Source organism: Shewanella putrefaciens, assembly GCF_016406305.1.
Lineage (GTDB): Bacteria > Pseudomonadota > Gammaproteobacteria > Enterobacterales > Shewanellaceae > Shewanella > Shewanella putrefaciens_C.
The window spans coordinates 2,644,015-2,701,685 of sequence record NZ_CP066369.1 but is presented as its reverse complement, the minus strand read 5'-3'; the positions used below and the strand labels follow the sequence as shown (position 1 = coordinate 2,701,685).

Here is a 57,671-nt window from a genome sequence, read left to right as displayed (position 1 = left end):
GCGAGGCTGAGTCCATAGCCAACGATAATCCCAGCTAGAATGGGCATTACCTTAAGGAGTCCCTTGGCAAAAATGGCTACGGCAATGGTAGTACACAGGGAGGCAAGTGAAATGATCAGTGCCGTATTGGTTGGGACTAATGTCAGGCTGCCATCTCCGCTTTTACCCAGCGCCATATTTACCGCAACGGGTGCTAAGCCAAGGCCGATAATAATGATCACCGGCCCCACGACCACTGGCGGTAACAGCCTATGGATAAAGTCGGTACCGCGTACTTTGACTAAGGCACCTAGGCACACATACACTACGCCCGCGGCCATAATGCCGCCCATAGTGGATGGAATGCCCCAGGTCTGCACGCCGTATAGGATCGGGGCGATAAAAGCGAAGGAGGAAGCAAGGAAAATAGGCACTTGGCGTTTGGTCACCAGTTGGAACAGCAAGGTACCAATACCTGCGGTGAACAGGGCGACACTGGTGTCGAGTCCTGTCAATAACGGCATTAATACCAAGGCACCAAATGCCACAAACAACATTTGGGCGCCCTGTAGGGGAATAGCGAGTCGTCTCATTTATTATTCTCGTTAATTTTAGGGTAAACCGCGAAATGATATCAGTTTGTTGCATTAAGAGTGCAATAAAATACCCAGATTGTGGGCTGGGATCACTGTTTTTGGCGGGCGTGGTTAGCCGCACCGCATTAAAGTGGGCTAAATTTTGCCAAGACTCGCTTAAGGCGTTAACTATGGTACAATTTGCCCTATCTAACGTTACTTCAACTACTCAAAGATGCTGAAATTCCTATTGAAGCCGAGCTTAATTGCGTTTTTATACTGCCTGTTCACGATTAATAGCCTGCATGCTGTTGAGGTGAGTAAATTAGATGAGGCCGATGTACCCGTCTCCTCCCGTGCCGTACCTGAGCGTAATCAGGCATTAAAAAAAGCATTGGAAAAAGTGATCATCAAAAATACTGGGACTGCGCGTTCACTGGAGAATAGCGTTATCCAAGCCCAACTGGCCAACCCAGATGCGCTGCTGAGTCAATATGGTTACCTTGAACAAAATGGTCGGTTGTTGCTCAAAGCTAACTTCGAGCATCGCCGCGTTGTCGCATTATTACGTCAGGCACAATTACCCGTATGGGGGACACAGCGTCCTCTGACCCTATTTTGGGTCGCCATGCCGAGTGAAGGGGATACCATTTTATTAAGTGATTCTTCGACTTTAGCCGAGCGTCAACAATTCTCGACTTTTTCCGATGAACGCGGCATTCCTGTGCTGCTACCTATTTTAGATCTTGATGAGTTGATGGGAATAAATCCCAACGATGTCAAAGGGATGTTTGCCGATATCGTGGCCAGTGTCTCTGGACGCTATCAAGCGGATTTCCTCGCGTTAGTGGCTATCGAGCCCGCGGGTAATCAAGTGCGCTATCGTTTAAACCTTTATACTAAGGCCTCGATTGATTCGTTAACGCCGCCGCTGTTTAGCTTTAATGGCAGCGCAGAAAATGCGACCCAGGCAGTAAGTGCCATGATGGCGGCATTAGGGGATTATTATTTTACTAAGTATGCTATCGCCGATTCTGGTACTCAGGTTGGTGCCAGCGTTACTTTTGTCAATATCGAAAAGATGTCACAAGTTGTTGAGATTGAAAAATATTTAAAACAGCTCAGTGCAATAAAAAGTGCAACTTTGACACGTATTCAGGGAAATACAGTAACCTTTTCTTTGGATTTATTTGGCTCAGAAACTGATTTTGAGCGTTTATTGAGTCTAGAGCCTAGGATCTCTGTGGTTGCCCCTGCGAGTTCAGGTGAGTTCAGCCCTGTGTCGAGCCCATTAGGTAAACCCGTCTACCAGTGGCGCTTACCTTAAAACCGTGGATAGGCAAGTTGGGGTGAATGCATTTTTTCGCCCGCTTTATGTGATTTTTAGCTAATTTATTGAGACGTACGAGTGCCATTTAACTCACCTCTACAACTCTCATTACCCGTGTATTTACCGGATGATGAAACCTTTAACAGTTATTACCCCGCCGCGGGTAATGATGAACTGATCCAAAAGCTTAGAGCCAATGCCGAAGGCCATGGCGAGGCCGCGATTTACTTATGGGGCCCAGTTAAATCCGGACGTACCCATTTAATGCATGCGGCCTGTGCCCACGCCAATGAACTCGACCGCCGTAGTTTTTATATTCCCTTAGGCATTCATGCGAGTATCTCGACCGCATTGCTCGAGGGTTTAGAGCAGTTAGATTTAATTTGTATCGATGATGTTGACGCGATTGCAGGGCATCCAGTGTGGGAGGAGGCGATATTTGATCTCTACAACCGTGTTGCCGAGCATAAGCATTGCGCTTTAGTGGTCAGTGGTCGTTCATCTCCTGCGGAGGCCGGATTTTTATTGCCCGATCTCGTTTCCCGGATGCAATGGGGGCTGAATTACCAACTTCAGCCTATGGCCGATGATGAAAAACTCGCCGCATTACAGCGCCGAGCGGCCATGCGAGGCTTACAATTGCCCGAGGATGTAGGTCGTTTTCTGCTCAATCGAATGGCGCGGGATTTACGCACGTTATTTGATGTCCTCGATAAGTTAGATAAAGCCTCATTGGTTCACCAGCGTAAGCTCACTATTCCGTTTGCGAAAGAGACGCTGCATCTATAGTTATAGCTAAATAGGATTTGAAAAAGATAAAAGCCCGCCATGCTGTATGCCTGCGGGCTTTTTGTTTATCTAAAACTCAAACACTCTATTGCTGAGGCTGACGGTGACGATCGCCACTTAAACGCAGTTCGGGTTCTATGATTGCTTGGCCGTTCGTTACAACGTTCTGCTGACCTTTACGCTGTGCATTGGCCGGCGAAATCGCTAGGGTTTGGCGCCAGCTTTGGCCTTGGGTCATGGCGATAGGTGCGGGCAGGCTCGTTATTAAGCTTATCCCATCAAGCTCGGGCAACATCTCATCTATGACTAATGCGGCTCGATTTTCTAGGTTGCTATCACCAATTCGACCTCTTTGCCCCCAATCGACAATAACAGTATCGGCAGTTAAGACTTCGGGTTTATTGGTGACTGCGACATCCCGCAGGATTTGGTAACGGTAACTCATCATAGCTTCTTCAAACAGCATCGCCGTGTCTTCGCGAGTGCTGGAATAAGCATAGAAATCACTGGCGATATCCGTAGAGAAAAAAGTTGTAATATCTGATGGTTGATAAGCCTTTTGAGTCGCATTGGCACTGGCACCTAAGAAGCTGACTCCCGCAAGCCCTGTCATTTCAGTGCTCGTGAGCGGGTACAGCTTGCTAACTTGATCCGATATCAGACTCTTATTGCTATTGCGGCGGTTATAGTCGTCAAGCAATCTGGGCCCTGTGAGTGAGTCATGAACGCTACGGGGGAAGAAGTCATTGGCGTGTGCCAACTCATGGTACAAGAGTGACGCCAAATCAGGGGTGATCTGGGTGAGCGTGCGAGTGGCGCGGGTCGTCACGGGGAATCCCAGTGACGCATATTGATTATCTTTGACATAACGCCAGGGCATAATGAAATTCAGCTCGTTGCCAAAGTCGCTGCGATAATCCGGTGCTTCGTTGATGCTGTCTCGCTGTGCGGGCGTTAGCCACAGATCGTTTGGATCTAAATAAATTGCCCCCGTCAGTACCCAATAGAAGGAGGGGCGAACATCATAACTGATAACGACGGCGGTAACGGATTGTAATAGGCGGGCAAAATCGCTATTAGGGTCCATTTGAGTTAAAAATGCGGCGAAATTATCGCCCATCCAATCGTGTGACACTAGCACTCGATCGAGGATTGCCTCGGTATCTAGGGTATTGGATATTTGGCCAATCAGAGGTAATTGATTAATAGTGCACGCATTATTCAATTGGTTTGAATAAACACAGCTTGTGAGTGTGTTGGCATAGGGTGAATCCCCACGATAGGCATAGGTGCGTGCGACTGGCGTATCGAAATACTGTGAGCTAATCGCAGGTGCCGCTGTCGTCAGAACAAAAGCATCATCTTTGACTTGAGAGCCATTGATATTGGCGCTCGCTTGGAGTCTTAATACTGTGTCTTGACTGGCGGTGGGGGCGGTAAACAGGGGCCTAAAGGGATCGCTAATATCGAGGGGAATTTCAGGGCCCGAGGCGATACACCAAGAAATATTCGTGGCACTTAGCCCGGCTTGCTGTCCAATCCTTAGACTGACGCCATTGCCTTCAACCACTTGATGATCTTGTCGAATATTGAGTAATCCGTCCGTTGCCACATCGGCGTTAATGTCAATCTCCCCCGTCACATCTATGCTGCTGCCCGTCACATGCAGACTAAAACGGTAACTGCCGCTGGCTGGAATATCGAAGGCTAACACTGGGCTGTTTTGGCTGACGAGTTCAATGGCAGGACCATCAATTTGCTGCCAACGAAAATGCAGATCTTGGCTATCACGGTTTTGAATGCTGGCGATAATGGCGCTGGATTGCCCTGCAACATATTGCGCCTCTGTTTGGAAACGGATGGAGGATGAGCTGGTGGTGACTAATGCAGGAATGGTTGAAGTACAGCGCGGTATATTGCTCGTGGGTGGAGTGACGGTTCCGCCTCCGCCGTCGGTTTCGCTATCACCGCCGCCACAGGCAACCAGTATTGCGGAGCAACTAATGAGCCCTAATAGGCGAATTGGATCCCATATCCCCATAATTCCACACTCCAATGCTAACTGACTTTAGTGGTTAGATTTATCGCCCTGTTATCGACCCGAGGGGGCCAAAGTTTGGCATGAAAATGACTATAGCATGGGAGTGAGGTTGCAAAAAAGTGATAAAAGGTAGCTAAAGTGTTCTTGATTTAGGGAATAAAAAAGCGCAGTCCACTGGGGACTGCACTCTAAGATAGGTTTTTATAGGGCAACTGAGATGCCGACTGTCGTTGGCCTAAGCCTCTTTATCGGATTTTTTCTTTAAACCTAAACCTAATTCTCGGCCACGAATACGGGCGTAGAAGGGAAAGGCAACAAGGAGGGCACCAATCAGTAATGCTTCTATTAACGCAAAGGCAAATGCATCCGTCGTGACATAGAGCAGGGTGAGAGCGTGTAGCATGTACAGGCATAAAATAAAGCTCGCCCATGCATAGGTATAGGGATGGCCTTTGAGGATGCCTTTGATGGGTAACAGGAGTGGCACAAGCCATAGGAGGCTAAACAATAACGTATATTCGCCATTGAGCCCTTGACCAATAAACCAGCCGCCAAGCAGCAGCACCAGTGCAAGATAGCCTAAGCGGCTGAGAGTGAATAAGGTATTTGAGGTCATGGTCTACCTAATATTGATGAATAATAACGTATTGAAAAATAACAGAGTATTGAAAAATTAAAGAGAAGATAACGGCTTCAGTTACAGGATCGCCAATATATTTTCAGGGGGACGGCCGATAGCAGCCCCTTTCACCGTCAGCACAATCGGACGTTCGATCAATTTAGGCGTGTTAACCATGGCGGTGATCAGTTGCTCTTCAGTGAGTGACGGTTCTGCCAGTCCTAGCGCTTGATATTCATCTTCTTTGGTACGCATTAACTCGCGGGCACTCATGTTAAGTTTGGTTAAAATGTCACGGATTTCAGTGGCCTTGGGCACATTTTTTAGATATTCCACCACAGTAATCTCACAACCTTGCTGCTCGAGTAAGGCTAAGGTCTCACGGCTTTTAGAACAACGTGGGTTATGGTAAATCGTCGCTTGGGTCATAATGCTATAGGCTCAATATTGGCTGAAATGCGGGCTGAAATGACAATGCTGCGGATAATAACAGAAAAATGTGCGCCCCGTCAGGGTGTGCGGGGCGCAATTGGCGTGATTTAACGGCGTTTTTCGTCTTAATCCGATAGTTTATTTAAGGGCATCCATTTCTTTATCTGCTTGTTTAAATTGACGAATACGCGCTTCAATTCGAGCAAGTTGCAATGGATTGCCTTCAGATGCGCGATAGGCAAAATTGAGCTGATCAATCGCCCCCTTATAATTTGCCCCTAGCGCCATGAGTTCGGCACTGGAGAAATATTCCATGCCTTGGTTACCCATTTTTTTGTAGGCCAGATTGAGCAGTTGATAGGGCAGTTGATTCTGTTTATCGAGGAAAATCATATCCTCTAGCAATGGGATGGCCTTGGTGGGCTCTCCCGCCTCAATATAAATATTGGCTAAGTTAGCGTTAATAACCTGCGAGGTGGGCTTCATTTTACGCTGCGCCTCGAGGAGTTTAATCGCCTTAGGGTAATCTTTGCGCTCGGTGAGTAAATCGGTTTTAGTGTCGAGATAGAATAAGTTGTTAGCGTCGATTTTTAAGAGTTCATCGATAAGCTTTTCTGACTCATCAAATTTCTTGAGTCTAAAGAGCGCGAGGGCTTTGCCATAGAGCGCAGCTTCTTTAAAACCATAGGTTTGTTTATTTAGCTGCTTTTCAAACAGGCCCAACACCGCATCATCACTGTAGCTCGAAAAACGCACTTGGATACGTGCCTTCGCGAGTTGGAAGTTAAGGTTATCTGGAATGTATCTATGGGGATATTGATGTGCCCGGTCCCGGGCCTCGGAGATCCGAGACTCAGGTAAGGGGTGAGTCAACAGCATTTGCGGTGGTGTCGTGGTAAAGCGATATCGAGTCGCGAGCTTACCAAAAAACTCCGCCGCCGCATTGGGGTCAAAACCCGCATCCACTAAAATTTGCATACCGATGCGGTCGGCTTCTTTTTCATGCAAACGGGTATAGTTAATTTTGGACTGAGTCGCTAAGGCTTGGGTGGTGGCAAGTGCTGCCATGCCCGCCTGGGGAACCGCAATGGTCAGTAAAATTGCTCCGAGTAATCCCGCGACTGTTGCTGGACCAGTTTTTTGTTGCGCCTCGAGGGAGCGGGCTAAGTGACGTTGAGTCACGTGGGTAATTTCGTGGCCTAAAACCGAGGCCAGTTCGCTCTCGCTGTCGGCGTTGAGGAATAACCCCGTATGCACGGCAACGTGTCCGCCGAAGAAGGCGAAGGCGTTAATCTCATCGTTCTGCAATAAGAAAAAATAAAAAGGTGTTTTTACCCCGGTTGCATGGGCGACTAACTTATTGCCTAGTTCGGTAAGATATTGACTCAATACGGGGTCATTGAGCATTGGGGCCGAAGAGCGAATGACGCGCATGTAGGCATCGCCATAGACCATTTCTTTTTCGAGGCTGAAGGTGTTAACCGCAGCCGTCCCTAAATCGGGTAAATCATTGTTCGCAAAGCTTTTGGCGGTGCCAGTCAGCAGCATCAAAGAGAGAGCACCAACGACAAAAGGTTTACATTGAGTCAAAAACGTCAATTTACGCAAGCGGATCCTTTATTTCTTCTAATTATCTCAACTAAGGCTGCGACACTGCAGTTAGCTTGTAGTTTGAGTGGCAACTTAGGATAATAGCCCAAGTTCGTTCATAGCAAGTTCATTATGATTTTTATTGATTTAACACCATTTCGCTGTCCTGTCCCTTTGGTCAGGGTCAAGCTTGCATTGAAGTCCATGTCTTCGGGCGAAACCTTACATATTTTACTCTCTGACTCAGGTTCAAGGCGAGATGTTCCCCTCTTTTTAAAAAAACAGGGCCACAATATCCAAGTCCTGTGTGATGATGCGATCCAACTAGCCTTAATGGTCACTAAAGTTGATTTATGACAGTGTTAAGTCAATGATATAGCGTTAATGATCTCTGAATAAACCGCTTTCTTGCATATAGGGAAAGCCTAACCATCATTATTGGAACGAATCCATGCTTACTTTTTTCTCTCGTTGGTATCAAGAGCGGTTTAGCGATCCACAGGCAATCACCTTAATGGCTATTTTGGTGGGTTTGGCTTTAGTCATTTATTTTGCGGGGGGATTGCTTGCCCCTTTGCTTGTGGCGTTAGTGTTGGCATTTTTACTCGAGTGGCCCGTCGCACAAATGCTCAAATTAGGCATTAATCGCACGACGGGGGCATCCCTAATGTTAGTGCTTTTTCTTGGGGTTGTGGTGCTGCTGACCTTTGGCTTGATCCCGAGTATTTGGCGTCAAGGCGTGAGCCTAATGGCAGATTTACCGAGCATGATAGATAAAGGGCTGCAAACACTGCAGGCGTTGATTAATCAATACCCACAATTTATTAATCCAGAGCAGCTCAATGTGATGGTGGCAGAGCTTAAAAAGCTATTGGATACTCAGCATGTCATTGATATCGCGAAACAACTTATAGGTTATTCCGCCTCGCTGCTGGTATTGATGGTGTACGCGATTTTGGTGCCTCTGTTGGTGTTCTTTTTTTTAAAGGATAAAGATCAACTGATTAATGGCAGTAAGCGATTTTTCCCCACCAATCGGCAGCTAGCCCGTAAGGTGTGGTTCGAGATGCACCAACAGATATTTAACTATATTCGTGGCAAAGTAATTGAAATCGTCATTGTAGGCATAGCGAGTTATGTCTTGTTCGCCGTGATGGGGCTCAGTTATGCGGCTTTGCTCGGGGTGCTCACTGGCTTATCGGTACTTATTCCCTATGTGGGTGCCACCTTAGTGACTCTGCCAATTACCTTAGTAGCGTTTTTCCAATGGGGATTTAGCGCTGAGTTTGGCTATCTGATGTTAGGTTACGGCATTATTCAGGCATTAGATGGTAATTTGCTCGTGCCGATTTTATTTTCCGATGCGGTGGACTTGCACCCTGTGATTATTATCGCTGCTGTGTTGGTTTTTGGTGGATTGTGGGGCGTATGGGGAGTGTTCTTTGCTATCCCCTTGGCATCCTTAGTTAAGGCTGTGATTAATGCCTGGCCGAAAACGGAAATTGAACAGCCGCTCCCTTCGCTGGAAAGCTAAGCCGGTAGAGATGTCATATCAATCTAAAAACTGCGCCAAAGTGCGCAGTTTTTTGTTTTATCTCCGAGGCTCAATGGCTAGTTTTGCAGTAAATGGTGCTGCGCCGTGGCGGCAAGGGCGCGGTAAACTAAGGTTGTCTGTTTAGCTTTGATATTCCAATGTTGCCAATAAAGCGGCACGTGCATCCGCTGCTGCGGGGTTAATTCGATAAGAATTCCTTTATCGATTAATGGTTTGGCCTGTAAGTGACCCACTAAACCATAACCAAGACTTAAGTTTATGGCCTCTAAAAAACTCTCCGATGATGGAATGCTGTGCTGCCACCATTGGCCTGGCAGCATTTGAAAATACTGGGCAAGGTATTTTTCATGCATTTTATCTTTGGTCGAAAACACTACGGCCGGGGCTTTAGTGAGCTGAGCTTGGGTAATTTGTGCACTGGAATTGTCGCTGGCTTTTGTCCATTCAAAATAGCGCGTCGCAAATTCAGGAGTGGCAACCGCTAAATATTCCATCGTCCCTAGAAACTCACTGCTACATCCGGCCATTGGATTGGCCGTGGTGGTCACGCAGCCGACGGCTTCACCATTTTTCAGCAAGTGATGGGTATAGGACTCATCATCGACGATCAATTCCAATAGCCAGGCATGGCGACTGAACATGCCCGCAATGGCGGGCAAAAACCAAGTGGCAAGACTGTCGGCATTCACGGCAATGCGCACTGTCGTTGGATGGTTGGGATCGTCGGCATCTAATTCAGATCTTAATTCGCTTTCTAGTAATTGTACCTGCGAGTAGTGGCGTAAAAGGCGTTTACCCGTGGGCGTTGCGACCACAGGGTTGGAGCGGATAAGCAGCGATTGACCGACTTTTTCTTCGAGCTGGCGAATGCGCTGTGAAACCGCCGATTGGGTAATGTGCAGCACTTTGGCGGCGCGGTCGAAACCACCTTCTGAAACGACCACGGCGAGGGCTTTGAGATTAGCGTATTCCAGCATAGTCATCCTTATATTGGCGTGTTTTGATGATTATTAATTTTACTTATGATACATAAAAAACATTAGTTATATTAATTTTGTTGTTTTGATTATGCTAGCGCCTTCTTTGAACAGGTGAGGTGGTTATGCAAGCGGCATTTATACAGGGGATGGGCATTGGTGGCAGTTTGATTATTGCTGTGGGCGCGCAAAATGCCTTTGTACTCAAGCAAGGTATCAAGCGCTCATATCCTTTACCTATTGCTCTGCTGTGCTCGGTTATCGATGCGTTGATGATCACCGCAGGGGTGGCTGGGCTTGGGCATATTATTGAAGCCTTTCCTACCATTAAGCACGTGGCGAGTTTTGGCGGCGCCGCTTTTTTACTCTGGTACGGTGCCAATGCACTGAAGGCATCCTTTGTGGCAAAAGGCATGGAAATGGATCAAACGCAAAATGCCGATACTTTGCGAACCGCGATTCTCACTACGCTTGGGATCAGTTTACTGAACCCGCATTTGTATCTCGATACTGTGGTGTTGCTGGGGAGTATTAGCACTCAGTTTGATGATATGCACCGCCCTTGGTTTGGTGCGGGTGCCGTGCTGGCATCGTTTATCTGGTTTTTCGGTCTAAGTTTTGGTGCGCGTTTGTTAGCGCCGATATTTAGTCGCCCGGCGGCCTGGCGTTATCTCGACCGTTTTATTTGGTTAACCATGTGGAGCATTGCCGCGGCGATTATTTGGCCCTATGTGGCAGGTTAAGCTAGCGCAGTTATGGGATGACACGTCGGCTTAGTGAGCTGCGTTTAGTCGTTTAGTGAGTGCAAAGTGAAAATTTTTCATGAAAAAGGTCCTGATTTCAGGACCTTTTTGTTATCGATTGCCGATTATTTATTCAGCCGCAAGCTGTGCGAGCACGACTTGATGGTGATCCGTCGTCTTAAACTTATCAAACACATGGGCGATAGTGCCGTCGGTATTGATAAGGAAGCTGATTCTATGGATCCCATCGTAGATTTTACCCATAAACTTTTTTTCACCCCATACGCCAAAGGCGTCGGCGACACTGTGGTCTTCATCGCTCAGCAAGGTAAAGTTAAGTGATTGTTTTTCAGCAAACTTAGCCAGTTTTGCGACCGGATCAGGGCTAATGCCAAGTACTGTGACTTTGTGGTTATCTAATTCGGCTTTAGTGTCGCGCAGGCCACAGGCTTGCACTGTGCAGCCCGGGGTTGAGGCCTTAGGGTAAAAATACACTAAAACGGGGCCTTTTTTTAAACATTCCTGCAGTGAAACAGGGTTACCCTGTTGATCTTGTAAGGTAAATTGGGGCGCCTTAGCGCCAACTGTTAGTCTGTTCATCGATTATCCTCTATCGCTTGCCGTGGTCCCTTGCATGCGTTTAATGGTGCAATCTAACGCCATTTCTTGGGAGAGTTGATAGATACTCTGCTCGAGTTTTTCTAGTTCAACTTTTTCAGGAATATTAATAGTTAGCGATACATTTTGTGTCTGCTCACCATCCGGCAGTTCTTCTGAATAGGAGCGTACCGCCGCTAAATCTAATGAGCGATCCGCGAGAAACTGGGTAATGCGTTTCATGGTGCCGCGCTGATCTTTGCCCGTGAAGCGAACTTCGAGGCGCGAAATATAATTTTGCGGGGTGTGCTTAGAGGTACGCTTCATCACAGTCATCAGTTCTAGTTCAACACTGAGACTCGGGAGCATGCTTTCAATTTTCGTTATGGATGCCCACGAACCCGACAACATCATGATTAGGGTAAATTCGTTACCAAATAATGCCATACGACTGTCGACGATATCGCAGTCACAGTCACTGGCAAGCCGTGCGAGTTTACTTACGAGTCCAGGGCGGTCTAAGCCCATTGCGGTGACGACCAGGAAATTGGTCATGAATTTTCCTCACTTTTTCGATATCATGGAGCGAAAACTCAGGGTTAATGCCGAGTTTTTGTGCGGGATGTAATGCTACCATAACTAAATCAATTTGAGAGCCCCGTTAATGCTTGTCATTAGTGGTTGGCATCAGTACCATAGCGAATCCTGAAATCTTGGGGAAAGTCAGATGATAAACGGAAGCATCGTAGCCTTAATCACGCCTATGAACAGTGATGGCTCAGTAGATTTTGCAAGTCTTGAAAGATTAGTCGAATTCCATATAGACCAAGGCACAGATGCCATTGTGGCCGTGGGCACGACTGGCGAGTCTGCGACTCTGCCAATGAATGAGCATGTGACTGTGGTCGCGCAAACGGTGAAGTTTGCTGCGGGCCGTATTCCCGTTATTGGTGGTAATGGCGCCAATGCGACATCTGAAGCCGTCGAACTCACCAAGTCCCTCTCTAAGGTGGGTGTTGCCGCCATGTTAGGCGTAACGCCTTACTATAATAAGCCGACACCCAAGGGCTTAGTCGCACACTATAAAGCGGTGGCGGCAAGCACTGATATCCCACAGATTCTCTATAACGTCCCTGGCCGCACTGCCGTCGATATGAAGCCTGAAACCGTGGCTGAACTCGTTGGCGTCAGCAATATTATTGGTGTGAAAGAAGCCACGGGTGATGTCTCACGCGTGCAGCGTTTGCGTGAGCTTTGCGGTAATGACTTTATGTTGTACAGCGGCGATGACGCAACGGCGCGGGAGTTTTTACTCCTTGGCGGTAATGGCGTAATTTCGGTTGCCAACAACATAGTGCCAAAAGCTTTTAAAGCCATGTGCGACGCCGCGCTTGCTGGCAATGCCGAATTAGCGGCAAGTATTGATGAGCCACTGCGTGGTCTCTATAGCACACTGTTTTGTGAAGCCAATCCCATCCCTGTGAAGTGGGCTGCCCACCGTATGGGGCTGATTAAATGTGGCCATATTCGTTTACCTTTGACTGAACTTTCTGAGCAATGTCATGGTCTGTTGATAGATGCAATGACTCGTGCCCAGATAGAGGTTAAATAATTAATGCTAAAGAAAGTCACCCCACTGTTCTTAGTCGCTGCCGTTGCAGCCTGTAGCTCGCCACTCGAGCGTCGCCAAGCCAACGGCGGTGAAGACTATGTGCAGGCCGAGCAAGTGCCTAGGCTAACGATCCCCGCGGGATTAAAAACGCCACCTTACAATAAAGAATATGAAGTGCCGTCCATTGGCCCTAAAGCCAATCCTACACTTGTGGGTAAAAATCTGGACATACGTCCGCCACTGCAGGTTCTGCCAATGGCAGAAGGAACCCATGTGGAAGAGGGCAGCGATAACATCAAGATTGTGGTCGAATCTATCGACAACAGTGTGGAGTTAAAGCAAGAAATCTTCACGACGATTGATGGTTTCCTTGCGAAGCAGTCTATTCCTGTGCGTAACCGCAATTTTGATAAGGGCAGTATCGAAACCGACTGGATTGAAAGCCGGGAAGTGATCGAATCGAGCATGTGGGGTTCAGACAAGGTTTACCTGCTGCGCCAACGTTACCGTTTCGATGTAGAAACCCGCCCCCATGGTCGTACAGCTAATATCGTGATCCACTTAGTGGAACATGAAGAGTTTTATGATGATAAAGAGCAAGAAGTACTGTTAAGCGGTGAAGATAAGCAGCGATACACTATCGATATGCTCAACAGTGCCATTGCCTATATGAGTATCAAGCGTGAGCAAGTGATCCAAGCTAACCGTTTGAAGCAAACCTTAGGTATTAACGTCGATTTAGTCACACCCGAAGACGGCGCTGCTTATTGGTCGGCCAAGGCTCCTTACAAGCAAGTATGGGATCGTTTGCGCATTGTACTGCCGGAAATGGGCTTTGAAATTTCCGATATGGATAGCGCTAAGGGATTATACTTCATCAAGTTTTCTGATAACTCAGGCTTCTGGAGCTCGCTCTGGAGTGACGAGAAATTATCCCTAAAAGAGGGTAGCTACCGTTTGCTGCTCCAAGACGGTGATACGCCTGAAGAGACTAAGCTTTTTATACGAGACGCCGAGGATCAGCCTCTCGATAATGATGTGATTACGAGTGTGTATCAATCCTTGTCGAACCTGATGAAGGAAGAACGTAAGTTACGTTAATCCTATCTCAAGAATAAAAAAGGGCGATTATCGCCCTTTTTTATTGGCCGTTGACCCATAATATGGTGTTTATCTAAACGCTCACCGCTTTCATTTTTTCACTTTTTATACCAGTACTTTTTAAGTGGCTTTAGTTTTAACATGAGGTCATTTTAATATAACTAGCGTTAATCACTACCCCATCCCGTGATTGTGCAGTATTCAAATGCCATATCTTATTTTTAGTGCTAAAGATAAAGATTTACACATTTTTTGCACTATTGTCGTAATTTGTAAGAAAAAGTAAAACGTATTGATGTGATGATACGAGTGGGTAAACTAGCCGTCACTAATGCGAGTCTTCATCATTTGGAAGTCAGATGAAAAAAATTATTATAATAATTGCCATTTTGGCGTCGGCGTGGTTTGGATATCAAGCCATGCAGCCCCAAGGGAAAGTTAAGGCCCAAGCCAAACTTGTGCCTAATGTGGTGATTGCTACCGCAGCAATGGCACCCGTACGCGATGAGGTTGAAGCCATAGGCACGAACAAGGCCTATGAGTCAGTGACTATTACGCCTAAGGTTACCGATGTGGTGATCTCATTGAAATTTGATGACGGCGATATAGTCAAAAAAGGGGACTTATTGGTACAACTGCAAAATGCCGAGCAAATTGCCCAGGTGAAAGTCGCCCAAGTGAAGTTGAGTGATAATCAACGGGAATTCAACCGGATAAGCTCACTCGTCACCAGCCGCACTGTGGCGGAATTAGAGCGCGATCGCCTGCAAACCTTGATCGACACAACTCGCGCTGAGCTTGAACAGGCGCAATCATCCCTTAATGATCGCAGCATTTTAGCGCCTTTTAATGGCCGGTTAGGATTACGCCAAGTGAGTGTGGGTAGCTTAGTCACCCCAGGTACTGAAATTACCACGCTCGATGATATCTCTACGATTAAACTGGATTTTTCGGTTCCTGAGCGTTTTATTCAAGATCTGCTTCCCGGCAAATTGGTTGAAGCTAAAGCTGTGGCATTTCCAGATTTTACCTTTAAGGGTGTGGTGACTTCCATTGACAGTCGCGTCAACCCAACGACCCGTGCCGTGATAGTGCGCGCCGAAATTCCCAATCCGGAACTGCGTTTACTCCCCGGCATGCTGATGAAGGTTAAGCTCATTAAACGTAGCCGTGAAGCCTTGATGCTGCCTGAGTCGGCGATTATCCCTCTGCAGAATAATCATTTTGTCTACAGCGTGAATAAAGACAATGTGGTTGAACGTAAGCAGGTCACCATCGGCATTCGTACCCGCGGTTGGGTGGAAATCCTCGAGGGGATAGACATTGGCGAAAACGTGGTGATCCGCGGCCTACTTAAAGTGCACCCAGGTGATGTGGTCAAGACCGAATTGGCTGAAAAGTTTAGCTATCTTTCCGATGCCAATGCGGAGCCAAGTGTATGATCCTGACAGATCTTTCAGTTAAGCGCCCGGTTTTCGCCTCTGTTATCAGCATGCTGCTGGTGGCCTTTGGTTTAGTCGCGTTTGATAAATTGCCCCTGCGGGAATATCCCAATATCGATCCACCGATTGTATCGATTGAAACTAACTACCGCGGCGCCAGCGCTGCGGTAGTAGAGAGCCGCATTACCCAGTTGATTGAAGACAGGATCAGTGGCGTCGAAGGTATTCGTCATGTGAGTTCATCGAGTAGCGATGGTCGCTCACAGGTGACCTTAGAGTTTGATATCAGTCGTAATATTGAAGATGCGGCCAACGATGTTCGTGACCGAATTTCAGGACTATTAGACAATCTGCCGGAGGAAGCCGATCCCCCAGAAGTGCAGAAGGCCAATGGTGGCGATGAAGTGATCATGTGGCTCAACCTAGTGTCTGATCAGATGACGACCCTTGAGCTCACCGACTACACCCGCCGTTATTTAGCTGATCGCCTGTCAGTTGTCGATGGCGTGTCGATGATCCGTATCGGCGGTGGCAAGGTTTATGCGATGCGGGTTTGGCTCGACAGGCAAGCCTTAGCCTCGCGCAGTTTAACTGTGGCGGATGTGGAAGCTTCGCTCAGGGCGGAAAACGTCGAATTACCCGCAGGGTCGATAGAGTCTAAGGAGCGCCATTTTACCGTGCGCTTAGAGCGCGGTTATCGCACCGCGGAGGATTTCGCTAATCTGGTGATTGCCCAAGGGGAAGACGGTTACTTAGTGAAATTGGGCGATGTGGCCAAAGTGGAAATTGGCTCTGAAGAAGAGCGCATCATGTTCCGCGGTAACAAAGAGGCCATGATAGGCCTTGGGGTATCGAAGCAATCGACCGCTAACACTTTAGAAGTCGCACGTGCGGTCAATGCCTTAGTCGATAAAATCAACCCAACCTTACCCGCTGGCATGTCGATTAAACGCAGCTATGACAGTTCAGTGTTTATCGAAGCCTCAATCAAGGAAGTGTATCAAACTCTGTTCACGGCCATGATCCTCGTGATTATCGTGATTTACCTCTTCCTTGGCAGTGTGCGTGCCATGTTGATCCCTGCGATTACTGTACCTGTGTCCTTGCTCGGTACTTTTATCGTGCTCTATGCCCTTGGTTACACTATTAACCTATTGACTTTGCTAGCGATGATCCTTGCCATCGGTATGGTGGTGGACGATGCGATTGTGATGCTAGAAAATATTCACCGCCGTATTGAAGAGGGGGATTCGCCCCTTAAAGCGGCGTTTCTCGGTGCCCGTGAAGTGGCCTTTGCTGTTATCGCTACGACCTTAGTGCTGGTGGCGGTATTTATGCCGATCACTTTCCTTGAGGGCGACTTAGGTAAGCTGTTTAAAGAGTTTGCCGTGACTATGAGCGCCGCGGTGATTTTCTCCAGCATTGTGGCCCTAACCTTGAGCCCTATGATGTGTTCGAAATTACTGAAACCCGCCGAGCAGGACTCATGGTTGGTACGTAAGGTCGATGGCATTATGACTCGAGTGTCCAATGGCTACCAAAGCGCGCTGGAAAGGGCGATGGCAAGGCCAATGTTGATGTCGATTCTGGTATTGTGCGCCTTAGGGAGCAGTGTATTTTTAGCCCAAAAAGTGCCACAGGAATTCGCCCCTCAGGAGGACAGAGGCTCGTTATTCTTGATGGTCAATGGACCACAGGGCGCGAGTTACGAATATATTGAATCCTATATGAATGAAGTGGAAAACCGCTTGATGCCATTGGTGGATTCGGGCGATATCAAACGGCTGTTGATCCGCGCTCCCCGTGGCTTTGGCCGCGCCGCCGATTTCTCTAATGGTATGGCGATTATCGTGTTGGAGGATTGGGGACAGCGCCGTCCTATGAAGGAAGTGATTGGCGATATAAACAAGCGCCTCGCTGATTTGGCGGGGGTACAGGCGTTCCCTGTGATGCGCCAAGCCTTTGGCCGCGGCGTGGGTAAACCCGTGCAATTTGTGATTGGTGGCCCAAGTTATGAAGAGCTTGCCCTCTGGCGCGATATTATGATGGAAAAAGCGGCGGAAAACCCACAACTGCTCGGATTAGATCACGATTATAAAGAGACAAAACCTCAACTGCGGGTGGTAATCGACCGGGATAGAGCGGCAAGCCTTGGGGTGTCGATTTCCAATATCGGCCGCACCTTAGAGTCTATGCTGGGATCTCGCTTAGTCACCACCTTTATGCGTGATGGTGAAGAGTACGATGTGGTCGTGGAAGGTGAGCGCAGTAACCAAAATACCGCCGCCGATCTGCAAAATATCTATGTGCGCTCCGAGCGCAGTAAGGAGCTCATTCCTCTCTCTAACCTAGTGACAGTGGAAGAGTTTGCCGATGCCAGTTCGCTCAACCGTTATAACCGCATGCGGGCCATCACCATAGAAGCCAGTTTGGCAGATGGTTATAGCCTAGGTGAAGCCCTTGATTATATGAATCAATTGGCGCGCGCCTATTTGCCAGCAGAAGCTGTGATCAGTTACAAGGGGCAATCCCTCGACTATCAAGAGTCGGGCAGTTCCATGTACTTTGTATTCCTGCTGGCCTTAGGGGTGGTATTCCTGGTCTTAGCCGCGCAGTTTGAAAGTTATATTCACCCTATGGTGATTATGCTGACAGTGCCCTTGGCGACTGTGGGTGCCTTGATTGGCTTGTGGTTTACGGGGCAAAGCCTCAATATTTACAGCCAGATAGGTATTATTATGCTCGTGGGTTTGGCGGCTAAAAACGGCATTTTAATTGTCGAATTTGCTAACCAACTTAGGGATAAAGGGGTGGACTTTGACCGCGCGATTATCCAAGCCTCCTGCCAGCGTTTACGGCCCATTTTAATGACGGGTATCACCACAGCCGCTGGCGCCGTACCTTTGGTATTGGCTGCGGGGGCGGGCGCAGAAACCCGTTTCGTGATTGGTGTGGTGGTGTTATCGGGAATTTTGCTGGCAACCCTATTTACTATTTTTGTGATCCCTTCTGCATACGGTCTTTTTGCCCGTAACAGTGGTTCGCCTGAGGCCATCGCCCAACAGCTAGAAAAGGAACTCGCGCAGGATTAATCGCGATTCATGTAAATTAAGGCTCGTTTGGATCTATATGTTAGCCTAGTAAACCCCGTACAAAAATAGGCGCTTAAGTCATCTTAAGCGCCTATTTTTTGTGGATGATGCGTTGTCAGCAATGGTCGATTTCTTGAATATAGCGAAAAGAGGTTTTCTCAAACCCTATGGCCTCATAGTAGGCTTGGGTCTTTTCCCTTCGCATGGAAGTGGTAACCTCAAGTTTGCTACAACCCTGTTCATTCGCTCTTGTTTTGGTAAAGTTAATCAGTTGCGTTCCCACACCTAAACCCCTACAGGTCTCAGTTACTACCAGGGCGGTGATACGGCAAATCTGTTGCTGTGCAGGGAAATAATCAAAAAAGATTAAGCTTATCAGTCCAAGAATCTTCCCCTCAACCTCGGCGAGATAAACTTCATCCGTTCTATCACTTTTCCCAAGATATTTTTGTAATTGTTCTGGCGTTGCACTATATCCAAGCTGCAGTAGTAAATCTGCGATTACCTTAAGATCTGCTATCTGGATTTGTCTAATCTGAATTAAGTTCATCGTTATTCCTTAGTAATTAATCTAGGGAAGTGAGCTGGCTGCTCCGAATTTAGTGCTATTCATCGATGTTATAGTGGTGATAACTGATAGATTTTTGCATTAGCCTCGTCGGTAATCAGATAAATCAATCCATCTGGCCCTTGCACGACTGAGCGCAAGCGTTGGCCGAGTTCGGTTTTCAGCAGGCGTTCTTCCTTAATAATCTTGTCGCCATCAAGCACTAAGCGTACGAGTGTTTTTTCTTTTAAGCTGGCGAGTAAAATATTATTTTGCCACTGTGGAAATTTATCGCCCGTGTAGAATATAAAGCCCGCGGTGGCAATTGAGGGAACCCATTTGTAGGCGGGTTGCTCCATTCCTACCTTGTGGGTGCCTTCGCCTATTTTGCCGCCGCCGTAATTTTCACCGTAGGTGATCACCGGCCAGCCATAATTTTTGCCCGCTTGGTCAACATTAAGCTCATCGCCACCCTGCGGCCCATGCTCACCAGTCCATAATACTTTGCTAATAGGATTAATGGCTGCGCCCTGCATATTGCGATGGCCAATTGACCAGATCTCGGGCAGGGCACCAGGCGTATTAACGAAGGGATTATCCTTAGGCACTGAGCCATCGGCATGAATACGCACGACTTTGCCTAAATGATTATCCAATGTCTGCGCGCTATCTTTTTCGCTGTAGCGATCGCCTAGAGTGATAAATAAACTGCCATCCGGCGCCCACACGAGACGAGATCCAAAATGGTGGTTGCTGTTTATTTTAGGTTGTTGACTAAATACACGGGTGAGATTTTCAAGTTTGTTATCATTGAGCGTGGCAAAACTGACCGCTGTGCTATTGCGACCGCTTAAATCGCCTTCGCTGGGCTCGGCATAACTGAAATAGATTTTTTTGCTAGTGGCAAAATCCGGCGCAATTACCACATCGAGCAAACCGCCTTGGCCCTTGGTCGCGATCGGCGGTAAGCCCGCTAAGGGTTCACCCACTTTCCCGGTGGCACTGACAATGCGCATTCTTCCTGCTCGTTCAGTCACTAACATGCTGCCGTCGGGTAAAAAGGCCATGCCCCAGATGTTTTCTAACCCTTCAGCGATAGTGTTGACCCGAATATTACCCGATTGCGTTTTAACGCTGATGGTGTTGGCGCTGATGGCTTTAGTGCTGATAGTGTTTGCGTTAGCGGCTTGGGGGAAAATTGCGGGTGAGCTTGCAAGTAGACACAGTGCGAGGCCTAGGGTTTTCAGTCTGACGGTCCTTTGTTTCAAAGTACTCGGTTTCATTATTTTCCTTAACAATACCTTTGTCTAAGATGAGGGTTCAGGGTAACAAGTCAGTTACTTAAGGGCAATTTATCCGCGAAAAATTGAATCCCAAAACCCATGCACAAGCAAAACAGAGTGCATGATTAGCGTATAAAAAATCCTACCGCCATGGCTAAACCGACACAGACAATAAAACCTCGTAATAGGGATTGGGGAATTCGGTAGGCGATTACGGCACCAATATAACCACCGATTATCGCCATAATGGCGAGCAATAGCAGATATTGTGCATCGATTAGGTTACCTGTGGCATACAAGGCAACGGCTATGGTGGTGAGTAGGGCGGAGAGTAAATTTTTAAGTCCGTTCATCCCATGTAATTGGGTTTGTCCCATTAGGCCTAAAGTGGCGAGCAGAATGATCCCTAAGCCGCCATTAAAATAACCGCCATAAATACACACTAAGGTCAGTATGATGACCGCCGAGAGGGGGCGGACTGTGGTGGATGCGGTTGCAACAGAGAGTCGCTTCCTCAATAGCCAAGGCCCGGCAATAAAAGCGCCTGTTGCCAGTAAAATCAACCAAGGGACTAAATGGGCAAATAGCTGTTCACTGGTATTTAGCAATATGGCTGCGCCTAGGCATCCCCCAACCACTGCGATGAGACAGAGGTTTTTAAGGCTAAGATTAGCAGGATATTCAATATCTTTTCTAAAGCGCCATGCGCTGGCAAGGTAGCCTGGAAGCAGCGCCGCCGTGCCTGTGGCATTGGCTACAAGGGGAGGGATGCCGACAAAAACTAAGGCGAGTAGGGTGATAAAACTGCCTCCTCCCGCTACCGCATTAAGCATACCGCCGAGTAAGCCCGCAAATGCAATAATCAGCCAATCCATCGTTATTACTCCTTTTAAATTTAAAAATCATAAGGTTAAAAATCATAGGATGGGTAGAAAGTTACCCATAAATATCACAGTGGCGTTTGTTAACCTGTGACTGTAGTGGGCATAGGGGCCTAAGGTACTGGATTGTATTCACTATCCCAGAGACCAGACATAAAAATAGCGGCGGCAATGGCTTCACTTTGGTCACTAAAAACATCCTCGCCCCAGCAGTTCTGCCCCCGTTCTTGATAATAAACATGGAAGGTGGTCTGTTGTGGCGTTGGCACACAATACCAACCATCGAAGGTTTGTTTAGTAAAATGCACCCAATGTTTAGAATCTGCTGTTTTAACTTGTTGCATAAGCTCGTTATCCCTCGCCAGTAACGCGGCAAACTCATCTTGACTGTTGATGTGATGGAGGGTTTTGAGGGTTTCAAGCAGATTTTTAAGCATCATTTTGGCGATCTCTGAATTGGGTTTCGGCGAATGCATTGGCGCTATGGTAGTGATGGGAGCTTATTTTCAATAGCGAAGATTATTTACCTGTGTACCCCGCTGGGGCTCAGTCTTATCCCATAAATCCTAGGTTTCCAACCCCTTTTTTATTTAGGGCTTTTCTTTTTTTGTCTATTAGGCTAGGGCATATTACCATGTAATCTTAGGGTTGTATGAATGTAAAACTCTTATATAAGCATGTGGTTACATGATACAGCGCACATTTTACCCTTGAGTATATTGGTAAAGTTACCTTTGCTTAGACTAAGGTTGCTTATTGTTCGATCCTTAGCTAAGTTAAATCGAGTCGTGCTATTTACTTTAGGTTGCGAGATGGAAGTCACCCTGACAAGAATTTCCACTGACAATCGCCATTGGAGGATACAATTGTGAGCAAAAAACTATTAAGTGCGCTTTTCGGGGCAAGTCTCGCAGCGTTAGCGCTGTCGCCAACCGCATTCGCAGCAGATCAAAAATTATCTGATTTCCACGCTGAGTCAGGTGGTTGTGAAAGCTGTCATAAGGATGGTACGCCTTCATCCGATGGTGCGTTTGAGTTTGCCCAGTGTCAAGACTGTCACGGTAAGCTTTCTGAAATGGATGCGGTGCATAAGCCACATGATGGCAATTTAGTTTGTGCTGACTGCCATGCGGTACATGATATGAACGTAGGTCAAAAGCCGACCTGCGAAACTTGCCATGACGATGGTCGTACATCTGACTCTGTTCTGAAAAAATAATTCTGAATAATAGTTCGGAAAAATAATGTTTAGTACTGCTAGGTAACACCTACAAATCTAAATAAAAAAAACGCCAGCAAATCGCTGGCGTTTTTTTAAACTAAGGATGACTTAAGTCATCCTTAGTTACTGTTAGTTATCCTTAGGTTGGCCTTGGATCATTTTCTTCCCGGAAAACATGGCGGAAATAATCCCAGGTTGGCGTTTAACTTCGGTATAAATTACCGCGGATAAATGCAATAAAATCAGTAACAAGAGTAGATAAACGCCATAGACGTGGATTTTACCCGCTAAACCTTTTATGGGTTTAATTGCACTGGCCTTTTCAGCGTTGACGCCAGTTTCATCATAGGGCTTTAAGTTTGCAGGCTCGGTATTGGTGTCGGCAAGATAGCTTTGGATGGTACTGCCCAGTGGAGGGGAGTAAATATCGGTTCCTGCGCGAAACAATCCCGTTAGCATGATGACAACTAATAACAGCATAATGGCTAATACGGCAAATTTTCCTTTCGGATTATGGCCTAAGTACTGCGGAGATTTCCCAGCCGCTAGCTCTGCTTGGTAAGCCTGTAATTCGCTTTTGCTGTTGGCATTGGGAAACATATGGTTGAAACGGGCATATTTGTTGCCGACAAAACCCCAGACAAGGCGTACGACTAGGTTTAACGCAAAGCCATAGCCGATATAAACATGTAAGGTTTTTAAGCCGATTTTGCCCGATAGTTCTGTTATGCCTAATTCAGTTCGATACATCATGATGCCACCGACTAAGGTGAGCGTGAGTACCAGAATGACGTTGATCCAATGGAATAATCGTGTGGGTTTGTCCCATACTGCATAAGATTTTATCTCAAGGGGGGTGGGGTTGTTACTAGACATCGCACTTCCTTAAAGGTTTCTAATGGGTTCGAGATGATTTTACGCCTTTCTCTTCAAAACACAGTCTTTTTTTAAGGTTAAATTCAGACTTCTGGTTGAGAGTGATGAAGTTGAAAGTTGTAGAAGCTACTGATTTGCGTACGGTAAATATTTTTTTAGTAAGTCTTTTGAATCTTTTTTATCTAATGCTAATATCGTAAGCCAGTAGACTCGGAGGTCTATTGAACGGATGTTGAAGTGGTATTGAGAGTAGGTTGAATTCTCAAAATAAATAAGCGTTAACCAGACAGGGAGTGAGCAGGATGTTCAAAATATTACATTGGATTGTAGTGTCAAGATCACAACTTCTAATGGAGTTACTCGCAGGACGTTGGCCACAGGAATTTCTTGTGAAGTTATCACACATCAATCCCGATGGCATGTGTGAGCATATCAAAGATAATCAAGCTTCTCTGGTGGTGATTGATCTCGCCACGGTCGATTTACAAAAAGCCTATCAATTCCAACGATTGCTTGCCCGTGAACACCCGAGTGTACGGGTGGTGTATATTCAGTTCCCGAAACTGGTGGATGCGCGGTTTTTAATGCAGGCTGCAACAACTGCAGGAGTGTTTTATCTCGATGCTGGGTTAACGGAAATTAGCCTAGGCCTTTCTAATATTCTGCGTGGTCATAGGGTTATCCCTCCTCAGCTCGCGAACGGAGTGAATGATGACTTTGGGCTGTTTGAAGATACAGAACCTTTGACTATCCGTGAACGTGAGGTGTTACAGGCCCTATTGTCGGGTAGCACTAATCTTGATATTGCCAATCAGCTATTTGTCAGTGAAAGCACGATTAAAACCCATTTATACCGGGTGTTTCGCAAGATTGGCGTGTCCAGCCGCGGTCAAGCTATTGCATGGGCCCAGACCTATCTGCACGATGTGGTTGTTTAACGACACTATGTTGTGTAATCAGAGTCGTTGATGCCTTATCGCTAGGTGTTTTACATTAGACAAAAGGGGTAATGCCCCTTTTGTCTAAATCACATATTTTTTAGCGGCCAAGCCAGGCAATAAGCTTATCCTTATTGGTGATAGACAATGCGACGGTATCCTTAGGGGCCGCTGCGATAATCAATTCACCGGTCATTAATTCATCCCGTCTAAACCAGTGCAATGGCACGCGTTCTCCGAGTGGATACTGTTGCAGCTGCGCCTCAAATTGCCCTGTCACTTGCAGATTATCCGCTGCGATCAATATATCCCCCGCGCTTAATCCTGCAAGATGGGCGGGACTGCCTTGGGTGACTGTCACGATTTTTAATCCTATAGGTGCTGCTTGGATTTTTGCGCCAAAGGCAATGTCGTAGCCCTTAGATTGATTACCGCCAACATCCTGGGCGCCTTGGCTGGGGCGAAGGGTAAAATCGACGCCAAATTCGGCCAGCAGTGGGGCGAGTGGAATATCGTCGGTATTGTCTAAGTAGCTGAACAGGTCTTGGCAATCACGGCCGAGTAAGCGCTCAACAATCCTTTGATGGCAATCATCTGTGGTGCAACGATTTTGCAGGGCGTATTCCTGCCATAGAATGTTCATCACAGTATCTAGGCTGTATTTACCTTGGGTTTCACTTCTTAATGTGAGATCTAAATACAACGCAAACAGGGCACCTTTGGTGTAATAACTGATGATGGCATTTTGGGCGTTTTCATCCTGTTTATAGAACTTAGTCCAAGCATTAAAGCTTGAATCTTTTACACTTTGCTTGAACCGCCCAGGGCTTCGATAAACCCGGGTAAAGGTTTCGCTGAGCATATCTAAATAGCTTTGCTCATCGACGAGTCCCGCACGGTAGGTGAGAAAATCATCGTAATAGGAGGTGATGCCTTCATAGGCCCAAAGCTGAGGCGTATAGGTTTCGGCCTCAAGTTTATAGGGTAAAAAGCATTCAGGCTTAATGCGTTTAACATTCCAGCTATGGAAATATTCGTGGCTACATAGGGATAAATAGGTGCGGTAGTCGTTATTGATGGGGGCATCCATCGAAAGGGGCAGATCCTTGCGTGAGCACATAAGCGCGGTCGATGCCCTGTGTTCGAGGCCGCCAAAGCCATTGTCTAATACCGTGGTCATAAACACATAACGTTTGAACGGCGCGGGCGTACCAAAGAAGTTAATCTGATACTCACAAATGGCCTTTAAATCTTGGCAAAGCCTTGGCATACACGCGCGGTGGCGACCATTGAGTACGATATCGTGCCGCACACCACAGGCATCGAAACTTCCTAAGGTGAATAACCCCATTTCCACGGGATGATCGATTAAATCATCATAGTTTTCGGCGCAAAATTGGCCGAAGGCGAAATCATCTCCACTGGTGCGCGTCATGCTGGTGGCAAGGCGCCATTCGCTCAATGTTGACTCTGTTGGCGGCGACATAGTGACAGTATGTAAAGTGTCTTCAAATCCCTGGGCGGCTAAAAACACACTGCTGCCGTTAAAGAAACCGTGGGTCATGTCTAAGTGGGCGGTTCGCACCGAGAGATCCCAAGCGTAGATTTGATAACTCAGGATGATTTCGCTGCTGTTATTGTCAATCGACCAGGTCTGTTTATCGAGCTGTTTAAGCTTAAGCGTTTGGCCTGTTTCGTCTTTTGCCGTGAGTTCGATAATATTTTTGGCAAAATCGCGCACCATATAACTGCCGGGTAACCAAGCGGGGAGGCTGAATACTTGTACTGCCTTGGGCTTAGATACCGTCATAGTGACGGCAAATAAATGGGCTTTCGGATCGATAGGGGTTATCTGGTAATGGATCATAATTTATCCTGCAAAACTGAGGAATGCTAATGGGCGTCATGCTGCCAAAAATACCGACAACTAGCAAATGCAACACTAAATATCTGGAGACACAAAGCGTTGAATTGCTAGTATACTATGCCAACTAACCCAAGGAGGATCCCCCATGGCCGAAGAAACGATTTTCAGCAAAATTATTCGCCGCGAAATTCCAGCCGATATCCTGTATCAAGATGATCTCGTCACCGCCTTTAGAGATATCTCCCCTAAGGCACCGACCCATATTTTGATCGTACCGAATCATTTAATTCCGACGGCAAACGAGATGAAAGCCTCGGATGAACCCGCACTTGGCCGAATGATGACGGTTGCGGCTAAGTTGGCTGCCGAAGCGGGCATTGCGAAAGACGGTTATCGATTGATCATGAACTGTAATCAACATGGCGGACAGGAAGTGTACCATATCCATATTCACCTCGTGGGCGGAGAGCCGTTGGGACCCATGTTGAGCCAAGGTCGATGAAATTAAATCCGGAGTTTTTCCCGCTGACTCAGATGGCACAGCGGTTTGTGGACCAATTAGCCCAGTGCCGTCGCCTTGGTTTAAAGGTACTCGAGGCGAGTGAGCACCATGTGTTGATTGAATTACCCTACAGCACTGAATTAATTGGTTATCCCGATACTGGCGTTATCCACGGCGGCGTGATCACGACCTTGATGGATACCGCCTGTGGCAGTGCGGTGGTGAGTGCCATTTATCAAAAATATCAATCATTAGAGATCTCACCCACCTTAGATTTACGGGTGGATTATATGAAGCCAGCGCAGCCCCATAAGCCAGTGTATGGTTTTGCTGAGTGCTATAAGCTGTCATCCAACATCGCTTTTACCCGCGCCATTGCCTATCAGGACAGTATTGACGACCCTATCGCCCATGCCGTGGGATCATTTATGCGAATTAGCCCTGAAATGGTCGGTGATGCCTTTCGGCAAGCATTGATGGGAGAAGCTGTGCCAGCACAGGGAGACGCTGATGAACTCAAATAAACACCTTGCTGGGGCCGCGCCAATATGCTCAAGCCCAGACACGAATGCCAACCTTGCCAATACTGCTACCGAAAGTAAAACGCCCCTCGATGTGCAAAGCATTGTCAAGCGGGCAACCGAGCTCAATGATTTTGGGCACTTACTCGAGCACGTTCCTTACGCTAAGTTTATCGGGATGCGGGTTGAGCGTTTTGGTGACGAATTAATTTTTAAACTGCCAGCTAAAGATGACAATATAGGTAACCCTGTCTTACCCGCCATTCACGGTGGCGTGATCGCGGGCTTTATGGAAATGTCGGCAATAGTGCAGTTAATGGTGTTTATGCAAACGGCAAAAGTGCCTAAAGTCGTCGATTTTTCTATCGATTATCTGCGCGCGGGCCTGCATAAGGACAGCTTTGCCGAATGCCGTATCACTCGTCAGGGGCGACGGGTCGCCAACGTCAATATCGATTGTTGGCAGACCAACCGTAAGCAATTGATTGCCACGGCAAGGGCACACTTTCTGATTGATTAAAGAGGGAAATGAGATGAAACACATCTATACCGGATTGATACTGGCCGCAGCACTGACCCTTGGTGGCTGCGCCTCAGATACGGCGGGGATTTCCGTAAGCTCACTGGGCGAAACCCGTATCGACAGTAATAGTTTTGCCCAAGATATCGGCCTTGAAAGTGTCGATGCCCGCCGGGTGGGGGATTTAATTCAAGGCTCTGCGCTGATAGTCAGTAAGTCCTCTAGCGATATGCGTGTGCAATATAAATTCACTTGGTACGATGCCAGTGGTTTTACTATCGAAGATGAGGCCAATAGTTGGAAATCGGTGAAGCTCCACGGCAAACAGCAATTGCAAGTGTCTGCCGTTGCTCCTAATGCCCAAGCGGTAAAATTTGATGTGTATGTGCGTGAAACCTTTTCCTATTAAGCTTGCATTTGTGTAGCAGATTTCAGGCTTAATACGATTGGTATAATGAATGGTTTGATATTAAATCCGTTGTAAAAAGGCTTGCTCCTTAAAAAGAGTAAGCCTTTTTATTGTGTTATATCCACCTTCGATATCTTAAGTTCATTCACATCTTATTCGATTTTGCCTTTTTGCGATTGAAAGTTGGAAGTGGAAAGTTGCGATAATTTACCCATTTTTAAGCAAAAAGGTTTACGGCAGGGTGAAATCCGGACTTTAGTCCTAAATATATTCAGTGATTGAGCACTACTATCAGCATATTACAACATGGGGATAGAAAGATGACTGCTCATATTAATGCTCAACCTACTGATTTTGCTGAAACTGTTATTATGCCGGGTGATCCACTGCGTGCTAAATATATCGCCCAAACCTATCTCACCGACGCTGTAGAAGTGACGAATGTTCGTAATATGCTAGGTTACACGGGCTTTTACCAAGGACAACGGATTTCCGTTATGGGCCATGGTATGGGCATTTCATCAATGGTGCTCTATGGCCATGAGCTGATTAATTATTTTGGCGTGAAACGCATTATTCGTATCGGCAGTTTAGGGGCAACCCAAAAGCATATACAAATGCGGGATGTTATTTTAGCCCAAGCCGCAGGTACGGACTCACCCACTAACGCTAAGCGTAGTAGCGGCTACCAAATGGCGACTTCTGCGACCTTTTCTTTATTGCACAAAGCTTATACCAAAGCGAATGAGAAGGGCATTAGCGTGAAAGTTGGCAATATCTTTAGCGGTGATCTGTATTACGATCCCGATGAAGATATGATCCCCGCACTTGAACGTTTTGGGGTGTTAGGCATTGATATGGAAGTGGCGGGGCTTTACGGTTTGTCACACCAACAAGGTATCGAATCATTAGCCATTTTAACAGTATCGGACCATTGTTTAACCGGTGAAGAAACAACGGCTGAAGAACGCCAACTCTCCTTTAATAATATGATCGAGCTCGCGTTAGAAACCGCCCTCAATTAGGTTTAAAGCCACCCTTTGAACCCTTAGCATTTCACTTATGGAATGACATAATGAAGAATAAAATTACTTTAACCGCTATCAGTTTTCTCGCTAATTTTATTATGGCGGGCTTTGCGACCCAATTTGGAATGTTGATTGAGCCCATAGCGGAGAAATTTTCCGCTAATGTTAACGACGTTGCCTCCATATTTTCATTACTTAATGGCGGTGCACTCGCGGGGACGATTGCGGCATTTTTCTTTATTGAAAAATTAGGCATCAAAAGAATAACCTTGATAAGTTACAGCTTAGTTGCTCTTTCTGCTCTGGCTTTACATTTAACCAGTTCCCTACAAGTTGTGATGGTCGCCATGACCTTAATTGGTTTTTGTGGCGGTATTGGTCTGTGTATTGCGGGCACGATAGTGGTCTCTGTGTGGCAAGAAAAATTACAAAGCACAATGTTAGTGGTGCAAGATGCAACGTTTAATATTGCAGGCGTTGTTTTTCCCTTGATAACGACTTATGCATTAACAAGTTCATTATCATGGAGTTATAGCTATTTAGCCGTAGGTTTAGTGGCCTTCTCTACCGTCATTATTACCTTGTTCACTCATTTCTCTATTTGCGAGCAGTCTTCTACAATAGAAGAGAAGCAACAATCTGAATGGAACCTTGGCATTATTAGTGGTGGTGTTGGGTTATTTTTAGGAATGCTCGCGCTATACACTTTTTTAACTTGGGCACCTTTATTTGTAAAACAGAAATTTGATATTCCGTTTGAAGAGGCCGGTAATATTATTACCCAGTATTGGTCGGCTGCGTTAATTGGTGCATTAATTTCGACTGTGATTGTGACGCGTGTAAAAATCCACCATTTTTTAGTTGGCATTATTGCCTTAGCTATGGTGATCACCGCAGCGATTGTGAGCACAGATAACCTTAATTGGATAGCCTATTTAACCTATGGTTATGGTTTTGTGTGTGCCGCGCTTTATAATGCTTTTATTGCCTATGGCGTGTCTTTTGTAAAAAAAGCCAGCAGCAAAAATGTGTCATATATTCTTATTAGTGGCAGTGCCGGGGCGATGTTTAGTCCAGCGATCAGTTCTTTCTTTGAGCGTATTATCGGATTGCAAACCGTGATGTATGTTATTCCTGTGCTTTATGCGGTGATATTTATGCTATTGATGGTTTCAAGCCGAATGAAACCTTCTATTGCACAACACTCGTTATCGGTAAATTAATTTACCTGTGAATAAACCCCACACTCGCTGATTTCATGACGCCGAGTGTGGGTTATGCCGAAAGTGGTTATACGCCAGCTTCAACAAACTCCTTGAGTGCGTTGAGATCACAAATCCGAATGCCATCTTTTTTCCGCTCAATTAAGCCTCGTTCCTCAAGATTTTGTAGCGCCCGTCGGTAGACTCGGTCGGTCGTGCCAAATCGTTCAGCCTCTAAATAGCGTTTACTAAAGCCATCTACGGGCAAGTCATTTAAGTATTCATGGTAAATATCAAATGCCACGTTATAACTGATGGGGTAGAGCAATCGCCGTGTAAAAATATCGACAGTGTCTTGGTAGTCAATCGCAATGGCACTGGCGAAAAATAGCGCGAGTTGAGGGTGTTGACCGAGGCAATGTTGCAGTTTTTCAGCGCTAATCAGCCTGATTTCTAAGGGTTCATTGGCAATAATGTCTAGTTGGCAGTGGTACTGGGTAAAGAACTCCATTTCACCAAACAGTTGTGAATCACAATCAATAGTCCCTAATTGAAAACACCGACCATTTCTTGCGGTATGGCCGAGCGATACTCGACCTTGCTTCACTAATACCAGTGAGGGCATCGCTTCCCCCTGTGTCATAAGGTGAGCGCCTTTTTTGAGCATTTTTATTTCGCTGACACAACTGAGTACAACCGCTTCAATAAGTGGATAGTCCTGCTCCCATCGCTGGCTATAACGTCCTTTCGATAAAGGTTTGAGCTGCATCGACTATGATCCTCTTACAGTGCTTGAAATCAGGGTTCGAAATGGCGACCTTCTATAGCATTATCATGCTAGACGGTCAAATGGGTGAAAGGAATTAGACGATAACAAATAGGTATTCACTTTATGCTTAGCTCACAGTTAACCCCATGGAGTAATTTAAGGGAATATCAGATAAGTATGTCCTCTTTTTTATATTCGTCATGTATACTGGGGCCCGCCAAGGGGTGTTTGCAGCGAGTTTACTTTAATCAGTACTGCAGACTGAGATGTCTTCCGACGAACCCTTAGAACCTGATCCGGCTAATACCGGCGTAGGAATGGGCCAATCAACAGCACACTTCTGAATCGCTTATTCGTTGCCGGATCTCAAACTAGATATTTGAGGTCCTATGTTTAACAGTAAAAATCCAATTTCCACCCGACCATTCATGAGAGCGCCCTTGGCATTAGCCATTACCGCCGCCCTTAGCACATCCGCATTCGCCCAAACCGATGCTATCGATAAACCTGAACCTACCACTGAGATGGAAGTCATGGTGGTGACGGCGGATTTTCGCAGTGCCAGTTTAGAGAAAATGCCCTCAAGCGTTACGGTGATCGATGCCCAGCAGATCCAGGATGAAAGCGCCCAGCATTTCGAAGATGTGCTTAATTCTATTGCAAACGTTAACTGGTCTGGTGGGAGTTCTAGGCCTAAGTATTTTCAAATACGCGGAGTCGGCGAGCAGGAACAATATCAAGGCGCACCTAATTCATCCGTGGGTTACATCATAGATGATATCGATTTATCGGGTATCGGCATGGTGTCGAGCATGTACGATCTTCAGCAAGTCGAAGTGTTACGTGGCCCGCAGGGGACACGTTATGGCGCCAATGCCTTAGCGGGGTTGATTTACTTAAAGAGTAACGACCCAACCGATGTATTCGAACACGGCGGTGAAGTGTCCCTCGGGGACGATGATTTACGTACCTTTAGCGGTTATAGCTCGGGCCCATTAACGGATTCAGGCAAGCTGCTGTACCGAGTCTCTTTGCAGCAACACCAACAAAATGGTTACCGCGATAATCTGTACCTAGAGCGTGATGACACTAACGCCCGCGATGAATTTACCGGCCGTGCTAAGCTGCGTTGGTACGCGACTGACGATCTGCAATTGGATTTAACCCTGCTACACGCCGATTTTGATAATGGCTATGATGTGTGGAGTTTAACGAATAATCCCAAAGAAACCCTCTCGGATGAGCCCGGTGTCGATAGCCAACGCACCACAGGTGCAGGCTTTAAAGTGACCTATTCTGGCGCAGAAAACGTCGAGCTGACCTCGTTAACCTCCTTTGCGGATACCGATCACCATTACAGTTACGATGGCGATTGGGCCAATCCAGAGTATTGGGCCTCTAAACAATGTGAAGATGAAGGCAGCGTTGCCCCCTGTCAGTACGATTATTTTTGGGACAAAACCGGCCAGCGCAAGACCCTATCCCAAGAATTTCGTTTAAGTTCGACCGAACAAGGCCGTATTTTTGCACAGAGCACAGACTGGCTCATTGGCGTGTATGCCATGAATTTGAAAGAAGATAACCAATTGTATTCCGAGTATAACGCTTGGCCAGATGAGGTTTTAGACTCAGAGTATGAGGCGACTAATTATGCGCTTTTTGGTCAGCTCGATACGGATCTTGGCTCGGATTACGCTTTGTCCGTGGGCTTGCGTGTAGAGCAGCGCAATAGCCATTACTCGGATACCAATCAGGATAACTTTGACCCGAGCGAAACCATGTGGGGTGGCCATATTGCGCTGAGTAAAATGCTAAGCGACTCCCACAATGCGTACGTTAGGGTGGCCCGTGGCTATAAGGCGGGTGGTTTTAACATGACCTTACCCGTCGAGCTCAACGATAAGAAAGAGTTTGATACTGAGACTTTATATAACTACGAAATTGGTCTGAAATCCCGTTGGCTAGAAGGGCTAATCGATACGAATCTCGCGCTGTTTTATATGGACAGACAAGATCAACAGGTGGCGGCTTCCCAGCAAGACCCAGATAAACCGCAGCGCTTTATCCTCTATACCGAAAATGCTGGTAGCTCGAATAATTATGGGGCGGAACTGGATGCGACTTGGTATGCCACCGACAATCTGCAGCTTTACTCTAGCCTAGGCTGGCTAGAAACCGCCTACGGTGACTATCAGTATCAGGATAAATACGGCACAGAGGTGGATCTCACCGGTCGAGACTTAGCCCATTCGCCCCATTTTACCTACAGCCTAGGTGGGACTTTCCGGGGGAACTCGGGTTGGTTTGCTAACCTTAACCTCAGCGGTAAGAGTGAATTCTATTACTCTGATAGCAATGATTCCCGCTCCGAACCCTACACAATAGTCAATGCCCGCGTGGGTTATGAGGCCAGTGCGTGGTCCGCTTACCTCTGGGGCCGTAACTTATTCGACGAGCAATACGGTGTGCGTGGCTTCTATTTTGGTAACGAGCCCGATAATGGCTGGGCGGAAAAGCAATACATCCGTTATGGCGATCCCCGCCAACTCGGCGTGACTGTTAACGTTAAGTTTATGTAATCGCAACAATTACCTGCGCTGTGGTGCTATGTGCCACAGCGCCAATGTTGAATAACAATCTTGAACAATTTAAGGAATCGAAATGAAACTGACCGCAGAAATTAGCATGTACCCCTTTAATGAAAATTATCTCGATCCGATCAAATGGTTTATTGGCCGAGTGGACAGTTATACCAATATTGAGCGCGTCACCAATGCCATGGCCACCCAAGTGTGCGGTGAATATCAAGATGTGATGTCCATGCTCGCCATTGAGATGCAAGCCGCCCATGAAAAGTGGGGCAAGGCGGTGTTTGTGTGTAAGTTTATCGGTGGCGAATTGAATTTAGCCCATAGTGAATAACGGAGTCTTATCTTTGCTAGAACCTAGAACCTAGAACCTAGAACCTAGAACCTAGAACCTAGAACCTAGAACCTAGAACCTAGAACCTAGAACCTAGAACCTAGAACCTAACATAGTCAGTGCGCAATACGAGAATAACCAATGACAGATTTATGGTTTACGCTGGTCGATAGCATTACTGCGGCCTTAGGTGAAGTCCATGTGATGACAGCGTGGGAAGCCTTGGCCGTATGCTTGGCTATGGCCTATCTGCTACTGGCGATAAAGGCCAGCGTTTGGTGCTGGGCGGCGGCATTTGCCAGTACGGCCATTTACACTGTGTTGTTTTGGAAGGTGGCATTGCTGATGGAGTCCGTGCTCAATGTCTATTATATGGCGATGGCGCTCTATGGCTATTGGCTGTGGACTCAGGGCGGTGATAAACAGCAGGGGGTTAATGTCACAACTTGGCCGTTAAAAACCCACCTAAAATTGATTGGCATAACAACCTTGATCTCATTGTGTATTGGCCATGGCATGGCGACTTATACCCAAGCGGCATTTCCCTATCTGGATGCGGCGACGACCTGCTTTGCGGTGATGACGACCTATTTAGTGGCGAAAAAAGTGCTTGAGAATTGGCTCTATTGGGTGGTTATCGACCTAGTGTCTATCTATCTCTACCTTAGTAAGGGACTGATGCTGACATCACTGCTCTTTGTGCTCTATGTGGGCCTGGCTGTGGTTGGATATTTCCTATGGCGCACGGCATTAGCCGATGCCCGTGGGGCCAATGCACTCAGTTAATGGTTTAAGTTAATCATTTAAGTTAATTTTAAATCAATAAGTTAAGTTGATTATCTAAGTTAATGATCGTAAAACAAGCCAGCCCGCGGATGGAGCAAACATTGAGTGAGTCATTTCAAAAACTGTTACCTATATTAAAAGCCGCTGGGCTCGATAAGATCACTCATATCAGTGAATTATCGGGCGGCTTGAGTAATCACAACTATAAAATCTCAACGCCTATAGCAGAGTATGTTTTTCGCCGCAATGCCGATGCGGCGGACAGCTTTTGCTCCAGAACGCAGGAGCGCTTCTATTGGCGGCACTTAGCGAACGCCAAATTGGCCCCCGAGTTACTGTGGGTGAGTGAAGATGAGCGCTATTACCTCAGCACGTTTATCGAGAGTGATGCCATTGAAGGCGACATTCTCGAAGTAACTATTGATAACTATCATTGTGAAAACCCTGATCGTGAAAATCGTGTTCGTGCAAATTATGGTCAGCCACGCAAGCATTCCCTGTCTTGGCAAGCTTTAGAGGGATTGTGCAGTGCGGCGGATTATTTACAGGGCCAAGATTCACTGCGCCACTTGCCATTAGCCTTTGAGCATGACCCTCTCGCCGACGCCCATCCTAATCAAGCCCATAGTTTGTTACTGACCTTATTGCTGCAATTACGGGACATCCCCAAGGGCCCCTATGGGATCAGCATTACCGAACAGTGGCAGGAATATCACCAGCAAATGCTGACCTTTATGGCGTCATCTCTTATCGATGGCGAGTTAAGCCAAATCGGGGGCGACTGGCACGGACGGGCAACTCAACTGCTAGGGATCCAAGCTGATATTCAGCGCTGGACAGATACCTTGGCGGACTGTTTACTCCAAGCGCAGTTTTGCCATCGAGATCTCAATCCCCATAATTTGCTGCTTAAAGATAAGCGTTTATATTGCATCGATTTTGAGTATGCGACGGCTTCACATCCCCTGTGTGAGCTCGCGACTGTGCTGGCCACCCATGCCTTAACTCCCTTACAGCAACATTTTTTGGTGCAGCAATATCTGGCTAAGCATCCTTATTTAACGGCGGAGGCCATATTTGCCGTGCCCGCCGCCATTGAAATGTACTGGGTATTGGCCTGTTATTGGGCGCTCTTAATGGCGGCGCAGCAAACTGAGCCACGTGGCCATAGTGAGTATATTGCTTGGTTCGATTTTTTTTGGCCGCAAATCTCATAGCGATTTATTGTCACGCTTATTTACAAAAACAATGCTATAACACAAGCAACTTTTATATCAGTGCCAACGTCTTAAAGAGATATGTCTAGGATGGATTATTTAATATGAAAAAAAACGTGTTGCTACTGGTGTTATTGTTAGGGCTAACGGCCTGTTCGACTAAACTCAGTTACCATTTTATGGACTGGGCCATCGGTTGGGAGCAGGAGGACTATGTTACTTTAGACGAGCCCCAGCAAGAGGTTTTCGATGCGTTGATCGAAAAGTTTGTACTATGGCATCAGTCCAAAGAATTATCCCACTATGTCGTTCAGTTAACTGAAATCGAAACACTCATTAAAACCAATACCTTAACGCCGCTGCTGTGGGCTGAGCATGTGGATATTGCTAAACGGCATTGGTTTAGATTGTTTGAATTCGCGCTGCCAGAGTTGCTACCTATCGTCATGTCGCTGAGTGATGCTCAGGTGAAGCAAATCCTCACTAAATTGCGTCAAGATGAGCAGGAGTTAATCAAGGAATTTGCGGGTAAATCCCAGCAACAATTACAACAAGAGGCGGATGAAAACCTTCAAGGACAGTTTAAAGACTGGCTAGGCAGTGTGAGCAGCGAACAAAAGGCACTGATCCATCAATATAATCAACAGCGTTTGTCGACCTTAGATATGTGGCTCGAGTATCGCCATGAGTGGCTACGCCAGTTTGAAGTTGCCCTAGGGCAACGCACGGATAGGGTGCTGTTAACCGAGCGTTTGACATTATTAATGACGCAACCCGATGAGCTTAAGTCTGAAAAACACAGGACATTTTTACGCAAAAATACCGAGTCATTCGGCACTTTAATGCTGACGATAAACACCAGTCTATCGGAAAAACAGTCCAAGCATTTCTATAAAAAGCTCAATAAGCTGATTCAAGATCTCACGGAATTGAATCAAGAAGCCCTCGAAAAAGAATCCTAGGAGCTGAAAGATTTATCGATATTCAGGGGTCTAATCTGCAACAGAATAATGTAAGAGATAACGCCCTTGAAAAACATCACGCCGCTCGCCGCCCTCTATCAGCAGCTACTCAATCTCAGTCGCTATGTTGAGGGGCTCGCCCCCTTAGCCCTGCGGCTTTATCTTGCCCCTGTGTTGCTGCAGGCCGGATATAACAAGCTGTCACATTTTGAGGACACAGTCGCCTGGTTTGCCAATCCCGATTGGGGTTTAGGCCTGCCGATGCCCGCATTCATGGCTGCCCTCGCCGCGGGGACCGAGTTTTTTGGGGCTATCCTATTATTGCTTGGACTCGCGACTAGGCTGATTGCCATTCCCTTAATGGTCACTATGTTAGTCGCCGCTTTTACTGTGCATTGGCCAAATGGATGGTTAGCCATAGCCGATGGCAGTTCTTGGCTCGCCAATGAAAGAGTGCTTGAGGCGGGGGATAAGCTCGCTAAGGCAAAGGATATTTTACAGGAGCATGGCAATTACGACTGGTTAACGAGTTCGGGTAATTTGGTCGTTCTCAACAATGGGATCGAGTTTGCTATCACCTATTTTATTATGCTGTTTGCCCTCTTTGCCTTAGGCGGTGGCCGTTACACTAGCCTAGATTATGTGATTGCTAAACGCTTTGGAATTAAGTAGCTTGATCAATTAGTTAAATCCCATCTAAACGGTGGGATTTTTTTATGCCCCTTGCGGCACAATTTGCTATGCTTTACCCCAATTTATATCGAATTAGGATAATAACTTGGACGCTATCGAACTCTTACTCACCCGCCAGTCAACGCCACGACTCACAGCTCCAGCGCCAGATGCAAGCCAATTAAAAGTCATTTTAGACGCCGCTATCCGTGTGCCGGATCACGGTGCCTTAGCGCCATGGGAGTTTATTATCGCCACTGGTGAGGGGCTTGAAACCTTAGCCGATATTTTTGTCGATGCCGCCAAAGCGAGTGGTGCCGATGAGGATTTTGTTCATAAAGCCAAGGGAATGCCGATGCGCGCACCTATGGTGATCACTGTGGTCGCGAAAACCCAAGCGCACCCTAAAGTGCCGGTGCTAGAGCAGCAAATTGCTGCGGGCTGCGCAACGATGGCAATGCAGCAGGCGGCCTTTGCCTTAGGGCTGGGTGCGGTGTGGCGCACCGGTGATTTTGCCTTCGATGCGAACGTGAATGCAGCACTAGGCCTAAAGGCTGATGATCAAATTGTCGGATTTTTATATATAGGCACGCCAGCCGTTGCGGCACCTAAAAAACCACAGAGGGATGGCAGTCAGTACGCCCGTTACCTATAAAACCGTTAATCTTTAATGGAGAAATCCTATGCAAGTTGCCCGCACCCCAAGGTTAATCCTACGGCAGTTAGCGCCAGAGGATGCCTCTTTCATCCTAGTGTTACTCAATAGCCAAGGGTTTATCGATAATATCGGGGATAAAGGTGTCCGTACCTTGACTGATGCTAAGGCATATATCACCAATGGCCCGATGAACAGCTATACCGAGCAGGGTTTTGGGTTGTATGCAGTGGTACTTGCGGAGAATGGATTTCAAATAGGGATCTGCGGTTTAATCAAAAGGCCCACACTCGAGCATGTGGATTTAGGTTATGCCTTTTTGCCACAATATTGGGGTAAAGGCTACGCCTTCGAGGCGGCGCAGGCGGCCCTCGCGCTGGGTAAACAATTGGGCATTGAGCCTATTGTCGCTATCGTCAGTTCGCACAACGAGGCATCTAAGGCGCTGTTGAATAAATTAGGACTCAAATTTGAGACCCAGTTACAACTGACCCCCGAAGAGGCGCCGGTAGAACTCTTTTGCTGATGTTAACTGGATAGGGTGAGCATTGCCTAGAAATAAACAGCCCAGAGGTGTTCTCTGGGCTGTTATATGATTTGTTACATGTGGCCTAATACACGACCTAATAAATGATTTATTACACGGCCTAGGTTTTGCCGTTAGAAGGTCATCTCTGGTACATGTGCTGGTACGACTAACTTACCTGCGGTTTTGCTGATGATTTCTTCAACGCTCACGCCAGGAGCGCGCTCTAGTAGGTGAAAGGCACCGTCTTTAATCTCGATAAAGGCTAAATCCGTCACTACGCGTTTAATGCAGCCATAACCCGTCAAAGGCAATTCACACACGGGCAGCAGCTTAGAATTACCGTATTTATCGGCGTGCATCATAGTCACGATAATATTCTCGGCGCCGGCCACTAGGTCCATCGCACCGCCCATGCCTTTGATCAACTTGCCAGGGATCATCCATGAGGCGATTGAACCGTTAACGTCGACCTCGAAGGCGCCCAGTACCGTTAAATCCACATGGCCGCCACGGATCATGGCAAAGCTTTCCGCCGATGAGAAAAACGAAGCGCCTTTGACTGCGGTAACCGTTTGTTTTCCCGCGTTAATTAAATCGGGATCGATGTTTTCTTCGGTGGGGAATTCACCCATACCGAGTAGGCCGTTTTCCGATTGCAGCATCACTTCCATTCCCTCTGGAATGTAGTTTGCGACCAGCGTTGGAATACCGATGCCGAGGTTGACGTAGTAGCCGTCTTTTAATTCTTTGGCGACGCGCTGGGCCAGTTGTTCTCTTGATAATGCCATGATATCTATCCTTTACTCTTGGGATCTAAGTGTCCCTTGCGTTAATCCTATGGTCGGTTGCGCTTATTTCGCGGCTTTTACCGTGCGTTGCTCGATACGTTTCTCGAACGTGCCTTGAATAACGCGATCAACATAGATGCCCGGTGTGTGGATATGATCTGGATCTAACTCGCCCGGCTCGACAATAAACTCGGCTTCGACCACAGTGATTTTTCCCGCGGTTGCCATCATAGGGTTAAAGTTGGCGGCGGTTTTACGGAAGACCAGATTACCCATAGTATCGGCTTTCCAGGCGCGTACTAAGGCAAAATCGGCGGTAAGGGATTCTTCTAACACATAATGGCGTCCCTTGATTTCACGGGTTTCCTTACCTTCGGCAACGGGCGTGCCGTAGCCAGTGGCGGTGAAAAACGCCGGAATGCCAGCGCCACCCGCACGGATTTTTTCCGCCAGCGTGCCTTGGGGAGTCAAAATCACGTTCAGTTCACCCGAGAGCATTTGCTGCTCGAAGGTGGCATTTTCGCCCACGTAGGAGGCTATCATAGTGGCGATTTGGCGATGCTTTAACAGTAAGCCTAGGCCGAAATCGTCAACGCCAGCATTGTTCGAAATCGCCGTTAACCCTTTAACGCCCATCTTAACCATTTGATTGATTAAGCCTTCTGGAATACCGCATAGGCCGAAGCCGCCGACCATAATGGTCATGTCGTCCGATAATCCGGCTAATGCGGCTTCGTAACTGCTGACGACTTTATTGAGTCCTGACATTGTGATTTCCTCTTATTGTTATTCGAGCCCAATAATCTCTAGAATCTAGAATCTAGATATTTTGTAATATTGCGTTCGCGACTTTTGAGCCATTTTTGCGCTGCAACTGTGTGCTGATCTCTTGCCCTGCCAGTGCTAATTTGTGCAGATCGATACCTGTCTCTAATCCCATACCGTGCAACATATAGACTAGGTCTTCGGTGGCAAGATTACCCGAGGCGCCTTTAGCATAGGGGCAACCGCCAAGACCTGCAACGGAGGAGTCAAATACCCGCACACCTAAGTCTAAGCAGGCCAAAATATTGGCTAACGCTTGGCCATAGGTGTCGTGAAAGTGTAGTGCCAGTTTATCTACGGGCACGCGCTCGCTGACAGTTTGCAGCATTCTACGGGCTTTTTGCGGTGTGCCTACGCCGATAGTGTCGCCGAGTGAGATTTCATAACAGCCCATTTTGTAAAGGACTTCAGACACGCGGGCTACTTCACTCACGGCAATCTCACCCTCATAGGGACAACCTAGGACGCATGAGACATAACCGCGAACGGGGATATTGTGTGCTTTTGCTAATTCTATCAAAGGGATAAAACGCTCAATTGACTCTTCTATCGAGCAGTTGATATTGCGTTGACTAAAGCTTTGGGAGGCGGCACCAAATATTGCCACCTCGGACGCTTTTGCATCTAAGGCCAGCTCAAAGCCTTTAACATTGGGCGTGAGTGCACTGTACACTACGCCGCTTTGGCGCTGTATTTGTTTGAGTACCTCGGCAGAATCCGCCATTTGTGGCACCCATTTAGGTGATACAAAACTGCCCGCTTCAATCCGCTTAAGTCCCGCGTCCGCAAGGGACTCAATCAAGGCGATTTTTGCCGCGGTTGGCACCGCCACTTCGTTTTGCAAGCCGTCGCGCGGCCCCATCTCGAAGATGCTGACCTTGTCCGATGCCGAGTGAGCGTCAATGCTGAACAATGACATGTTAGACTTCCTTAGCCGTTGGTGATTCAGTGTCAGACGCCAGCGGTGCGGCCTCTAACGGCTCAACATTGAGTAAGGTTGCACCATCTGTCACTAGCTCGCCCGCCTTAAAGTAGAACTCACTCACTATGCCATCGAAGGGCGCTTCTATGGTGTATTCCATCTTCATGGCTTCCATCACCAGCAACCCTTGGCCCGCTTTCACTTGGGCGCCCACATCGACTAAATGGGTGACGACAGTCCCGTTCATCGGGGCCTTTAATTTGTCGGCATTGCTCACTTGTTCTTCCACTACAAGGGTTTGCACTGCCTTAAAGTGATAGCTGCCTGAGGGTAAAAACAGTGTAAAGTCATCACCTTGCGAACTAACTGGGATTTTACTCTTATGGCCGTTAATTTCAGCGAGCAGTAAGTCTTGCTTCAGTTCACCGCTGAGTAACCAGGTTTGCCCGTGCAGGGGCAATTGGTACATGTCACCTAAATCTAGCATCACCAGTTGTTGTAATTCATGGGCGTCATTGAGCAGGGCGATACTGTGTTGGCTGCAGCTATTAAGTCTAAAACCGCTGACTTGGCCCCAAGGCGAATAGGGATCGGCACTGTTGATTGCCTGCGCTTTGGCGGCTTCTTTACGGGCAAGCACTTGATACAGCGCGGCAAAAGCCATGGCGTTGTCGGCTTCACTCGATGGGCTGCCGATCAGGGCATCGCCGTAACGACCGATAAAGTCGGTGCTAAAGTCGGCATTGGCAAAGGCTGGGTGTTCGGCAATGTTCGCCAAAAACTCGATATTGTGCTTAAGACCGCTGATTTGATACGACTCTAAAGCATGCACTAAACGCTGCAGGGCGCGTGGGCGAGATTCATCCCACACAATCAGTTTGGCGATCATAGGATCGTAGAAGTTACTGATCACATCGTTTTCACGAATGCCCGAATCGATACGCACGTGCTTGCTTTGCTCGGGTTCACGCAAAAAGTTGAGTTTACCGCTGGCGGGTAAAAACTCATTTTGTGGATCTTCGGCGTAAATACGCACTTCAAAGGAGTGGCCATGAATGCGCACTTCCTCTTGTTTTAACGGCAGTGGTTGACCGCTGGCGACCAGCAATTGCCATTTGACTAAGTCCTGACATGTGACCATTTCGGTGACGGGATGCTCAACCTGCAGACGGGTGTTCATCTCCATAAAAAAGAAGCTATTGTCGGTATCGAGCAGGAATTCCACGGTCCCCGCGCCAACATAATCGATGGCTTTAGCAGCGGCGACGGCGGCTTCACCCATCTGGGCGCGTAGTTCATCGCTTAATCCTGGAGCAGGCGCTTCTTCGACCACTTTTTGGTGGCGACGTTGAATCGAGCAATCGCGATCCGATAAGTAAATCGCATTGCCAAAGGTGTCAGCAAACACTTGCACTTCGACGTGGCGTGGCTTAAGTAAATAACGCTCCATCAATAACTTATCGTTACCAAAAGAGGAGGCGGCTTCACGACGCGCCGAGTTAACGGCCTCCATGATTTCGCCTTCATTTTCGACGATACGCATACCTTTACCACCGCCGCCATAAGCCGCTTTAATCAGCATTGGGAAGCCGATTTTTAAGGCTTCGGCCTTGAGGGTGGCATCGCTTTGGTCATCGCCGTGGTAACCGGGCACTAAAGGCACTTGCGCCGCCGTCATAATGGCTTTGGCGGCACTCTTACTGCCCATGGCATCGATGGCATCGCTACCCGGGCCAACAAAGATAATGCCTGCGGCTTCACATTGGCGGGCGAAACCGGCGTTTTCAGACAAAAAACCGTAGCCAGGGTGAATGGCCTGGGCACCGGATTTTTTTGCTATGTCGATAATCAAATCGCCCTTTAAGTAGGAGTCCGCTGGCGCGCTGCCACCTAAATAGAAGGACTCATCGGCCATGGCCACATGGCGGGCGTTTTTATCGGCATCGGAATATAAGGCAACGGTGCGAACGCCCATGGCCTGAGCGGTTTTGATGATGCGACAGGCGATTTCACCCCGGTTAGCAATCAATAACTTAGTAAACATTTGCTGAGTTAACATCAAAGGGCTCCTTGGGTATCATTTGGCGTTGACTTGGTAGAGTGTGCTTGTTGCCAGTTTGGCTGACGTTTCTCAAAGAAGGCGTTTAAGCCTTCCTGGCCTTCGGTCGATACCCGAATGCGGGCGATACGCTCGCTGGTGTAATCAATAGTGTCTTGATCTATCACACCATCTTCGAGGCGTGACAGCAGTGTTTTGACCCATGCCATGCCTTGGGGGCTATTGGCGAGTAGGGCTTCGATAATCGGTTTTGCGGCGGCGTCTAAGTCGTCGCTTATCTCATGGATGACGTTCAGCTTAAGGGCGGTTTGCGCACTAAAACGCTCTGCAGTCAGCATATAGCGGCGTGAGGCGCGGTTACCCATAGCGCGGGCAACGTAGGGACTTATCACTGCTGGGATCAATCCGAGTTTCACTTCGCTTAAGCAGAAGCTTGCGCGCTCGGTGGCGATGGCGATATCGCTGGCGCAAATTAGCCCGAGGGCGCCACCAAAGGCGGCGCCTTGCACCAGTGCAATGGTGGGCTTAGGAAAGGTATCTAAATCCTGCATCAGTTTAGCTAAGGCTTTGGCATCATTTAGATTTTGCTCAAAGTCCATTTGGGCTTGCTTGCGCATCCAATTGAGATCGGCGCCGGCGCTGAAGTTTTTGCCGTTCGCTTTGAGTACCAGCACTTGGCAATCTTGGTGTGTGGCAAAATAGCCAAGGACGTTAATCATCTCGCTAATCATTACTTCGTCGAAGGCGTTGTGCACATCGGCACGGTCTAAAATAAGCTCGGCAACGCCGTGATTGAGTGCGTAACTCACGTGCTGCAACTGGCTTAAGTCGTGTGTTGTCGTTTGTGTATCAGTCATCATTATTTCCCCTATCTTATTGTGTGACATATGTTTTCACATGTGCCTTTTACATACGGAACACACCAAAGCGGGTGTCTTCGATAGGGGCGTTTAACGCCGCCGATAGGGCTAGACCAACGACATCACGGGTTTGCGCCGGGTCGATAATGCCGTCATCCCATAAGCGGGCGCTGGCATGGTATGGATGACCTTCTTTATCGTACTGGGCAATAATCGGCGCTTTAAAGGCTTTTTCATCCTCAACTGACCATTCTTCGCCTTTACGGGCTAAACCGTCGCGGCGCACAGTGGCTAAAACACCCGCGGCTTGCTCGCCGCCCATCACGGAAATACGGGCATTAGGCCACATCCACATCATGGTCGGTTCGAATGCGCGGCCACACATACCGTAGTTACCCGCGCCGTAGCTGCCGCCGATAATCACAGTAAATTTAGGCACATTGGCGCAGGAAACCGCAGTCACCATCTTAGCACCGTGCTTGGCTATGCCTTCGTGTTCGTACTTTTTACCCACCATAAAGCCAGTGATATTTTGCAGGAACAGCAATGGAATTTTGCGCTGGCAGCACAGTTCGATAAAGTGTGCGCCCTTTTGCGCCGACTCGGAGAACAGGATACCGTTGTTGGCGACGATACCGACTGGATAGCCGTGAATGCGGGCAAAACCGCAGACTAAGGTTGCGCCATAGTTGGCTTTAAATTCATCAAAATCAGAATCATCGACGATACGGGCGATCACTTCTTTGACATCGAAGGGCTTTTTCAAGTCGGTGCCGACAATGCCATACAATTCGTTAATATCGAATTTTGGCGGTTTGACAGGGCTCAGTAGACTTTTTATTTGTTTTTGATGATTCAGACGTAATACTGCGCGGCGGGCAAGCTCTAGCGCGTGTTCATCGTTTTGGGCTAAATGATCGGCCACGCCCGAAATTTTAGTGTGCACTTCGGCGCCGCCAAGTTCCTCGGCGCTGACTTCTTCACCCGTGGCCGCTTTGACTAATGGCGGGCCAGCTAAAAAGATAGTGCCTTGATCTTTTACGATAATCGATTCATCCGCCATGGCGGGCACATAGGCGCCGCCTGCAGTACATAAGCCCATCACCACTGCAATTTGCGGTATGCCTTTGGCGGACATTTGCGCTTGATTGTAAAAGATGCGGCCGAAATGGTCTCGGTCGGGGAAGACTTCATCCTGGCGGGGCAGGTTAGCGCCGCCCGAGTCGACTAAATAGATGCAAGGCAAGTGGCAACGGCTGGCAATGTCTTGGGCGCGAAGGTGTTTTTTAACGGTAATCGGGTAGTAAGTTCCGCCTTTAACCGTGGCGTCGTTGGCGATGATCATGCATTCGACACCGCTTACGCGGCCGATACCGGCGATAATGCCTGCTGCGGGAACTTCTTCGTCATAGACTTCAAACGCCGCGAATTGCGATAGCTCTAAAAAGGGCGAGCCGGCGTCGAGCAGTTTTTCAACCCGTTGACGGGGCAGTAATTTACCGCGGGATAAATGACGCTCCAGCGCCACTGGGCCGCCGCCGAGTTCGATTTTGGCTAGTTTAGTTTTAAGATCGGCCACGAGGGCGGCCATATCAGCGGATTTCGCTTTAAATTCATCGCTACGGGCGTTAATACGACTGCTTAATTGCGTCACTTTGGTTGTCCTTCTCAAGCGGAAATTCGGTGTGTAGAGCTATCGATTTTGAGTGTTTATCGATACTTAGGGCTAATGGCGCGCAGTGTCCATTAGCCCTATGGCGACCTATTTAGTCTCGTTAAATAGCTCGCGGCCAATCAGCATGCGGCGAATTTCAGAGGTGCCAGCGCCGATTTCATACAGCTTGGCATCGCGCAGTAAACGGCCGGTGGCGTATTCGTTGACGTAACCGTTACCGCCTAGCAGTTGAATCGCATCCAGTGCCATTTTAGTGGCGAGCTCTGCGCTATAGAGGATGGCGCCCGCCGCATCTTTACGGGTGGTTTCACCGCGATCGCAGGATTTGGCCACGGCATACACATAGGATTTGGCGGCGTTCATGCCAGTGTACATATCGGCGAGTTTGCCCTGGACTAATTGGAATTCACCGATGGATTTACCAAACTGCTCACGCTCGTGGATATAAGGTACAACGATATCCATGCAGGCGCTCATGATCCCAAGTGGGCCGCCAGATAGCACGACGCGCTCGTAATCTAGGCCGCTCATCAGCACTTTTACGCCGTTGTTGAGGCCACCAAGAATGTTTTCCTCAGGTACTTCAACATCTTCAAACACCAGTTCGCAGGTGTTAGAGCCGCGCATGCCGAGTTTGTTGAGTTTTTGTGCCTGGCTAAAGCCCTTAAAACCACGCTCGACGATAAAGGCGGTGATCCCGTGGGCGCCTTTGGTGAGGTCGGTTTTGGCGTAAATCACATAGGTGTTAGCATCTGGGCCGTTAGTGATCCACATTTTATTGCCGTTGAGGATATAACGATCGCCTTCCTTGCGGGCGTGCAGCTTCATTGACACTACGTCTGAGCCCGCGTTTGGCTCACTCATGGCCAGCGCGCCAATATGCTCGCCGCTCACCAGTTTAGGCAGATACTTGGCTTTTTGCGCCGCATTACCGTTACGGTTGATTTGGTTAACACATAGGTTGGAATGGGCACCGTAGCTTAGGCCAATAGAGGCCGATGCGCGGGAAATTTCTTCCATCGCGACAACGTGGGCAAGGTAGCCCATGTTCGCGCCGCCGAACTCCTCAGGTACTGTCACGCCCAGCAGTCCCATACCGCCGAGGACTGGCCAAATTTCATTGGGGAAGGCGTTGTCGTGATCGACTTTGGCGGCGATGGGGGCGATTTCGTTTTTGGCAAAATCCTGTACTGCATCGCGGAGCATGTCGATGTCTTCGCCAAGGCCAAAATTGAGACTAGTGTAGAGTGAGTTCATTGCTTGTGTCCTATCTGAGGTACTAATTTATAATTTTTATGATTAGGTGCTTGAGTCGTTGTTTTGTCTTACTGGGCCAATTGTCTACCTTTGTACTTTGGCCTTGTCATGTTAATGCGGCAGCCATGCCGTATTCGCCATCCTTTAGGCTTTAACGGCCTGACTTTCTTCCAAGGCGAGACGACATTGCTGCTCGGCGGAATTAAGCTCCATTAACACGACTTTGATATCGTCCATTTGTTGCTGCAGTGCCGATTTTTTCTCTTCGACTAGGGCCAGCATAGTGTTGAGCTGGGTCGTGCTGCTCTTGTCGGCATCGTATAATTCGAACAGACGACGGGTTTCGGCCAGGGAGAAACCTAAGCGTTTACCACGTAAAATAAGTTTGAGGCGAACCCTGTCTTTGAGACTATAAATTCGGGTTTGGCCGCGACGTTTAGGTTTAAGTAAACCTTGGTCTTCGTAGAAACGAATGCTTCGCGTAGTGATATCAAACTCTTTGGAGAGATCACTTATCGAATAAGTCGTTTGGGCTGTGGTAGTTGCGCTCATTCATGCACCTTGGTTAATCATTTTTAAGCAAGATATATGAAGTTTACGTAAAGGTAAAGATTGCAATAAAGTCAGTTCAAATTTTTTGTCAATTCTACTTGCCACCGCGAGCGAGTTGAATAATTTAATTTGATGATTATATTGGATTTTATTGTGGTTTGTGATGGTGGGGTATCACTGCGCCGCCACTATCGCAGCTGACGCAGTTAAAAGCCGCTCTTGGGGTAAAGGCGCGGCCTATTCAATGATATTGAGCAAACCATCCTTGGCGAGTACGGCATCATAGGTTGGACGATTTAGGGCCTCAATTAATACCGGATCGCGCTGGTAAATATCGTTGTAGAACCTGAGTTTTCCTTCCCTGGTGCTGACTGTCCAATACATGATAAGGATATCCAGCGGCTCATCGAGGAAAATATTTTCAGTTTTACCCTCGGCGAGCTTTTCACTCAATGATGCCGGTGCCCAGTTGGCATTGGCGCTGAGGAGTTTATCGGCGAGCACCAGCGGATCTTTCACCCGAATACAACCATGACTAAAGGCTCTGTCCGTACGCTCAAATAGTTTTTTTGATGGAGTATCATGTAGATAGATTGCATATTGGTTTGGGAAGATAAATTTTACTTGGCCAAGTGAATTATCATTCCCGGGTTGCTGCACAAACCAATAGGGGAAGTTTTTTGCGCTCGTCGTTTGCCAGTCGATGTTATCAATATTAACTGGCGTGCCTGAGCCTTCGACCACATTGAAGTGTTTTTTCTTTAAATAATCTGGATCTTTCCTGACATGGCCGATGATTTCGGGAAAGATACTGCGTGGTACTGTCCAAGTGGGATTCACGACGAGGTATTTAAGTTTCGATTTAAACAGCGGCGTTTTAGTATCGACCTTTCCAATAATGATGTCGGTGCGCCAGCTCAGGGCGTTGTCCCTAAAGAGTAAGAGCTCGTAGCCCGCTAAGTTAACAATTAAATAGTTTTCTGTTAAGTCGGCCGATAGCCAACGGGCGCGCTCTAAGTTAATGCGAATTTGTTCCACTCGGCGTGTATAGGGCACATTCAGCGCCGCCATGGTTCCCGCACCAATGACGCCATCGGCTGTCAGGCTATGGTCGGTTTGAAAGCGCCTGATCCTATTTTCTAGCGCATTATCGTAGCTTGTGATTGCCGCGTTTTCGGTGGTGGTTTCATCGAGATAACCTAGCTCGGAAAGTCTTTTGCTTATATCGGCGAGGCTGGGGTGATTCGCCCCGGGTTTAATCACCTCAGTATAAGGGATCGCCTCGAAGGGATAACGCTTGGCGAGCTCTCGATAATGGGCTAGGTAGCGTTTTAATTCATGGTAGGGCGCAATATTCGGCGCAAGCCCCGCAATGGCATCTGCAACCGTATGTGACTGAATATGTTTCTCAAGCTGTTTTAAGGTGGTATCAAAATCGAGCTGGGTTTCGTCGTAATTCCAGGTTTTACCTAACATACTGGGGTTGATTTTGCCATTCAGCAAATGGATGGCATAGGTGATGATCCCATCGGTTAGCAGGATTTCAAATACTTTGCTCTGTTGTTCATCGCGCCAGTTTGTTGCTGTGAGTTGGCTATACAACTCCATGAGTCGTGGGTAATGGTAGTCTTCCTTCGCTAAGCCTTCATCATCGGCATTTTTGAGCACATCGAGCAGGGTGCCCGCATACTCTTTATCATTCCAGAGGGGCTCATACTGACGGACTTGATAGATCCGTGACACTAACTTGGCACTGATAATTTGAGTGTTATCAATTTTGGCCCTCTCGCCAATGGAAATGGGTTCGAGGAGTGCTTCAAGTTGTTGGGATGATGCCAGACTTGGGAATGCCAATAAGCTGCACAGCAAACATAGAGAAAGTTTGAACTGGTGGTATTTCGCCATAATACGTATTTCTTTCCGTGAAAAAATCCATTTAAGACATTAGATTAGGTGGATACTGCCGGTTCAGCAATAGCCATTTTGATTATTTGTTATTCCAATGCAACTAAAATGTGGCCGATAAATAGTCACCGGCTATATCCCTTAGTCTAATGGGGGAATAATGCGTTGCGGGTCATAATCATCCACGGGAAGGAAGGGGAGAATATCATCTATGCTGACATAGATGAGCGTCATGATGGGAGGCCTTATGACAGATGTCGCACAACAATTACATCAAGCATCGATAGACAATAAATCCGAATTTTGGCAACAAGCGGCCAGGGCTCTCGATTGGGTAACGCCCAGCAAACACATACTCGATGAAAGTCATGCACCATTTTATCGCTGGTTTAGTGATGGTGAATTAAACACTTGTTACAACGCCATCGACAGGCACATTTTAGCGGGGTGTGGAGAGCAGGCCGCTATCCATTATGTTAGCCCTGTGACTGAAACCGAATACAGTATTACCTATAACGAGCTGCTTGCGCAGGTATCTCGACTTGCCGGCTATTTAACCCGTATCGGGGTGACTCAGGGTGACCGAGTGGTGATTTACATGCCTATGGTGCCCGAAACCGTCTATGCCATGCTGGCCTGTGCCCGCATTGGCGCGATTCATTCGGTGGTTTTTGGTGGTTTTGCCGCCAATGAGTTAGCCACACGGATCAATGATGCTAAACCCAAATTGGTTATGTCGGCATCCTGCGGTATTGAGCCATCCGGGATTGTGCCTTACAAGCCTTTGTTAGATAGAGCATTGAATGAAGCAGAGCATAAAGTTAGCCATTGCTTGATTTTAAATCGACCTCAATATGAGGCGCAGATGCAAGCGGGGCGGGATAAGGATTGGCTATCCGCAGTCGTGGGGTGTGACAGCGCCCCTTGTGTCACCGTAAAGGCGACCGATCCGCTTTATGTGCTCTATACCTCGGGTACGACGGGGCAACCTAAAGGTGTCGTTAGGGATAATGGCGGCCATGCCGTGGCCTTGGCTTGGTCTATGACTCATATTTACGACATTGGCCGGGGCGATGTGTTTTGGGCCGCATCCGATGTGGGTTGGGTGGTGGGGCATTCATACATTGTCTATGGGCCCTTATTGGTTGGAGCGACCACTTTATTATACGAAGGCAAACCCGTTGGAACTCCAGACCCTGGCGCCTTTTGGCGTACGATAGCGAAATATAAAGTGAAGAGCTTCTTTACTGCGCCCACGGCTATCCGAGCCATTAAGCGTGAAGACCCTGATGCAGACTATGTTGAAGGTGTCGATCTCAGCTGCTTAAAAAACGTATTTTTAGCCGGGGAGCGCTGCGATCCCGATACCTTACATTGGGCCGAGGCCAAGTTAAATAAGCCCGTGATCGATCACTGGTGGCAAACGGAAACCGGCTGGCCAGTGGCCGCCAATTTAATGGGAACCGCGCCTATTGCCGTTAAGGCGGGATCGCCAGGCAGACCCGTTCCCGGGTATCAGGTCGATGTCGTCGATGAATTGGGTGAAAAAGTGGCCGCTAATGTATCGGGTAATGTGGTGATCAAATTGCCACTTCCTCCCGGTACTCTGACGACCCTCTGGCAGAATGATAAACGCTATCAAGAAAGTTATTTATCTATGTATCCTGGCTATTATCTCACGGGCGATGCGGGCTATATGGATGAGGACGGCTATTTGTACATTATGAGTCGTATCGATGACATCATTAATGTGGCGGGCCATAGATTATCGACGGGACGTTTTGAAGAGGTTCTGTGTCAACATCCCGATGTGGCCGAGGCTGCCGTGATTGGGGTTGATGATAAGCTCAAAGGCCAAGTTCCCTTAGGGTTAGTGGTGCTTAAAAAGGGCGTGACTATCAGCGATGAAGAGCTGCATAAACAGCTGATTAGTTTAGTGCGTCAAGAAATCGGCCCAGTCGCCTCCTTTAGATTGGTGAGCGCAATTCAAAAATTACCTAAAACTCGCTCGGGGAAAATCCTCCGTGGGACTATGCGTAAAATTGCCGATAACCAGCAATTTACGGCGCCAGCGACCATTGAAGATCCCCAAACCTTAGACTTAGTGCGCACGACCTTAACCCGCATGGGGTACGCCGATGCGTTAGTGTAATCGCTTGGGGCGCCTTTATATCAAAGCGATATATCAAACGTTAGATCAAAGCGTTAGATCAAAGCGATAGCCAAGACTACCGGGCTATCGCTTTTTTCTTGCCGATATTTGTCCGCAAAGATTGATACTCAATGGACAAATTTGCTAGGCTAGCCAACTCATCACCTGACTTTGGTTTTCAGTGCTTGGGTTTTCTTGAAACTCAAAACCAATAAGTGCAGAGGGTGAAATCTAGCGGCGTTTAGCACCTTTATCGGTTGCACTGAACGCCCATGATCACACGTCAAATGGCTTAGGGACGACCCTAAATACGCCTTATCTAACATGGGGACGACCCCTTTAATGGGAGTTCGCTATGAGCTGGTTTTTATTAGTGCTTGCAGGTCTTTTTGAAATTGGTTGGGCTATTGGCCTTAAATATACCGAAGGTTTTAGCCGTCTGTGGCCAAGTATCTTTACAGTATCGTCCATGGCGGTGAGTGTCTTGCTATTGGGGCTTGCTGTTAAACAATTACCTATAGGTACGGCCTACGGTGTGTGGGTGGGCATTGGCGCCATGGGAACGGCAATTGCCGGAATTATCCTGTTAGGTGAAGGTGTTAGCCTACTTAAAATGGTCAGTTTATTACTGATCCTATTGGGCGTTTTAGGGCTTAAGCTGGCTCACTAATTTACACATTTCGGCGTTAAGTGATTGGCTCTTTTGGTACAATCGAAATTGCCAATCCTATGTCTATGGTAATTAAGTTACAAAGATCGGTATAATTACCCCTCAAAATTGGTTAGTTCTAACCTCTGTGACCCGTGGGAATTATATAATGCAAAACCACAGCAATCTTAGTGATATCGGCGTCATTGGCCTTGGCGTTATGGGGAAAAACCTCGCGCTAAACATCGCAGATAATCAATATCACGTCAGTACGTTCGACCTCGATCCTGTTAAAGTCAATGGTGTTATACAGCAGGAAAAACAAGAGCGTATCGGACTCGAACCCCGTATTCTTGGCTGTGCTAATCTTACCGAAATGTTAGCCAGTCTCACAAAACCCCGCATTTTGGTGCTTTCTGTTCCCGCCGGCGCGCCCGTTGACGGTGTCTGTAATGCCTTGATTGCGGCGGGTATTGAAGCCGATGATATCGTAATAGATACAGGCAACAGCCTATGGACCGACACTGTTGAGCGTGAAGCGCGCTATCAAGGTCAGTTTGTATTTTTCAGCTCTGCGGTTTCGGGTGGTGAAGTGGGGGCGCGTTTTGGCCCTTCGCTGATGCCTAGCGGCAATATTGATGCGTGGCACCATGTTGCACCGATTTGGAAAGCGATTGCCGCTAAGGTCGATGCTAAAACTGGGCTACCTATCGAGCGCTTCGAGCCGGGTAACCCTGTGACAGAAGGCGAGCCATGCACGACTTATATTGGTCCTGCGGGTGCTGGCCATTATGTGAAGATGGTACATAACGGTATTGAATACGCCGATATGCAATTGATTTGCGAGGCGTATCAAATATTGCATGACGGTTTAGGCATGAGCGCAGCAGCAGTGGGCGAGGTGTTTGAACGCTGGAACAAAGGCAGTTTAAACAGCTATTTGATGGGGATCAGTAGCGAGGTATTAAAGCAGGCCGATCCCTTAACGGGCAAACCGCTGGTGGAAATGATCTTAGATAAAGCGGGCCAAAAGGGCACGGGTTTGTGGACAGCGGTCAGCAGTTTACAAATAGGTTGCCCAGCACCCACTATTGCCGAGGCTGTATATGCCCGGGCGGTGAGCACTCAAAAGTCCCTACGCTTGCAACTTAGCCAGAAATTAGCTGGGCCAAATTCAGCGATGATTGATGATGCGCAAAAAGCACAATTGATTGAAGCCCTTGAAAGCGCTTTATACTGTGCCAAGGTCTGTTGTTACGCCCAAGGTTTTCAGTTAATGGCGATGACGGCCCAGGAGCAAAAATGGCAGCTAGATTTTGCACAAATTGCAAAAATTTGGCGGGCGGGTTGTATTATTCGAGCCACTTTCTTGCAATCAATTACCCAAGCCTATCAAGCCAATGCCGAACTGAGCAATCTGTTGATGGCCGACAGTTTTGCAACGGCCCTATCTGAAAAGCAAGGTCAATGGCGCACGGCGGTTGCAGCAGCTGTGATGCAGGGGATTCCTGCACCCTGTATAAGCTCGGCTCTGGCCTATTACGACAGTTACCGCTGTGAAACCTTACCAGCAAACTTACTTCAAGGTCAGCGGGATTTTTTCGGAGCCCACACCTTTGAGCGAATCGATGCGCCAGCGGGTGAAAAATACCACTTAGATTGGAGTGCAAAAGAGCGTACTTTAACAAAGCTTTAATGCCCAGTAGATGTGAATATCTAAAAAGCCCTTCAATTTTTGAAGGGCTTTTTTTATGGCTGACATTTCGATGCATTTTTTAAAATTGATGTGTAGCGTCTTAGTCGATTTGGTTAATCAATAAACAATTGTTATTTACGGGTTTACATAATAATTGGTGAGTTAATAAGTGAGTATGATTTTAAATAATTATTCTATCAATTTATACATGGCGCAATTTATAGGCTGTTAAAATTTAATTTACAGTGTATTTATATATTTTAATACGGTGTTTCATTCTGTAAATAATTAACTGCATATCATGCTGTAATAACTTTTGTCGAAAATTGTAATGAATTATTTTCAACTTTTCATGCTTCAGAATTAGTTGAGGTCGGTGCTTTTTTGAAATGTGTGACGCTCGTTTAGTGTATTGTTTTTTATTTGTTTATTTACACTTTAACGTTTTTAGATTGGACAGTTTTTATTTTATTCATCACAGGTTGTTATTTAAAAAAATTGCACTATTCAGTTTATCGTATCGTTTACTTTTATTTTGACAAGGCTGTTACTTGTGTTAAAAGGTCTGCATCACGCTAACGTTGTATGTTAATTATCTTGGTGTGAAAAATAATTAAAATAACAGAATTTTGTGCGGAATAATTATGCTTTAGCCATAGTTATCTAGCACTCAATTATAAAATGTAATGACAAGAAGGAATGTCTATCATGCGTATGTCCATTGTTGCATTAAGCATCACGGCGGCCTTATTGGCTGGCTGTGGCAGTGATGATAAAAAAGCCCCGGCGCCTGAGCCAAAAGTGAATACGGCACCAACAACAGCGGATATGACTGTTGATGTGTCACAGTCGATGCTTTTTTCTGGAAAACTCGAGGCAACTGATGCTGAAGGTGGCTTGACTTATTCTTTAGTGGATCCCGCCGATCTTAAGCTGGGTATCTTTACACTAGTGAATAAAAACACGGGAGAATTTACCTATGCTTCCGATGCGAGTGAAGGCACTGAAGTCGTTCGATTTAAAGTGTCTGATGGCCAGTTACAGGCCGAAGCCAATCTGACCATCAACATTAAGCATGGCGATCCGCTGTTTACTTACCAATGGCATTTAAAAAACACCGGGCAGAATGCCTTTGCGGCGAACCGCGGTGTTGCCGGTGAAGATATGAATGTGAGTGGTGCGATTTCTGATCAAGCAATGGGACAAGGCGTGACCGTGGCTGTGGTGGATGATGGTTTAGAAATTGCTCATCCGGATCTGGTGAATAACACTGTCAATGGTAGTTCATACAATTTAATCACAGGTACTGTTGATCCAACGCCTTTCTCTGGTGAAGCCGCCCATGGTACTTCAGTGGGTGGGATTATTGCGGCCGAAGGCTGGAACGGTATCGGTGGCCGCGGTGTGGCGCCTAAGGCGAAGCTGATAGGTTTTAACTTCTTAGACCAAGACCCAACGGGTAAAGTGGCGAACGTACAAACGTTTGAAAACTTTGCAAAATCCCATGGTGCGAGTGCCTATAGTGATAGCGCCCGTGTCTTTAACCAAAGTTACGGTTATAGCTTGCCGTTTCCCCATGGTTTTGATGAGGACGAAACTGAGGTTTATCAGGATATTGCGACTCAAAGCTTTGATGGCAAAGGCAGTATTTTTGTCAAATCTGCGGGTAACGGTTATCAATACTACCGTTTCCGTACCTTCTGGTTACCGGGGGATTACTTCACTGCAACGGCGGATAAGCCGGCTAACTATGGGTTGCCATTCCATAACTCTAACATGTCGACTGACAATGCCAACGTCTATAACTTAGTCGTGAGCGCGATTAATGCTAAGGGTAAACTCTCTAGCTACTCATCAGTGGGCTCAAATATTTTTGTGACTGCGCCCGGCGGTGAGTACGGAGATGATGATCCAGCCATTGTGACGACGGATCGTATGGGTTGTGAAAATGGTTATGCGATTGCAGAAGACAGACCAAGCACGCCATTCCACGGTGGTTTAAACCCGTTAAACCCAAATTGTGATTACAACTCCACAATGAACGGCACTTCCTCCGCCGCGCCAAATACTTCAGGTGCTGTGGCTGTGATTATGAGTGCAAATCCCGATTTAACCTGGCGTGACGTTCGCCATGTGCTGGCAAAAACCTCAACCAAAGTGGATGCGGATATTGCGGCTAAAACAGTCACTATCGGTGAGGGTGAAGGCGCGCCTGTCTATACGGCGATTCCTGCTTGGCAACAAAACGCGGCAGGCTTCTCGTTCCATAACCTCTACGGTTTTGGCCGCGTGAATGTGAGTGAGGCAGTCAAATTGGCTAAATCCTATGCAGAGGATTTAGGTGAATACCTAGTGACAGAGTGGCAAGCAAGCCAAGAATTGGCAAAATCGATCCCCGATGCCGATATCAATGGTGTAACCGATACCCAAGTCGTGGCGGATGATTTGGTAATCGAAGCGGTGCAAATTCAGTTAACGGCCGATCATCTACGTCTTCCTGATGTTGCGGTAGAATTGATTTCGCCAGCGGGCACTAAGAGCGTGCTGATGACGCCCTATAACGGTCTCGTCTACCAAGGTGTGATGGATAAAAATAATCCTGAGGATCTTGTCACTGGTTTTGATGCAACCCCTATGTTATCGAATGCGTTTTATGGCGAGTCTTCAAAGGGGGAATGGACTATAAAACTCATCGATGTGAATAGCGGTGATTACTCCTTTATTAAGTTTGATAAAGGTCGTACACCCATTGCAATCCCGAACGAAGCCGATGGCAAGCTAAAAGGTTGGTCAATTCGTTTCCATGGCCATGCTGCCAAGTCTGCATCTTAAGGAGTATTAGATGAAAACATTAAATTTATCATTAATTGCAGTTGCACTTTCATTATCTGCACAAGCGATGGCCCATAGCAAAGTGGATTTCTCTGAGCCGCAATCCGAGTCTAAAGGAATGAGCCGCGCCGAGTTTTTGGGCACAGATATTCAGTATTACGTCAAAACTGAGACTGGCATTAAACAGGCTAAGCAATTGGTTAAAGGCCAAAAAGTCGTGACTCAGTCAGGTACGCCTTTTGCTGAAATGACGGGTAAATTAGTGGTCAAGTTAAAACCTGGTGTTTCTGCAACTGACTTTGCTAAGGCCCATGGATTGAAAGTTGATTGGCAAAATAACAACAACTTACTGCTCCTTGCGGCAGAAGAGGGCACAGATCTTATGGGTCTTATCCAATCGATTAAAGCCTCCCCCGAGGTCGAGCGTGCTAAGCTAGATCGCGCACTTGCTAAGCAAGAAATCCAATAAGCAATGCTGTGACAAGAGTTAAACAAAAGGGCCGAAAGGCCCTTTTCTTATTGTAGGGCCATAGATTTTGCGCGAAGTTAATTGATGTTTTATGCTAACTTTCGCTAAACATAGATCTTAAAGGCAAATTCAACGGAGTGATAATATGCAAGAAAATCCCATAAAATCTGCTGTTGCGACAAGTCAAAATGGTGTGGCACGGGCAGATGGAAAGCTGATTGTGACTAAAAAGCTAATCAGTTTTTCAC

55 protein-coding genes and 1 riboswitch (2 of these 56 only partly in view) are annotated in these 57,671 nt (G+C 47.3%); of the genes, 31 read left to right on the top strand and 24 right to left on the bottom strand.

The annotated features are described in order from the left end of the window. Positions 1–572, bottom strand: partial view of a uracil-xanthine permease family protein gene (locus JFT56_RS11710; RefSeq protein ID WP_198780280.1) — the beginning only. 667 nt of this gene lie to the left of the window's left edge; 572 of the gene's 1,239 nt are visible here — the first part of the coding sequence; the start codon lies at positions 570–572; its stop codon lies off the left edge, out of view. 217 nt (positions 573–789) lie between these two features. Between JFT56_RS11710 and JFT56_RS11705 the strand changes: the two genes are divergently transcribed. Both JFT56_RS11705 and hda read left to right on the top strand, forming a co-directional pair. Continuing rightward, the gene (locus tag JFT56_RS11705) at positions 790–1,881 is read left to right on the top strand and encodes a DUF2066 domain-containing protein (RefSeq protein ID WP_198780279.1); all 1,092 of its coding nucleotides are present in this window, start codon (positions 790–792) and stop codon (positions 1,879–1,881) included. 81 nt (positions 1,882–1,962) lie between these two features. After that, positions 1,963–2,673, top strand: coding sequence for a DnaA inactivator Hda (gene hda / locus JFT56_RS11700; RefSeq protein WP_198780278.1), 711 nt, complete (start codon positions 1,963–1,965; stop codon positions 2,671–2,673). Positions 2,674–2,758: 85 nt separating this feature from the next. Here the strand turns inward: hda and JFT56_RS11695 are convergent, their stop codons facing one another. From JFT56_RS11695 to JFT56_RS11680, 4 genes are all read right to left on the bottom strand, one after another. Continuing rightward, positions 2,759–4,714: a hypothetical protein gene (locus JFT56_RS11695; RefSeq protein ID WP_198780277.1), complete on the bottom strand. Its 1,956-nt coding sequence runs from the start codon at positions 4,712–4,714 to the stop codon at positions 2,759–2,761. A gap of 235 nt (positions 4,715–4,949) precedes the next feature. Next, positions 4,950–5,330 carry a DUF2069 domain-containing protein gene (locus tag JFT56_RS11690; RefSeq protein ID WP_198780276.1) on the bottom strand — a complete coding sequence of 127 codons (381 nt, stop codon included), beginning with the start codon at positions 5,328–5,330 and terminating at the stop codon, positions 4,950–4,952. Positions 5,331–5,411: 81 nt separating this feature from the next. Continuing rightward, entirely contained in the window at positions 5,412–5,762 is a 351-nt protein-coding gene (gene arsC / locus JFT56_RS11685) for an arsenate reductase (glutaredoxin) (RefSeq protein ID WP_198780275.1), read from the bottom strand. A 141-nt stretch (positions 5,763–5,903) separates the two neighbouring features. Beyond that, entirely contained in the window at positions 5,904–7,373 is a 1,470-nt protein-coding gene (locus tag JFT56_RS11680) for a M48 family metalloprotease (protein ID WP_198780274.1), read from the bottom strand. A 114-nt stretch (positions 7,374–7,487) separates the two neighbouring features. Here JFT56_RS11680 and JFT56_RS11675 point away from each other — a divergent pair, with 114 nt between their 5' ends. Further along, a complete protein-coding gene (locus JFT56_RS11675) occupies positions 7,488–7,712 on the top strand; it encodes a sulfurtransferase TusA family protein (protein ID WP_198780273.1) in 225 nt (74 codons plus the stop codon). 94 nt (positions 7,713–7,806) lie between these two features. Next, entirely contained in the window at positions 7,807–8,889 is a 1,083-nt protein-coding gene (locus JFT56_RS11670; RefSeq protein ID WP_198780272.1) for an AI-2E family transporter, read from the top strand. A 77-nt stretch (positions 8,890–8,966) separates the two neighbouring features. Here the strand turns inward: JFT56_RS11670 and JFT56_RS11665 are convergent, their stop codons facing one another. Then, complete coding sequence (locus JFT56_RS11665) at positions 8,967–9,887, bottom strand: LysR family transcriptional regulator ArgP (protein WP_198780271.1); 921 nt, start codon at positions 9,885–9,887, stop codon at positions 8,967–8,969. A 125-nt stretch (positions 9,888–10,012) separates the two neighbouring features. Here JFT56_RS11665 and JFT56_RS11660 point away from each other — a divergent pair, with 125 nt between their 5' ends. After that, complete coding sequence (locus JFT56_RS11660) at positions 10,013–10,630, top strand: LysE/ArgO family amino acid transporter (protein WP_198780270.1); 618 nt, start codon at positions 10,013–10,015, stop codon at positions 10,628–10,630. 129 nt (positions 10,631–10,759) lie between these two features. Here the strand turns inward: JFT56_RS11660 and bcp are convergent, their stop codons facing one another. Both bcp and JFT56_RS11650 read right to left on the bottom strand, forming a co-directional pair. Then, positions 10,760–11,230, bottom strand: a complete 471-nt coding sequence (bcp, locus tag JFT56_RS11655; protein ID WP_198780269.1) for a thioredoxin-dependent thiol peroxidase — start codon at positions 11,228–11,230, stop codon at positions 10,760–10,762. A 3-nt stretch (positions 11,231–11,233) separates the two neighbouring features. Then, complete coding sequence (locus JFT56_RS11650) at positions 11,234–11,782, bottom strand: glycine cleavage system protein R (protein WP_198780268.1); 549 nt, start codon at positions 11,780–11,782, stop codon at positions 11,234–11,236. Positions 11,783–11,954: 172 nt separating this feature from the next. Between JFT56_RS11650 and dapA the strand changes: the two genes are divergently transcribed. The 4 genes from dapA (at position 11,955) to JFT56_RS11630 (ending at position 18,474) form a co-directional block, all read left to right on the top strand. Next, positions 11,955–12,839 (top strand): 4-hydroxy-tetrahydrodipicolinate synthase, encoded by an 885-nt coding sequence (gene dapA / locus JFT56_RS11645; RefSeq protein ID WP_198780267.1) that lies wholly within the window; start codon positions 11,955–11,957, stop codon positions 12,837–12,839. 3 nt (positions 12,840–12,842) lie between these two features. Then, complete coding sequence (bamC, locus tag JFT56_RS11640) at positions 12,843–13,940, top strand: outer membrane protein assembly factor BamC (RefSeq protein ID WP_198780266.1); 1,098 nt, start codon at positions 12,843–12,845, stop codon at positions 13,938–13,940. A 359-nt stretch (positions 13,941–14,299) separates the two neighbouring features. Beyond that, positions 14,300–15,382, top strand: a complete 1,083-nt coding sequence (locus tag JFT56_RS11635) for an efflux RND transporter periplasmic adaptor subunit (protein WP_198780265.1) — start codon at positions 14,300–14,302, stop codon at positions 15,380–15,382. Beyond that, positions 15,379–18,474 carry an efflux RND transporter permease subunit gene (locus JFT56_RS11630; protein ID WP_198780264.1) on the top strand — a complete coding sequence of 1,032 codons (3,096 nt, stop codon included), beginning with the start codon at positions 15,379–15,381 and terminating at the stop codon, positions 18,472–18,474. The genes JFT56_RS11635 and JFT56_RS11630 overlap by 4 nt, the downstream gene beginning before the upstream one ends. Before the next feature lie 115 nt (positions 18,475–18,589). Here JFT56_RS11630 and JFT56_RS11625 read toward each other — a convergent pair whose 3' ends face one another. From JFT56_RS11625 to JFT56_RS11610, 4 genes are all read right to left on the bottom strand, one after another. After that, positions 18,590–19,024: a GNAT family N-acetyltransferase gene (locus tag JFT56_RS11625; RefSeq protein ID WP_198780263.1), complete on the bottom strand. Its 435-nt coding sequence runs from the start codon at positions 19,022–19,024 to the stop codon at positions 18,590–18,592. 68 nt (positions 19,025–19,092) lie between these two features. Continuing rightward, on the bottom strand, positions 19,093–20,304 hold the full coding sequence (locus JFT56_RS11620) for a PQQ-dependent sugar dehydrogenase (protein WP_198780262.1): 1,212 nt from the start codon (positions 20,302–20,304) through the stop codon (positions 19,093–19,095). Positions 20,305–20,429: 125 nt separating this feature from the next. Further along, the gene (locus JFT56_RS11615; RefSeq protein WP_198780261.1) at positions 20,430–21,179 is read right to left on the bottom strand and encodes a sulfite exporter TauE/SafE family protein; all 750 of its coding nucleotides are present in this window, start codon (positions 21,177–21,179) and stop codon (positions 20,430–20,432) included. Between the two features lie 119 nt (positions 21,180–21,298). Continuing rightward, the gene (locus JFT56_RS11610) at positions 21,299–21,625 is read right to left on the bottom strand and encodes a cytoplasmic protein (protein ID WP_198780260.1); all 327 of its coding nucleotides are present in this window, start codon (positions 21,623–21,625) and stop codon (positions 21,299–21,301) included. Positions 21,626–22,053: 428 nt separating this feature from the next. On the opposite strand from JFT56_RS11610, the gene cctA reads away from it, so the two are divergent. Then, positions 22,054–22,404, top strand: coding sequence for a tetraheme c-type cytochrome CctA (gene cctA / locus JFT56_RS11605; RefSeq protein WP_198780259.1), 351 nt, complete (start codon positions 22,054–22,056; stop codon positions 22,402–22,404). 132 nt (positions 22,405–22,536) lie between these two features. On the opposite strand, the gene JFT56_RS11600 is transcribed toward cctA, so the two are convergent. Continuing rightward, positions 22,537–23,283, bottom strand: coding sequence for a cytochrome b/b6 domain-containing protein (locus JFT56_RS11600; protein ID WP_198780258.1), 747 nt, complete (start codon positions 23,281–23,283; stop codon positions 22,537–22,539). A gap of 302 nt (positions 23,284–23,585) precedes the next feature. Here JFT56_RS11600 and JFT56_RS11595 point away from each other — a divergent pair, with 302 nt between their 5' ends. Beyond that, positions 23,586–24,221: a LuxR C-terminal-related transcriptional regulator gene (locus JFT56_RS11595; RefSeq protein ID WP_198780257.1), complete on the top strand. Its 636-nt coding sequence runs from the start codon at positions 23,586–23,588 to the stop codon at positions 24,219–24,221. 100 nt (positions 24,222–24,321) lie between these two features. Here the strand turns inward: JFT56_RS11595 and JFT56_RS11590 are convergent, their stop codons facing one another. Then, positions 24,322–26,088: a M61 family metallopeptidase gene (locus JFT56_RS11590; protein WP_198780256.1), complete on the bottom strand. Its 1,767-nt coding sequence runs from the start codon at positions 26,086–26,088 to the stop codon at positions 24,322–24,324. Between the two features lie 145 nt (positions 26,089–26,233). Here JFT56_RS11590 and hinT point away from each other — a divergent pair, with 145 nt between their 5' ends. The 6 genes from hinT to tsgA all read left to right on the top strand — a co-directional run bounded on the left by hinT (position 26,234) and on the right by tsgA (position 30,291). Further along, positions 26,234–26,590 carry a purine nucleoside phosphoramidase gene (hinT, locus tag JFT56_RS11585; protein WP_007649030.1) on the top strand — a complete coding sequence of 119 codons (357 nt, stop codon included), beginning with the start codon at positions 26,234–26,236 and terminating at the stop codon, positions 26,588–26,590. Continuing rightward, the gene (locus tag JFT56_RS11580) at positions 26,587–27,114 is read left to right on the top strand and encodes a PaaI family thioesterase (protein ID WP_198780255.1); all 528 of its coding nucleotides are present in this window, start codon (positions 26,587–26,589) and stop codon (positions 27,112–27,114) included. Before hinT ends, JFT56_RS11580 begins: the two co-directional genes overlap by 4 nt. Continuing rightward, a complete protein-coding gene (locus JFT56_RS11575; protein WP_233095512.1) occupies positions 27,101–27,631 on the top strand; it encodes a PaaI family thioesterase in 531 nt (176 codons plus the stop codon). Before JFT56_RS11580 ends, JFT56_RS11575 begins: the two co-directional genes overlap by 14 nt. 13 nt (positions 27,632–27,644) lie before the next feature. Next, complete coding sequence (locus JFT56_RS11570) at positions 27,645–28,040, top strand: YcfL family protein (protein WP_198780254.1); 396 nt, start codon at positions 27,645–27,647, stop codon at positions 28,038–28,040. 320 nt (positions 28,041–28,360) lie between these two features. Further along, a complete protein-coding gene (gene deoD, locus JFT56_RS11565; protein WP_198780253.1) occupies positions 28,361–29,065 on the top strand; it encodes a purine-nucleoside phosphorylase in 705 nt (234 codons plus the stop codon). 50 nt (positions 29,066–29,115) lie between these two features. Then, entirely contained in the window at positions 29,116–30,291 is a 1,176-nt protein-coding gene (tsgA, locus tag JFT56_RS11560; RefSeq protein ID WP_198780252.1) for an MFS transporter TsgA, read from the top strand. A gap of 67 nt (positions 30,292–30,358) precedes the next feature. On the opposite strand, the gene JFT56_RS11555 is transcribed toward tsgA, so the two are convergent. After that, positions 30,359–31,039: a Crp/Fnr family transcriptional regulator gene (locus JFT56_RS11555; RefSeq protein ID WP_198780251.1), complete on the bottom strand. Its 681-nt coding sequence runs from the start codon at positions 31,037–31,039 to the stop codon at positions 30,359–30,361. Positions 31,040–31,249: 210 nt separating this feature from the next. Further along, a riboswitch (TPP riboswitch) is annotated at positions 31,250–31,374 on the top strand. A 54-nt stretch (positions 31,375–31,428) separates the two neighbouring features. Here JFT56_RS11555 and JFT56_RS11550 point away from each other — a divergent pair. From JFT56_RS11550 to JFT56_RS11515, 8 genes are all read left to right on the top strand, one after another. Next, complete coding sequence (locus JFT56_RS11550) at positions 31,429–33,618, top strand: TonB-dependent receptor (protein ID WP_198780250.1); 2,190 nt, start codon at positions 31,429–31,431, stop codon at positions 33,616–33,618. Between the two features lie 82 nt (positions 33,619–33,700). Further along, entirely contained in the window at positions 33,701–33,961 is a 261-nt protein-coding gene (locus JFT56_RS11545) for a YkoF family thiamine/hydroxymethylpyrimidine-binding protein (RefSeq protein WP_198780249.1), read from the top strand. A gap of 141 nt (positions 33,962–34,102) precedes the next feature. Further along, entirely contained in the window at positions 34,103–34,747 is a 645-nt protein-coding gene (gene pnuC, locus JFT56_RS11540) for a nicotinamide riboside transporter PnuC (RefSeq protein WP_198780248.1), read from the top strand. 89 nt (positions 34,748–34,836) lie between these two features. Then, positions 34,837–35,964, top strand: a complete 1,128-nt coding sequence (locus JFT56_RS11535; RefSeq protein WP_198783559.1) for a phosphotransferase — start codon at positions 34,837–34,839, stop codon at positions 35,962–35,964. A 104-nt stretch (positions 35,965–36,068) separates the two neighbouring features. After that, positions 36,069–36,926: a DUF6279 family lipoprotein gene (locus JFT56_RS11530; RefSeq protein WP_198780247.1), complete on the top strand. Its 858-nt coding sequence runs from the start codon at positions 36,069–36,071 to the stop codon at positions 36,924–36,926. A gap of 75 nt (positions 36,927–37,001) precedes the next feature. Continuing rightward, positions 37,002–37,598 carry a DoxX family protein gene (locus tag JFT56_RS11525; RefSeq protein WP_198783558.1) on the top strand — a complete coding sequence of 199 codons (597 nt, stop codon included), beginning with the start codon at positions 37,002–37,004 and terminating at the stop codon, positions 37,596–37,598. A 106-nt stretch (positions 37,599–37,704) separates the two neighbouring features. Continuing rightward, positions 37,705–38,253, top strand: coding sequence for an NAD(P)H nitroreductase (locus JFT56_RS11520; RefSeq protein ID WP_198780246.1), 549 nt, complete (start codon positions 37,705–37,707; stop codon positions 38,251–38,253). Between the two features lie 28 nt (positions 38,254–38,281). Beyond that, positions 38,282–38,779 (top strand): GNAT family N-acetyltransferase, encoded by a 498-nt coding sequence (locus JFT56_RS11515; protein ID WP_198780245.1) that lies wholly within the window; start codon positions 38,282–38,284, stop codon positions 38,777–38,779. A 134-nt stretch (positions 38,780–38,913) separates the two neighbouring features. Here the strand turns inward: JFT56_RS11515 and JFT56_RS11510 are convergent, their stop codons facing one another. From JFT56_RS11510 to JFT56_RS11470, 9 genes are all read right to left on the bottom strand, one after another. Next, positions 38,914–39,570, bottom strand: coding sequence for a CoA transferase subunit B (locus JFT56_RS11510; protein WP_198780244.1), 657 nt, complete (start codon positions 39,568–39,570; stop codon positions 38,914–38,916). A 63-nt stretch (positions 39,571–39,633) separates the two neighbouring features. Continuing rightward, complete coding sequence (locus JFT56_RS11505; RefSeq protein ID WP_198780243.1) at positions 39,634–40,338, bottom strand: CoA transferase subunit A; 705 nt, start codon at positions 40,336–40,338, stop codon at positions 39,634–39,636. Between the two features lie 52 nt (positions 40,339–40,390). Further along, positions 40,391–41,314, bottom strand: a complete 924-nt coding sequence (locus tag JFT56_RS11500) for a hydroxymethylglutaryl-CoA lyase (RefSeq protein ID WP_198780242.1) — start codon at positions 41,312–41,314, stop codon at positions 40,391–40,393. Position 41,315: 1 nt separating this feature from the next. Further along, positions 41,316–43,376, bottom strand: coding sequence for an acetyl/propionyl/methylcrotonyl-CoA carboxylase subunit alpha (locus JFT56_RS11495; protein ID WP_198780241.1), 2,061 nt, complete (start codon positions 43,374–43,376; stop codon positions 41,316–41,318). Then, entirely contained in the window at positions 43,376–44,233 is an 858-nt protein-coding gene (locus JFT56_RS11490; protein WP_198783557.1) for an enoyl-CoA hydratase-related protein, read from the bottom strand. Before JFT56_RS11490 ends, JFT56_RS11495 begins: the two co-directional genes overlap by 1 nt. 49 nt (positions 44,234–44,282) lie before the next feature. Next, complete coding sequence (locus JFT56_RS11485; protein WP_198780240.1) at positions 44,283–45,890, bottom strand: carboxyl transferase domain-containing protein; 1,608 nt, start codon at positions 45,888–45,890, stop codon at positions 44,283–44,285. Between the two features lie 108 nt (positions 45,891–45,998). Next, on the bottom strand, positions 45,999–47,168 hold the full coding sequence (locus JFT56_RS11480; protein ID WP_198780239.1) for an isovaleryl-CoA dehydrogenase: 1,170 nt from the start codon (positions 47,166–47,168) through the stop codon (positions 45,999–46,001). Positions 47,169–47,312: 144 nt separating this feature from the next. Then, entirely contained in the window at positions 47,313–47,720 is a 408-nt protein-coding gene (locus JFT56_RS11475; RefSeq protein WP_007649000.1) for a MerR family transcriptional regulator, read from the bottom strand. A 237-nt stretch (positions 47,721–47,957) separates the two neighbouring features. Next, complete coding sequence (locus JFT56_RS11470) at positions 47,958–49,625, bottom strand: L,D-transpeptidase family protein (protein ID WP_198780238.1); 1,668 nt, start codon at positions 49,623–49,625, stop codon at positions 47,958–47,960. Between the two features lie 247 nt (positions 49,626–49,872). Between JFT56_RS11470 and JFT56_RS11465 the strand changes: the two genes are divergently transcribed. The 6 genes from JFT56_RS11465 to JFT56_RS11440 all read left to right on the top strand — a co-directional run. Then, entirely contained in the window at positions 49,873–51,777 is a 1,905-nt protein-coding gene (locus tag JFT56_RS11465) for a propionyl-CoA synthetase (RefSeq protein WP_198780237.1), read from the top strand. 355 nt (positions 51,778–52,132) lie between these two features. Then, a complete protein-coding gene (gene sugE / locus JFT56_RS11460) occupies positions 52,133–52,447 on the top strand; it encodes a quaternary ammonium compound efflux SMR transporter SugE (protein ID WP_198780236.1) in 315 nt (104 codons plus the stop codon). Between the two features lie 148 nt (positions 52,448–52,595). Then, positions 52,596–54,122 (top strand): NADP-dependent phosphogluconate dehydrogenase, encoded by a 1,527-nt coding sequence (gene gndA / locus JFT56_RS11455; protein ID WP_198780235.1) that lies wholly within the window; start codon positions 52,596–52,598, stop codon positions 54,120–54,122. Between the two features lie 708 nt (positions 54,123–54,830). Continuing rightward, the gene (locus JFT56_RS11450) at positions 54,831–56,954 is read left to right on the top strand and encodes a S8 family serine peptidase (RefSeq protein WP_198780234.1); all 2,124 of its coding nucleotides are present in this window, start codon (positions 54,831–54,833) and stop codon (positions 56,952–56,954) included. A gap of 10 nt (positions 56,955–56,964) precedes the next feature. Then, the gene (locus JFT56_RS11445) at positions 56,965–57,423 is read left to right on the top strand and encodes a hypothetical protein (protein WP_198780233.1); all 459 of its coding nucleotides are present in this window, start codon (positions 56,965–56,967) and stop codon (positions 57,421–57,423) included. Positions 57,424–57,568: 145 nt separating this feature from the next. Continuing rightward, on the top strand, positions 57,569–57,671 hold the 5' portion of the coding sequence (locus tag JFT56_RS11440) for a hypothetical protein (RefSeq protein WP_198780232.1). Its footprint extends 197 nt past the window's final position; the window shows 103 of its 300 coding nt (coding positions 1–103); the start codon lies at positions 57,569–57,571; its stop codon lies beyond the right edge, outside the window.

Coding starts and splice junctions, on each gene's coding strand:
- JFT56_RS11705 (WP_198780279.1), top strand. CDS start 790: ATGCTGAAATTCCTATTGAAGCCGAGCTTAATTGCGTTTTTATACTGC.
- JFT56_RS11695 (WP_198780277.1), bottom strand. CDS start 4,714: ATGGGGATATGGGATCCAATTCGCCTATTAGGGCTCATTAGTTGCTCC.
- JFT56_RS11690 (WP_198780276.1), bottom strand. CDS start 5,330: ATGACCTCAAATACCTTATTCACTCTCAGCCGCTTAGGCTATCTTGCA.
- arsC (WP_198780275.1), bottom strand. CDS start 5,762: ATGACCCAAGCGACGATTTACCATAACCCACGTTGTTCTAAAAGCCGT.
- JFT56_RS11675 (WP_198780273.1), top strand. CDS start 7,488: ATGATTTTTATTGATTTAACACCATTTCGCTGTCCTGTCCCTTTGGTC.
- JFT56_RS11670 (WP_198780272.1), top strand. CDS start 7,807: ATGCTTACTTTTTTCTCTCGTTGGTATCAAGAGCGGTTTAGCGATCCA.
- JFT56_RS11665 (WP_198780271.1), bottom strand. CDS start 9,887: ATGCTGGAATACGCTAATCTCAAAGCCCTCGCCGTGGTCGTTTCAGAA.
- JFT56_RS11660 (WP_198780270.1), top strand. CDS start 10,013: ATGCAAGCGGCATTTATACAGGGGATGGGCATTGGTGGCAGTTTGATT.
- bcp (WP_198780269.1), bottom strand. CDS start 11,230: ATGAACAGACTAACAGTTGGCGCTAAGGCGCCCCAATTTACCTTACAA.
- JFT56_RS11650 (WP_198780268.1), bottom strand. CDS start 11,782: ATGACCAATTTCCTGGTCGTCACCGCAATGGGCTTAGACCGCCCTGGA.
- dapA (WP_198780267.1), top strand. CDS start 11,955: ATGATAAACGGAAGCATCGTAGCCTTAATCACGCCTATGAACAGTGAT.
- bamC (WP_198780266.1), top strand. CDS start 12,843: ATGCTAAAGAAAGTCACCCCACTGTTCTTAGTCGCTGCCGTTGCAGCC.
- JFT56_RS11635 (WP_198780265.1), top strand. CDS start 14,300: ATGAAAAAAATTATTATAATAATTGCCATTTTGGCGTCGGCGTGGTTT.
- JFT56_RS11630 (WP_198780264.1), top strand. CDS start 15,379: ATGATCCTGACAGATCTTTCAGTTAAGCGCCCGGTTTTCGCCTCTGTT.
- JFT56_RS11625 (WP_198780263.1), bottom strand. CDS start 19,024: ATGAACTTAATTCAGATTAGACAAATCCAGATAGCAGATCTTAAGGTA.
- JFT56_RS11620 (WP_198780262.1), bottom strand. CDS start 20,304: ATGAAACCGAGTACTTTGAAACAAAGGACCGTCAGACTGAAAACCCTA.
- JFT56_RS11615 (WP_198780261.1), bottom strand. CDS start 21,179: ATGGATTGGCTGATTATTGCATTTGCGGGCTTACTCGGCGGTATGCTT.
- JFT56_RS11610 (WP_198780260.1), bottom strand. CDS start 21,625: ATGATGCTTAAAAATCTGCTTGAAACCCTCAAAACCCTCCATCACATC.
- JFT56_RS11600 (WP_198780258.1), bottom strand. CDS start 23,283: ATGTCTAGTAACAACCCCACCCCCCTTGAGATAAAATCTTATGCAGTA.
- JFT56_RS11595 (WP_198780257.1), top strand. CDS start 23,586: ATGTTCAAAATATTACATTGGATTGTAGTGTCAAGATCACAACTTCTA.
- JFT56_RS11590 (WP_198780256.1), bottom strand. CDS start 26,088: ATGATCCATTACCAGATAACCCCTATCGATCCGAAAGCCCATTTATTT.
- hinT (WP_007649030.1), top strand. CDS start 26,234: ATGGCCGAAGAAACGATTTTCAGCAAAATTATTCGCCGCGAAATTCCA.
- JFT56_RS11580 (WP_198780255.1), top strand. CDS start 26,587: ATGAAATTAAATCCGGAGTTTTTCCCGCTGACTCAGATGGCACAGCGG.
- JFT56_RS11575 (WP_233095512.1), top strand. CDS start 27,101: ATGAACTCAAATAAACACCTTGCTGGGGCCGCGCCAATATGCTCAAGC.
- JFT56_RS11570 (WP_198780254.1), top strand. CDS start 27,645: ATGAAACACATCTATACCGGATTGATACTGGCCGCAGCACTGACCCTT.
- deoD (WP_198780253.1), top strand. CDS start 28,361: ATGACTGCTCATATTAATGCTCAACCTACTGATTTTGCTGAAACTGTT.
- tsgA (WP_198780252.1), top strand. CDS start 29,116: ATGAAGAATAAAATTACTTTAACCGCTATCAGTTTTCTCGCTAATTTT.
- JFT56_RS11555 (WP_198780251.1), bottom strand. CDS start 31,039: ATGCAGCTCAAACCTTTATCGAAAGGACGTTATAGCCAGCGATGGGAG.
- JFT56_RS11550 (WP_198780250.1), top strand. CDS start 31,429: ATGTTTAACAGTAAAAATCCAATTTCCACCCGACCATTCATGAGAGCG.
- JFT56_RS11545 (WP_198780249.1), top strand. CDS start 33,701: ATGAAACTGACCGCAGAAATTAGCATGTACCCCTTTAATGAAAATTAT.
- pnuC (WP_198780248.1), top strand. CDS start 34,103: ATGACAGATTTATGGTTTACGCTGGTCGATAGCATTACTGCGGCCTTA.
- JFT56_RS11535 (WP_198783559.1), top strand. CDS start 34,837: ATGGAGCAAACATTGAGTGAGTCATTTCAAAAACTGTTACCTATATTA.
- JFT56_RS11530 (WP_198780247.1), top strand. CDS start 36,069: ATGAAAAAAAACGTGTTGCTACTGGTGTTATTGTTAGGGCTAACGGCC.
- JFT56_RS11515 (WP_198780245.1), top strand. CDS start 38,282: ATGCAAGTTGCCCGCACCCCAAGGTTAATCCTACGGCAGTTAGCGCCA.
- JFT56_RS11510 (WP_198780244.1), bottom strand. CDS start 39,570: ATGGCATTATCAAGAGAACAACTGGCCCAGCGCGTCGCCAAAGAATTA.
- JFT56_RS11505 (WP_198780243.1), bottom strand. CDS start 40,338: ATGTCAGGACTCAATAAAGTCGTCAGCAGTTACGAAGCCGCATTAGCC.
- JFT56_RS11500 (WP_198780242.1), bottom strand. CDS start 41,314: ATGTCATTGTTCAGCATTGACGCTCACTCGGCATCGGACAAGGTCAGC.
- JFT56_RS11495 (WP_198780241.1), bottom strand. CDS start 43,376: ATGTTAACTCAGCAAATGTTTACTAAGTTATTGATTGCTAACCGGGGT.
- JFT56_RS11490 (WP_198783557.1), bottom strand. CDS start 44,233: ATGACTGATACACAAACGACAACACACGACTTAAGCCAGTTGCAGCAC.
- JFT56_RS11480 (WP_198780239.1), bottom strand. CDS start 47,168: ATGAACTCACTCTACACTAGTCTCAATTTTGGCCTTGGCGAAGACATC.
- JFT56_RS11475 (WP_007649000.1), bottom strand. CDS start 47,720: ATGAGCGCAACTACCACAGCCCAAACGACTTATTCGATAAGTGATCTC.
- JFT56_RS11470 (WP_198780238.1), bottom strand. CDS start 49,625: ATGGCGAAATACCACCAGTTCAAACTTTCTCTATGTTTGCTGTGCAGC.
- JFT56_RS11465 (WP_198780237.1), top strand. CDS start 49,873: ATGACAGATGTCGCACAACAATTACATCAAGCATCGATAGACAATAAA.
- sugE (WP_198780236.1), top strand. CDS start 52,133: ATGAGCTGGTTTTTATTAGTGCTTGCAGGTCTTTTTGAAATTGGTTGG.
- gndA (WP_198780235.1), top strand. CDS start 52,596: ATGCAAAACCACAGCAATCTTAGTGATATCGGCGTCATTGGCCTTGGC.
- JFT56_RS11450 (WP_198780234.1), top strand. CDS start 54,831: ATGCGTATGTCCATTGTTGCATTAAGCATCACGGCGGCCTTATTGGCT.
- JFT56_RS11445 (WP_198780233.1), top strand. CDS start 56,965: ATGAAAACATTAAATTTATCATTAATTGCAGTTGCACTTTCATTATCT.